Source organism: Priestia sp. FW507-14D1A, assembly GCF_058781295.1.
On record NZ_JBYSWQ010000008.1, the window covers coordinates 107,850 to 153,120 of the forward strand.

A 45,271-nucleotide genomic window follows, 5' to 3' on the forward strand; every position below is an offset into this window, starting at 1 on the left:
ATTATGGATCAGCTGCGCGACGGCACCCTGACTAAAGAACAAGCGGAAGCCAAATTAAAAGAACTGGGCGTGAATTTCCCTGCTAAAAAGAAAGATTTTCTAAGCGGGGTAGATGCTGAAACAAAAGCGAAAGCTGAAAGCATTTTGGAAAATGCAAAAAAAGAAATTCAAAAGCTTGGCGTTACAATGCCGTTTGAAAATCACGAGCACAAAGCTCAATAATTTAAAAAGCTACTTGGCTGTTGAAAGCCAAGTAGCTTTTTTATGATCCAGTTTTCCTTCTCACTAACGTCATGTACACACCTAATGCTAATAAATCACAAACCATAATCACAATGCCCATCGGCAGAGCATTTTGCCCTCCTCCAAGACCAACAAGAGGAGCTACGGCTGCTCCGAGCAAAAACGGAAGCAACCCTAGAAGCGCTGAAGCACTTCCCGCGTTCGAAGCTTGATTTTCCATAGCGAGTGAAAAAACGGTTGTGTTCACAATTCCTACGCTCGATACTACAAAGAAAAGCAAGATGCAAACCGAAATAACGGACATGTGAGTAGCAATCACGGCCACTAAAAGCACGCTTCCAACCGCTGCTTGAAGCAATCCATACATAAGAAGAGTAGCTTCTTTTACTTTACCCGCTAAACGTCCTGTCACTTGAGTAGCTATAATGAGCCCAAAACCGTTAATCGCAAAAACAAAGCTGAACATCTGCGGAGACAGGCCATAAATGTCTTGAAGGACAAATGTAGAACCTGAAATATAAGCAAACATGGCACTCATAATAAAACCTTGCGCCAGCGCATATCCCACGAAGACACCATCTTTTAGCAATACACCAAACGTACTCAGTACTTCTGTTAATCCGCCTTCTTTACGTCGTTCGAGCGGAAGCGTTTCTTTTAAACCAAATAAAACGGCAAAAAACATTAGTGCACCAATCACTGCTAGCACACCAAATACTCCTCGCCACGACATAACCGTCAGCAGCTGTCCACCAGCAACCGGAGCTAAAATAGGAGCTAATCCATTTACAAGCATGAGCATGGAGAAAAACTTTGTTAAATCCGAACCTGAAAACAAGTCTCGCACGCTCGCTCTTGAAATAACCATTCCTGCTGCTCCTGCCATACCTTGAATGAATCGCAAAACGATAAAAATCCAAATAGACGGTGCAAACACGCATAAAACAGATGCAACTGCATAGGTGATTAATGCTGCTACAAGCGGCTTTTTTCTTCCGCGAATATCACTGAATGGACCCATGACCACTTGCCCAAATGCTAAGCCCAATAAGCAAGCTGTCAGGCTGACCTGCGCTAAAGAAGCGGAAGTATGCAATTCTTTCGCAAGCGTCGGCAGCGCTGGCAAATACATATCAATTGATAATGGTCCAAATGCGCTTAGTGAACCCAAAATTAAAATAAATAAAATGCGATTTCCTCGGCTTAAAGACATTCCTTGGGAAATACTTTGCTGATTCATCTATTGTTGTCTCTCCCTTCAGCAGTTTTACAATAGTCTCATCTTAAACCCTCCAGCTACTGGATAGTCAAGACGTAATTCGAATTTGAATTTCCGTCAGCCGCTCTTCTTCATGATGAGAAATAAAGGAATCTACAATCCGCCGAATTAAGAAAGGACCTTCTGCTTTGTATCCTTCGGCTTCAATAAAGTTCAGTAACGCATCGTAATAGACTCCTGTGGTATCTCTCTTTTCTCTCATATAAATAGATGCGTAATCGCCTTCAGGTATTAACGTAACGAGTTCATGCTTAAAAGAAACATCGCTTTCGACCAATAAAAAAATGCCATCGTAATCTGTAAATTGTTGTTTTTTCGTGTTTTCTACCGATAACATAAATCCTACTTTCCCAATCATAATCGGGGTAATATGGCTGATTTTCTTTTTTAAATCACGCAGAACACTTTCAGTCCCGTCTAACGTGCCTACCTCCGCTTTTACTTGAACAACCTCACGAGAAGAAAGGTGTTTGATGAACGGGGCTCCTATTTGGTTAATATGTCTCGTCTGTTCTAATTCCTTCATTCGAGTTGTTAACTGCGCATTCACTCTTTGAAGTTGACGAATTTTTTCTTTTGTTACCTGCTGATATTCCGCTAAAGTTTCAATAAATTCATCCAAGCTGCTGTGTTCCATCTTTCTTTTAATTTCTTTTAACGGAACTCCCATCAGCTTTAAATAGACAATGATATCTAATTTCTTAAATTGTTCTAACGTATAATATCGATAACCGGTTTGCGGATCAACTTCGTAAGGCTCGAACAGGCCAATTTCATCATAATAGCGAAGTGTTTTAACCGGAATATCATGCAGTCTGGCCATTTGTCCAATCGTAAATTTGTTTTGCACTATAAGTTCACCTTCTTTATGTAAAGCTGCTTGCGCTTAAAGCAAGCAACGCCTTAATTCTCATCATTCATTTAGTTCTTGTACAAGCTCTTCCACAATAAGATGTGCAGGGAGTTCTTTTGCCAGCGTAAATCCAGTTCCTGCCCACAAAGATGCATACTCTGGATTCTTCATTTGTGTAGCTTTTGAGCGAATAGGCTTTGTCATGTAATGAATATGAGGGTAGGCGGATGGTGCTGATTTATCATAGGAAATAAAAAAGGCATTCACAAATCCTCTAGCGCGTTTCCCTGTAAAAGCTCGGGTGACACCTGTTTCATTAAAACGCTTTTGAAGAATGAATTCTTTATGAAGAGCACTCGCTCCGCTTTCTGAACAACAAATAAAAGCCGTACCTAACTGAGCAGCAGAAGCTCCTTCTTGTAACACACGTTTAATGTCAGACCCCGTCATCAACCCTCCCGCAGCAATCAATGGGTTTTTGGTGATTGAGCGAACTTCTTTCAGCAACTTCATAAGCGGGTAATCCACCGAACTCTCTAAAAAAGTAGATCGATGGCCGCCGGCTTCAATGCCTTGCAAACATAGCGCATCCGCTCCTGCTTTCAAAGCCACTTCGGCTTCTTGAGGTGTTGTAATCGTAATGAAAACAAGGCTTCCAATTCCTTTTAAACTTGCTACAATCTCTCGATCCGGGCACCCAAATGTAAAGCTCACAGCAGGTACTCGATGTTTTTGAATGATGTCGAGCTTGGCACTCCATTCATCATCATCATTCTTTGGTATACCAACTTGACACTCCAAATATCCAGCTGCTTTTGACAGTTCTTTTTGATAACAATCAAGTGCATCAACTGCTACTTTTTCATTTGTCGGAACAAACAGATTCACTCCAAAAGGTTTTTTCGTAAGTGAGTGCATCTCTATAATTTCCTGCTCCAATTCACGCGCACTTTTATATCCCGCAGCTAAAAACCCTAGCCCTCCGCTATTAGATACTGCTGCAGCTAGTTTAGGCGTCGAAACTCCTCCTGCCATGGGAGCTTGTACAATTGGATACTCACATATATTTTCCACACTTATCACCTCAGCCTTTCATGCGTTCTCTCTTCATTCTACTATAATCCCAGAAAAAAAAGCCCTCCAAAAGGACTTTTCTTCCATATATAGATAGATTATAAATGATGCTAAGGAACGCACACTACCTGACTATTCCCTCAAAGATTCACCTATGCGGATGGCACTAACCCCGCAAGGGAAGTGACATCCGCTTAGATTTGAAAGCCAGACCTGATTGTTCTTTGATCAGGTCTGGTTTTCTACATCGATTACTTATAGTGGAGGAACTTTACGCATACAGCTTCTGGAACCGTAACGTTAGATTGAAGAAGCGTTAGCTTTCCACTTTCTTGGTCTCTTTCAAACAGCACCAAGTTTCCTGTTTCTTGATTAGACGCTACAATAAATTGTTCCGTTGGATCCAAAACAAAATCGCGCGGCCAGTCGCCTTCAGTACCTGTCCATTCTACGAATGTTAACTGTCCAGAATCCTGATCTACTTTGAATGTTGCAATCGAGTTATGTCCGCGGTTTCCTGCATAGACAAAGCGGCCATCTGAAGAAATATGGATCGCACTCCCTTGATTATTTTCTGTAAAATCAGCCGGGATCGCTAAAGTAGCTTGTTGTTGAGTAAAGCTTCCTTTGCTTTCGTCATAAGTTAAAAATAAAACTTCAGAGCTGAATTCTGTCATTGCATAGGTATAGCGGCCATTTGGATGGAACGTTAAATGTCTAGGGCCCGAACCAACAGATGTAGAAAGACTGTTGACTTCCTTCAATTTATTCTCTTCCACTTCATATGTCACGATTTCATCGATACCTAAGTCCACAACAGCCACGTGCTTTTCTCCAGGAGTAAAATCGGCATAGTGTACGTGTGGTTTTCCTTTTTGTCCTTTTTTGAGGTCTGAATGAGGATGTTCCACTACGGATGCTACATATTCAATTTCCCCTGTTTCTTCATTAACAGAATACGTCTCAACGCTCCCTTTATGAAAGTTAGCAGATAAAACAAGCGTATTATCTTCATTCACTGAAACATAGCAAGGAGGTGCGCCGTCTAGCAGCTGTTTGTTTACAAACTTTAGTTGCCCCGTGTTTGGATCAATCTTAAAAGCAGCTACTCCGCCTTTTTCTCCTTCTTTAATAACTGTATAAAGATGTTCGTTGTCTTTGCTTGCATTTAAGTATGTAGGATTTTCAATTTTAGCCACGGCTTTTACTTCTACAATCTTTTTAGCCTTTGTATCTAACGTAAATGTATAGACACCTTCACTGCCTGCTTTTGTATATGTACCTGCAAATCCAATAAATTTTCCATGTTCACTCATTTTCCTATACCCCTCCTAAAGAATTGTTTTGTTTCATTTATTTTACTATATCATACCGCATTTGTTATAGAGAATGCTCCAATTCAACGTTCATTTATCAGTTTTCCCTACATGCCTATCGTCAAACCCTTCCTTTTTAAGCCTGCATCTTGCATTTTCCTACCATTGGGCGTTATGATTAAGGATGATTTTATATCGCCCCATAGCAGACGGCTTCTGTATTTCTTGGATTTTCAAATAAAGAGAAATGAACTGATGAATAGTCGACTTTCATGGCTATAACCGCTGCCCAACTTTTTTCGTAAAGTTACATCAAAAAAGGAGTGAACAACAATGATCACATTAAAAAGTGAACGCGAAATTAATTTAATGCACGAAGCAGGTAAATTATTAGCTTCTTGTCATAAAGAAATCGCTAAAATGATCAAACCAGGCATAACAACAATGCAAATTGATAAATTTGTTGAAGAGTACTTAGCAAAGCACGGAGCAACACCGGAACAAAAAGGATACAAAGGATATCAATATGCAACGTGCGCTTCTTTAAATGATGAAATTTGCCACGGTTTTCCAACAACTAAACCGTTAAAAGACGGTGATATCGTAACCATTGATATGGTTGTAAATTTAAACGGAGGCTTAGCAGATTCAGCATGGACTCATACCGTTGGAGACATTTCAGACGAAGCACAGCGTCTAGTAGATGTTACATACGAAGCGCTTTTGAAAGGAATCGAGCAAGCACAGCCAGGAAATCGCACAGGTGACATCGGCCACGCTATTCAAAGCTATGTAGAAGGCGAAAAATTCTCTGTGGTACGCGACTTTACAGGACACGGAATTGGAAATACCATGCACGAAGCACCTACCATTCTTCACTACGGAAAAGCTGGCAAAGGTACACGTTTAAAAGAAGGCATGGTGATTACAATTGAGCCAATGGTAAACGCTGGTACATGGCATTCTAAAATGGATAAAAACGGTTGGACGGCTCGTACAACAGACGGTAAATTATCCGCTCAATTTGAACATACGCTTGCGATTACGAAAAACGGTCCTCTTATTTTAACAGCACATTAAAAAAACAGCCCTTTTGAGGCTGTTTTTTTAATGTAGAGGAAATTTAATAACAAAAACGGTGCCCCGGGAAGAAGTAGATAATAATTTAATCTGTCCTCCGTGGCTTTCTAGAATACGCTGAGCAATGGGCAGACCAAGACCTGTTCCGCTATCTTTTGAAGTGGAAAAAGGCTGGTACAGCGACTGCTGCATATGCAAAGGAATGCCTTTTCCAGTATCTTCAATGTATAGACAGTAGCTATCTTCATGAACCTGCGAGTAGATTGTAATGACTCCTTCTCCATCCATGGCTTCCATACTGTTTCGAATTAAATTATGAAGAACTTGTTTGATTTGTTTTTCATCTACCTTTAGTATATGCGGCTGCAGTTTCACATCGAAGATAAGCTTATCTTTTTCTGTAAATTTGCTTGAGTGAGTAATCAAAGGCAATAGCTCATTAATAATCTCCTGCATGCTGACTTTTTTCATCACCGGAGTCCCTGGTTTTGATAACAACAGCATTTCTTCAATGATGTAATTAATCCTCTCTAGCTCTTTCATAAGCAGAGGCAGGTAAAAACGCTTTTTCTCCTCATCAGAAAGAGACTGATTCATAAGAGATATAAATCCATGAATCACGGCAAGAGGATTACGAATCTCATGAGCAGCTCCGGCTGCCACTTCTCCAACCAGGGCAAGTTTCTCAGACTGATGCATTCGCTTTTCTAATTCTTCGGTATCCGATATATCAATGAAATAAAAAATCCTTCCAATGCTCTCGTTCTTCTCGTTAAACAGCTGCGTTTGAGAGGCTAAAAAGCAATAGCACGTCTTTTTTGTTCCAAATAATACTTTTTTATTTTCGTGAATTTCTCCCGAATTCAACATTCTCCAAAACTCAGTATTATATTCAGGACATTCCTCCATGTACCCGCAAATATCCTTTTCATCGAGATCTAAAAACTGCTTTGCTGAGGTATTGGCAAATATACTATTTGTCTCATCTTCCATTGTAATAATTCCAACAGGCAGTGAATTTAAGATCTGCTGGCGATACGCTTTATCTTTAATAATTTTCCAAAATGAATCTTCTAAACTAACCGACATTTGATTGATAGAAGCCGAAAGCTGCTTCAGCTCAATTTGCTTTGTGTCTTGAAGAACAAGACCGTATTCTCCGTCTGCAATGTCATTCACTTTTTCAATCATTTGTTCAATTGGTTTCGTAAGACTCGCACTCATGCGATATGAAGCATAGAGAGAAGCCACAATAGCACTTACTGTTAAAATTAATAATAAAATTAATGAATCCTTAATAATGACAGACAGTGTATCTGATAGTGTATCAAGTGAATCAACCGTCTCCTCTTTTGAACTATTAATATCTTTTTTTATCTGATGCAAATCCGGCAAATAATTTCCCTTAAGATACTCTTTCGCTCCCTCTATATCTCCATACTTCAGCAGTCCTTGCACGTTATTAGAGATCTTAAAATCCAGCAGCTCAATTTTTTCTTTCAGTGGAATCAACGATTTTGGCACAGGCTGCTTATATCTTTCATTATTTTCGATAACTCGTGTATCATATGATTGATATTCTTCTATCAAAGAGACAGTGGGGTTCTTTAGATTATTTTTCACAATGTATTCTTTTATGTTCAGCTGCTCTTCCCAATAAGAAAGCCACACCATTTGAGGAACATCTTCATCTTTAATTTCGTTGCTTACATGATTCATTTTATCAACGGCATGCACTAAAACTAAAGAGAACCCGCTTAACATGAATGTAATCAAAAGAAGAATCGTTAATATTTGGCTACGGAATGACATGTTGCGAAATAATTGATTCATAATCATCTCTTTCTTTTTCATAGTTACTTCGGCTGTGTAGACATTCTAACTTTCGAATATAAAATTTGTTTTTCCCGTTTACTGTACATCGGTCCAAAAGGCGCAAGCTTATAAACACCGTCCCTGGCGTCAAGTTTAACTTCTCCAATTGGAAGACCCTTTTTACTGAAATAGTCTTTCATAATCACGTTGTAAGCTTGAGGAACATCATTGATCACACTTGTTAAAATAACAGACCTACCCATGTACGCCTGATCATCTAAATATCCTATTACGTACATTCCTTGTACTTTCGCTTCTTGAATAACTTCTTGATTATACGAATTTCCTTTAGCATAGACGATATCGACGCCTTCATCTTTTAACTCACGGAGCAGCTTTACTGCTTTTGCTCCATCGTCTCGGCTGTTTACAACTCGATAATAAAAAGCAATCGATGGATTATACGCTTTGATTCCTTGTTCAAATCCTAGATTCTTTTCTTTGGCAAATGTATCAATTAATCCAATTTTTTTCGTTTGTGTCTTCATGGCAGCTGCCGTACCTGCCAGATACTCTATTTTGGTTTGATCAAATGTATATACCGTTTGGTTTTTATAAGTTGAAGTACCGTGAATGGTGACGAAATGAACATGAGGATACTTAGGAGCGAGTTCTGTAAAAACGGTAGAAAATTCTCTTCCATGTCCAATTACGACTTTTGTTCCATTTTGAATAACTTTTTCAGCAGCTTCCTTCATTTTTTGGTTCGTATTTACTTCGCTAATAACTTGAGCCGAAACGGGGTACTTCTGCTCGATGTTGATTTTTCCTTTATAAGCTAGACTGCCCCAGCTTTGATCTGTCAGTACATCAGAGGTGAGAATTGCAACGCTTGTGTTTTCTACTTTTTTTGTCGTTTGCTGACTTATAATCCCTTGTGTTTTCGAAACAATAATAATTAAAAACGAAGCGACAACAATCAGGGCAAGCAATAAAATCAGCCTTAACTGTCTTGATCGTTGCATAGACCTTCTCCTTTTTGTTTAGCATACTTTCATTATATAAAAAAAGCATCTAAAAAGACTACATCTTTAACGAAATTCCAACTTTTTTCGACATTTCTTTCATATCTTACCTTTTTTAACACTTTCACACCAAAAGAAAAAGCAGAAAACATCTGTTTTCTGCTTCTGCCTTCAATCTTCATCTTTTACGTCCATATCTTCAGGGATTGGCTCATTTAGGTATTCTTCAATTTGTTTTTTGTACTTTTCCATTTGCTCTAAATGAGTGTTAAACTGCTCTTTATTTAATAAGTAGTTTTCACCATCAAATATAGCCCGTACTTTTCCTTCTTGAATCAATTTCTGTACATATTCTTCAGGAAAAGATAGATACTCTGCTGCTTCTTTTATCGTTAAATACATCCTGCTCCACCTTTTATACGTTATATTGTACTTCTTCTGTAGCTTTAACCATTAACTCATACTGACGCAAGCGAAGCTGGAATAATGTTAACGGATCATAGTAAGCTTCAGGATTGGCTTTCATATGACTTAACACGTCTTGATTTTCATTAATATGCGCCTGTGTTTCTTCAATCGTTTCTTTTAAAACCTCTTTTGGCTTTTCAAAGAATAGTTCAATATCAACTTCTAAATTTTTCTCAAATAAATTAAATTGCATAAAAAACTTTGCCAGCATAGATTCTGTGATATCTTGATAGTCTTGACTTTCAATGTACTTTTTATATTGATTATAAAGCAGCGTTTGATTTTGAAGAATGGAAGAAAACAGCTTTCCTGCTCCTTTTAACAAGAGCTGCGTTGGATTAACGCGAAGTAAAATATTTTCCTCATCCAGCTGAACCCGATTAGCCATCCGATTAACGTCGCGACGCCAGTCATCCAGCACTTTAAAATCGCAGGCCAACGTTAATCTTTGCTCATTGTACATCTTATTTAATGACTCTGCTACTTCTTCAATATCTACTTGACTCGCAATCAGCTCTTCATTTGATGTGGCAATCCAGTCCTTTAAAGAAATGCGGAACTTAGGTAGGACATCTTGCTGCAAGTGCTCTTCCACGCGCATATTCATTTGTTTATTCAGCTCAATATGAACCGTGCTAAAATCACTGTCTTCCTTCACTAGTTCTGAAGACTTTTTGAGTAAACGAGGAATTTTATTTTTTAACTTTTTGCTAATATCCTCTTTGATGCCGTGATAAGCCGAAACAATACTACTCGCTTTTTCTTGTTCTAAGTCATCTACTCGATGCAAGAAGCCATTTAATCGTACAAGCATATCTTCGTTCCATTTAATGCTTTCAATCAAATGATTTTCTGTTTGATTTCTCTTCTCCACTAAGCCCTTTAGCATGCTTTGAATAAAGAACAGCAGTCTGCGCGCACGCTCTTCTACTCCAACGTTGTTTGGATCGTAATAGAAATTAGCTTTAATAAACTGAGCCAAGTCTCCGTGGTGCTGACTCGATACGTAGTGAGGCGTATAGGCTAATACATGCGCCTGCGGGAAATCAGCTCCAATGCTTGCCTCAAATTCTTTTGTAATTCGCTCAATCGTTGCTTGATTATAAAGACTGTCCATATTGTTGATGACAAAATGAACTGGCGTATTTGGCGCATATTCTTTAATATCCAGCAATAATTCTCTTTCTTCGTCAAGCAGCGATTCTTTTGCATCAAGCACAAACAGTAAACCATCTGCTAAAGGAGCATATTTAAATGCATCCTGCTCACGCGCCTCTTGTTCTGTAAAGCTTGGCGTAACAATGCATGAACAATTATGTTTATCAAGGAACGCAAAAGGTTTTTTCACTTCTACAAGCGCCTTGTGAGGAGATTGCTCGGCTCCGTCAATCGTTTCCATCGGAGTGATTTCTTGATCAGCGATTTGCTGGATAGATTCTTCTTCATCATGAATGAACACAAAGGTTGTTTCGTGATTTTGCGGTACCTTTTCTTCTGTAATCGATCCCACAAATGAAGACGTTGCAGCATTTGTTCCTGTAATTAATAAGTGTGTCGTATGAGCATCTAATAAAAAGTCTACCCACCATTTAAAGGTGTGCCCCACTTCTAAACCATTTTCATTAGCCCATTTAATAATGCCATGGCAAAGCTTGTAGTGATATTCAAGACCATCAATGTCGTTACGCGCCTCAAAAATTAATCTGCCTGCATTTTCGATTGTAATGGTATCAATAGTTGACGGAAACTTTTCATTCCATGAAAGCACGGCCGCAGACGGAAATAACGCACGTGACTTATTAGTAATTTTAAGCCAGTTTGTTAATACGTTCGGAATGACTTCATGCAATTCCTTTACAGAATGATCACTTTCCATTAAGTCAGTGTACGTCTCTTGATAAAGAGTTGAAATCTCTTGCCAATAATCATAGAGGCCCACTTCAATATTCAAGAAAATATCATTGATGGTTTTAATCCAAGCAAGATAAGGAGGCTGACTCTTATATTGTTTCCATAAAGCTGAGACAAGCTGTTTGAAATATACTTGATCCACTTTGTAAAATGAAATCATCACTTGATAAAAATAGTTAGGGATAAAATTTGCTGTATATCCTTTATCTACGTAAGTCTTTAATACCGCAAACCAATTTAACGATTCCGTTCGAATACACTCATCTACCGCAAGCTCTACTGCGCTGTTAAAGTCTTCTTGCTCTTCATAAAATCTGCGTGCAATCGCCGTGACGTTTGGATAATCCGGCTGAGAAGCAACCAGCTCGTTAATGACTTCATAAGCTCGTTCAATATTGTTATGGTCCGTATACAGCGAAAACAGCTTTAGCGCTATTTCAGCTTTTAATACTTTTGAATCCGTTTCGATGGATAGGTAAAGCTCTTCAGCTAGCGTAGACAACCCCAATTCATAATGCGCGTCGGCCGTATTTTTCTTCGCCCACAGCTTAAATTCACCATTTACATTCTCCCACTTAAAAATCGCAGACTCAAAATCTTGATTATGGAAGTACACTTCTCCCTGTGCTAAGCGAACGAGCGATAAGTCGTACCACTCTTTTTGCTGCTCTTCGTAATAAGCTTGTCCAAGGACCTTTACAGGCGGCTGATTTTCATTTTCTTGCATAAACGTTTCATAATATTTCTTTTTCGTTAACTGATATTCTACCGTCATATAGTCTCTCCTTTTTGATGTCAATATTTTATGTACTCTATCAAATTCCCTTTTTTATACTTTTCATACACGATATTTTCTTACTCATATTTTACGCAAAAAAAGCCTCAAGAACTACTCTTAAGGCTTTTTTTATAACTTTTATACTATAAAAATGGCTATTTATCATAAATGGGCGCTGAAATAACAAATATATTAATAGGCATCCCGTCGAAACAGCCCCATTACTTCTACCGTTTCCGTAATATTTACGAAAGCTTCAGGATCCACGGATTGAATTAACTGCTTGAGGTTTGCAAGCTCATAGCGTGAAATCACCGTCATTAATATTTTACGGTCTTCTCTTGAATAAGCTCCTTCACCGTTCATTAACGTCACGCCGCGCACCAAATTCGTAAGAAGCTGCTGCTTCATTTCTTCGCCTTTTCTCGTAATAATGGTTAACGTGAGCTTAATGTGGCGAGTATGAATCGCATCCACTACTTTTCCTGTGACGAAAATCGAAAGCATCGTATATAAAGCCGCGTCCCAATTCACAAAGAAACCTGAAACAAATACAACCACGGCATTCATCGCTGATAATATAGCGCCAAGAGGAAATTCTTTTTTATGCGTAAGAAGCATCGCAATAATATCAAATCCACCTGTCGAAGCTGATTGACGAAAAACAAACCCTACGCCAATTCCAGTTAAAACTCCTCCAAAAACAGCTGACAGAATAGGATCTGTACTAACAGCTCTCAAGGGAATCACGTATAAAGCAATTGATAAAGCCACAACGGACAGCAGCGTATGTAAGACAAACCGCTTTCCTAACTTCATAAAACCAATAATTAAAAGGGGTAAATTCAACAAAAAATTCATTGTTCCCGTGCTTGCAGGCGTTAAAATTCCTATAATCATAGCAATACCGCTAATACCGCTGCTTAGCACTTTATGGGGGATTAAAAACCAATTGTATGCAAATCCAATTAACACAGAACCTGCTATAATAGCAATTGCTCTATACATGATGTCCCTTCACCTCTTACCACAAATATAATGTTTTCATTTATTGCTTCTTTATTATAATTCCTAAAATATTGAAAACCTTAAAAAAAGTATATTCAGAAATTTGCTGTGTTGTTGGGGTGGACAAATGGCAAAATAAAACGGACATACAAGCGGATAATGCTTTTATATCAAGCTTTTGCTGCTTTTGTTATAGAAATGCTGCCTTTACCTTTTCTGTACTTATTTAACCTAAAAGAGGTTGAGACATCATAATGAAATGAATCTAATTTAAAGGCGAACAACTAGTATAGATGAGCTTGTATGGAACCGCAGTTGATTTCCGTGCAAGACTTCGCTTTCCGCGGGCGGCCGCTGAGCCTCCTCGTCGCTTGCGCTCCTGCGGGGTCTCACCTGTTCCGCTTTTCCCGCAGGAGTCTTCGCCTTGCCCTCCAATCAACTGCTAGAAGGAACGAAACAGACGACACTTATTTGCTATAACAAAAAAATAAACCACGAATCAAACATGTTGATTAATGGTTCGTTTTTTACTTGGGTTAAAATACTTTTGTCCCCGCCTCTTGATGGAAAGTTATTTTAATTTTATTCTTCCTCATATAGAGCATTAATGAATTCTTCAAATGAATGGGCGACGAAAAAAATACCGCTTTCAGGATTCTCGTATGCTAGTTCATGATCTATAAAAACGATAATAGGCGCTGAGAGTTAGAACGGTAGTCAAAACATACATGATTATCCGCTATGTCATCTCGAAATGGGTAAATAACATCAACTAGCTGGTAATTAAGATCATGATACACGTTTAAAATGTAATCCTTCTTCTCTTGATTAAAACTTAGTAAGTGGTAAAAAGAACATTCTCTCTTTCCAATATCAAATCCATCAGCTCAAGGTTCTCCACCATGATACTTTGTTACACATTCAACAAAGTTCATTGGAAATAATACATCCCCTGCTTTTTCTACACCTAAAATGGTTTCTAAACTTACCTCTTTTTCATCCGTTTCCCACGTAATCAATTTGCTGCCTTATGTATATTTAGGAATCTTTTTACTCCCATTTATAATTGCTTTTATTTGTTTCTCTATAAATTTTTTAGCATATTCCGTACTGTATTAAAAATAAAAGCCAATATAAAACACCACTACCATTCCTAATGATAGTGGTGTTTCGAACAAGTTTCTTATTTTAATGTAAGCACCGCCACATTCTCCACATGCGTCGTATGCGGAAACATATCAACAGGCTGAACTTCAACCGTCTCATATCCGCCTTTTTCTAAAATAGCTAGGTCACGTGCTAGAGTTGCTGGTCCGCATGAAACATAGACAACTTTTTTCGGCTTCATGTCAATGATGGTATTCAAAAGAGCTTCGTCGCATCCTTTTCGCGGCGGATCTACGACGATGACGTCCGCTTTGATGCCTTGTTTGTACCAGTTTGGAATGACGACTTCTGCTTCGCCTACTTCAAATTCAGCGTTGTGAATACCGTTTAGCTCAGCGTTGCGCTTTGCATCTTCAATCGCTTCAGGCACGATTTCAACGCCATATACTTTTTTCGCTTTTTGAGCGAGAAATAACGAGATTGTTCCGATTCCACAGTAGGCGTCAATGACCGTTTCTTCTCCTGTTAAATCTGCATACTCAAGCGCTTTGTCATAAAGCACTTTCGTTTGCTCAGGGTTTACTTGGTAAAATGATTTTGCTGAAATGGCAAATTTAACGTCGCCGATATAGTCGTAAATATATTCTTCTCCCCAAAGTACGTTCGTTTGGTTCCCTAAAATGACGTTTGTGCGCTTGCTGTTTACGTTTTGAACAATTGATTTCACGTTCGGCACGGCTTCGATAATATCTTCTATAATACGCTTTTTGTTTGGCAGCTCAGCTGTACGAGTTACAATGACAACCATAATTTCACCCGTTACAAGTCCGTAGCGCGCCATGATATGACGGAGCGATCCTTTATGCTTTTGTTCTTGATAAGCAGAAACGCCATGCTTTTCACAGATTGATTTGACAGCTTGAACAACATCATCATTTGCCTGCTGCTGAATCAAACAGGCATCCATGTTAATGATGTCGTGGCTTCGCTGCTGATAAAATCCAGCGACCAAACCGCCTTCTCGTTCTGCTACGGGAACTTGAGCTTTGTTTCGATAGCGCCAAGGATCGTTCATTCCTAGCGTCGAATGTACCGGAACGTCAGGCAAATGGCCAATTCGCGCCATGACGTCTTTTACTTGCTTTTGTTTAAATTGCAGCTGTCCTTCATAGCTTACATGCTGCAACTGACAGCCTCCGCACTGCTTGTAGACCGGACAGGGTGCTTCAACACGCTGCTCACTAATGGTATGGTGCTTGATAAGCTTGCCAAACGCATAGCCTTTTTTTACTTTAATGACTTTTACTTGGCCGCTTTCGCCGGGCAGCGCATTTTGAACAAAAATAGGAAATCCGTTCACTTTCGCTACACCCGCTCCGTCATGCGTTAAATCTTCAAACGCAACATCTATATATTCATTTTTTTCTACAGGTGGTTTTAATTTTTCCATTTATCGTTACATCCTTTTAGTCATTTAAAAATGCTGAACTGATTGTACCATAAGAGCGAAAGCCAAACAAAGAAAAGCATGAAAAAAGATCGCAATTAGGCGATCTCATTTTTTTCCATCAATTCAGCTGTTGCTTTTGGAACAAAGATTTCTACATGGCGATATAAGTTTACAAATTCCCCAGGCAATAACCCTCCGTACTCGCCATCTAGATTTAGCTGCATTTTATCATTTGTATGAATTTTAACACGGTTTGCTTTTGTATAAATAATATGAGGATCATTGATATGTTCTCCTCGCAGCGCAAGTGTCGCAATTCGAATAAATTCAGCTAAATTTGCTTTCTTTAAAATAATTAAATCAAACATGCCGTCATCTAAAGAAGAATCTGGTGCCAGCTTTTCAAAACCGCCGACTGAGTTCGTTAAGGAAACGAGGAAGAACATAATCTCGCCGCCAAAGAATTTTCCGTCATACTCAATTTCAACAGATGTTGGTTTAATAGAAGGAAGCATTTCCATGCCTTTTAAATAGTAAGCTAGCTGTCCAAGCATTGTTTTTAACTTGCTTGGCACTTCATATGTTAGTTCAGTTAAACGGCCGCCTCCGGCGATATTTACAAAGTAATGCGTTTCTCCGTCGTTTGTTACACAGCCTAAATCAATTGGCTTTGTTATGCCCTCTACAATGACATCAATAGCGCCTTCAATCGTACGCGGCACATTAATGGCACGAGCAAAGTCATTGGTTGTTCCAACAGGAATAATACCTAGCTGCGGACGATAGTCTTGTCCAGCGATACCATTTACGACTTCATTGATGGTACCGTCTCCACCAGCTGCGATTACAACGTCAAAGCGACGTTCTACTGCTACTTTAGCAGCTTCTGTTGCATCACCAGCGCAAGTTGTAGCATGACAAGATGTTTCATAGCCTGCTTGCTCTAGCTTTTGCAAAACTTCCGGTAAGTTTTTCTTAAAAATTTCACGGCCCGATGTCGGGTTATAAATAATTCTCGCTCTTTTCATATTCATCATCCTAATAATGATAATTTGTCACAAATCTTTGCCTACTTTTATCAGTGAAAGAATGCCCCCTCACATTACATCATCAACAAGAGGGGGCATGAACAAACATATTATAAAGAAATTAACCTTGATATACAATATTCACGTTTCGGTTTTTATTCATACCTTCAGCGCGATCGCCCTTACTCATAATAAATGTGAGATGGAAACCCACCTCACATTTAGTTATCAAATTTAGCGTTTATTAATTTCTTCTAAAAGAATTTTATTAACCATCGGTGGGTTCGCTTGGCCTTTTGAAGCTTTCATAATTTGACCAACTAAGAAGCCAATGGCACGATCCTTACCGTTTTTGAAATCTTCAATAGATTGAGGGTTTGCATCTAATGCATCTGTTACGAATTTGCGTAAAGTTGCATCATCAGAAATTTGTACAAGACCTTTTTCTTTTACAATTTTCTTTGCATCTCCGCCATTTTCAATTAATTCTTTGAATACTTTTTTCGCAATTTTAGACGAAATCGTACCTTCTTGAATTAATTGAATCATACCAGCTAGGCCTTCAGGTGTTAAAGCTACATCTGAAAGTTCTTTTTGGTTTGAGTTTAAGTAAGCAGAAACTTCACCCATTAACCAGTTAGAAGATAGCTTCGCGTCTCCGCCTGCAGCAAGTGTTGCTTCAAAGAAATCAGACATTTCTTTTGTTAGCGTTAATACCATTGCATCATAAGCAGGTAAGCCAAGCTCTTCTACATAGCGCTTTTTACGAGCATCTGGAAGTTCAGGAATCGAAGCACGAACGCGTTCTTTCCACTCTTCGTCGATGTGTAATTCTAATAAATCAGGCTCTGGGAAGTAGCGGTAGTCGTCAGATCCTTCTTTTACACGCATCAGAATTGTTTCACCTGTAGACTCATCAAAACGGCGTGTTTCCTGCTCGATTAAGCCACCAGACAATAACACTTTTTCTTGACGAATTTCTTCGTGTTCAAGACCGCGGCGCACATAGTTAAATGAGTTTAAGTTCTTTAACTCAGCTTTTGTACCGAATTCTTCTTGTCCAACTGGACGTAAAGAAATATTGGCATCACAGCGAAGTGAACCTTCTTCCATTTTACAATCAGATACGCCTGTATATTGAATAATTGATTTTAATTTTTCTAAATAAGCATATGCTTCTTCAGGAGAACGCATATCTGCTTCTGATACAATCTCAATTAGAGGTGTACCTTGACGATTGAAGTCTACTAGTGAATAGCCATCGCCTGTATGCGTTAACTTACCAGCATCTTCTTCTAAATGAAGTCGGTTGATACGAATACGCTTCGTTTCACCTTTAACTTCTACTTCAATCCAGCCGTTCTCGCCAATTGGTTTATCAAATTGAGAGATTTGATAAGCTTTTGGGTTATCCGGATAGAAATAGTTTTTACGATCAAACTTTGTATCTGTTGCGATTTCACAGTTTAGCGCAAGTGCTGCTTTCATTGCAAAATCAACTGCTTCTTTGTTTAACACGGGTAATACGCCAGGATAACCTAAGTCAATTACACTTGTGTTAGCATTTGGAGCCGCACCAAATGCGTTTGGACTTGCTGAGAAAATTTTAGATTTTGTCTTAAGCTCAACGTGTACTTCAAGACCAATAATCGTTTCAAAGTTCATCTTTATCTCACCCCTTACAGTGCTGGTTTCGCTTTATGATGCTCAGTTGCTTGTTCGAATGCATGAGCAACACGATAGATTGTGCTTTCGTCGAAATGCTTACCGATAATTTGTAACCCTAATGGCAATCCATTTGATAAGCCGCAAGGCACAGAAATACCAGGTACTCCAGCAAGGTTTACTGGGATTGTTAAAATATCGTTTGCATACATTGTTAATGGATCGTCTGTTTTCTCACCAATTTTAAATGATGGAGTTGGTGTAGTTGGTCCAATGATAACGTCATAGTTTTCAAATACAGACTCAAAGTCTTGCTTGATTAACGTACGTACTTGCTGTGCTTTTTTGTAGTAAGCATCATAATAACCAGAGCTTAACGCAAATGTTCCAAGCATGATACGGCGTTTTACTTCGTTTCCAAAGCCTTCGCTTCGAGACTGCTTGTACATTTCGATTAAGTTCTCAGCATTATCTGTACGATATCCGTAGCGAACGCCGTCAAAACGAGATAAGTTAGCAGACGCTTCAGAAGAAGATAATAGATAATACGTAGCTAATGCGTATTTAGAGTGTGGAAGCGATACTTCTTCCCAAGTTGCGCCTAGTCCTTCTAACACTTTTAGTGCATCTAAAACAGACTGGCGAGCTTCTTCGCCTACACCTTCGCCTAAGTATTCTTTTGGAACAGCAATTTTAAGACCTTTTACGTCACCTGTTAAAGCAGATACATAATCCGGTACATCAACATTAGCAGAAGTAGAATCCATTGGGTCTACGCCTGAAATTGCTTGAAGTAAGTATGCATTATCTTCAACAGAATTTGTGATTGGTCCGATTTGATCTAAAGAAGATGCAAATGCCACTAATCCGTAACGAGATACGCGACCATACGTTGGTTTTAATCCGACAACACCGCAATAAGCAGCTGGCTGACGAATTGAACCACCTGTATCAGAACCTAAAGAAAACGGAACTTCGCCTGCTGCCACAGCTGCAGCTGAACCACCGCTAGATCCACCTGGTACGTAATCTAAATTCCATGGATTGCGCGTTAACTGAAGACCTGAGTTTTCAGTTGAAGAACCCATTGCGAATTCATCCATATTTAATTTACCGATTGTTACCGCTTCAGCTGCCTGTAATTTTTGAACAACTGTTGCATCATAAATCGGATCAAAGTTTGCTAGAATTTTACTAGAGCAAGTTGTACGTAAATCTTTTGTGACAATATTATCTTTTACACCGATTGGCATACCAAATAATAGGCCAAATTCATCTTTTGTTTGTAATGCTTCATCAAGCTCTTTTGCATAAGCACGAGCATTGTCTTCATTAAGCGCTAAGAACGCACCTACTTTATCATCTACTTCATTAATACGTTTGTATGATTCGTCTACTAAATCTTGTACACGTACTTCTTTCTTGTGTAAAAGGCTATGTAGTTCTGAAAGTTTACGATCGAATAAAGACATCGTAAAGCCTCCTTCCTTATTCTAAAATAGTTGGTACTCGAATGTAGCCATCCTTGTGGTCTGGCGCATTTTTTACTACGTCTTCAATTGGTAAACCTTTAGCTGGCTTATCTTCACGCATTACGTTTTTCATATCCAATACGTGAGAAGTTGGTTTTACATTTGTAGTATCTAACTCATCTAATTGTTCTGCATATGTAATAATAGCATCTAATTGTTTTGTAAATAGTTCTGCTTCGTCATCCGTCACCGCAAGTCTCGCTAAGTTTGCAACGTGTTTTACTTGATCAACAGAAATTCTTGACATGTTCCTTCACCTCCGAATATTCGTCCCACTACAATATACTGATAATACCAAACTTCACTAGCAACAGGCAACATTTCTGAGACTAGTTCCTAAAATATTAAAAACCCCGCCAGACAAGACAGGGCTTACATTTATCACTTCTATTTTATACCAAATCTATTTCATTCAAACAACATTCCATACTTTTCCTTCGTCATAAAATATTTCTCTCTTGCATAGGTATAAAATAACCTTCTTTTTAGAAAAGATAGATAGAAAGAGAAACATGCTTTAGATGAACACACCACTATGTTTTAATTTCACTAGTCTTTGGGAAAGTAAAGAAAACGAATAACTACTTTACCGTAAAAGAGGTGCTATAAAAATTGAATAAAATACTTATACAGTCAGTCATCCACCAGCGCCCTGTGTATCAGCAAAGCGGAAGATGGTTTGTATTAGATGAAGAATTCAAGTGGGATTTGTCCACCTTGCAAAAAGATGTTTTTGCTTGTTTAAATAAAGCCTTTCATATTCCTATCATTTTTTGTGATTCGTGCGAAGCCAATAAAATTGTCTCTGCCCTTGGAGAAGAAGAAACAGAGTACCTGCAGTTTGCATCAGGCGTTTACTGGCGAGAAGTAGGCATTATATTTATTTTTAAATTTGATGACTATCTTCCGCTCATTGAAACGATCTTTCACGAGCTGCGCCACTATATTCAAGATCACATCCCTTATTATCAGAAAGAATTTGAGCTGGATAAAAAGCGCCCGTATGAAGAGCGGACAACCGAACAAGATGCATTTGCATTTGCTGCTTATTATCTTGCTAAGTTTACGAAACAAAATTCTCACGCCATTTCTTCATAGGAGGCAATTTCATAGAATTAAAAACAGACACTGCTTGAGCAGTGTCTGTTTTTGCTTACTCTTCGTAAATATGAACGAACGGCTTGTCTTCATCTGCTTTTCTAACAATGAGAGCTTCCGGTCCGCTTACTGAGTTAATAGAGATACTCGTTTCCATATATGAAGGGAAATGATCAAGCATTAAACCAGCAACGTACTGAGTAAATCCTACAATTTCACCTTTTCCATAAAATTGTACGGGAATATCAATCGTCATTTTTTGAAGCTGTCCATCTTTGTAATACCCTTTCCCTACTACGCTTGTAAAGTTCGGGAAATAGTCTTCGATTTGAGCTTTAAACTCATCAAATTTCATCGCATCATCTCGGTGATCTTTTGTTGCATCTGATGATGGGAATAAATAATATTTCTCGTCTAAATTATCCCAGCTGCCAACGGCCGTATCATTTGAACCTGCATTTCCGACAGCCATAAAGTTACCTGGCGTTAAAGAAGCCTTAGCACTTTGTTTAAATAGCGCTACTCGAATTGGAACGTTTTCTAAGCCCTTGATATTACGCATTCGCTGCACAATTTCATCGGCCATCTTTTTGCCTTGCTCTTCAATATTTTTATCAGTTAGTTGTTTTTCACGAGCATAACCATTTTCTTCCGTATAATAATGAACGGAATTCATCGCCAGGCCAATTGTGACGCCTCCAAGTTTTACCTTGTCATCTCCGTCTTGGATAAGGTAATCTTGCTCAGTAATGTTCGCTAAGTACATTGGACTTGTTTCGTTACGAGTTTTCAAATCGCCTTTTTCTGTATCAATTGGGTTTAACCCAGTGTTTTTAAGCTTCTTTTTCGCCGTATCATCTTTTGCTTTGCTTTGAAGATCTTTAAACTGTTTATCACTCAGCTTACGGCTTAACCATGAGCGAATAGTATCTTTATCAAGATACTGGCCTTCTTGATACACATATTTTTTCGGAGAATAGCTATCTGTCGATAAGCGCATTAAGCCTGTTTCAAATTCTTGCGCATCCAAGCGGTTGTTTAAGTTTGCTGCTACTAAGCCTCTTGCCACTCCCGCTTTAAATGGAAGAATTGTTCGGTAATAATCATCTGAAATACTATACTTCGGAATAACTGCTTTTTCTTTCTTGTTGTTGGTTTGTTGAACAGTCTCTTTATCGTCCGAAAGATTCGGTGCACACGCTGAAGTTACAAGCATGACCGCAAGAGAAAGTAACAATATCTTTTTCAACTACACACACCTCTTATTTATTTAATTCCGTAAGTAGCCTTGCCTCATCCCATACTTCAATTTCAAGCTCGTTAGCTTTTATCAGTTTGGAACCAGCCTCTTCCCCTGCCACAACAAGGTCTGTCTTTTTACTTACGCTTCCTGTGACTTTACCGCCAAGTGCTTCAATTTGTGCTTTTGCCTCATTGCGAGATAGCTGTTCAAGCTTACCTGTTAATACAACGGTTTTACCAGCAAAAACAGAATCTACATTTTCTACACTTACAAGCTTGGGTCCTTTGTATGTAAGGTTTACTCCATACTCTTTTAATTCATGTATAAGTTCTTGAACCTCTTCTTGTGTAAAGTAAGCGACAATAGCATCAGCCATTTTGGCACCAATTTCATTAATTGCCACTAATTCATCATACGTTGCTTTTGTTAACTTGTCTATGGTTTCAAAGTGCTGAGCTAACGTCTTTGCAGCTTTTGCTCCAACATGGCGAATGCCCAAACCAAAAAGCAAACGCTCAAGCGAATTTTCTTTCGATGCTTCGATGGCTGCAATCAAATTATCCGCAGATTTCTCACCCATGCGCTCAAGCTCGATTAACTGCTGTTTTGTCAGCGTATAAATATCCGCTACGTCTTTAATTAACTGTTCGCGAAATAATTGCGATATAACTTTTTCACCAAGTCCATCAATGTTCATCGCATTGCGGGACACGAAATGAATAAGTCCTTCACGAATTTGAGCAGGACAGCTTGGATTAATGCAGCGAAGCGCAACTTCTCCTTCTAAACGCACCAGTTCACTTTCACATTCCGGGCAGTGAGTAGGCATCGTAAACTCTTGCTCTTCTCCCGTTCGCTTCTCTTCAATCACATTCACTACTTCAGGAATAATATCTCCTGCTTTTTTCACTACGACATAATCCCCGATGCGAATGTCTTTTTCACGAATCAAATCTTCATTGTGAAGAGACGCACGCTGTACCGTCGTACCTGCTACTTGAACAGGCTCCAAAATAGCTGTTGGCGTAATGACACCTGTTCGGCCTACCGTCAGCTCAATATTTACAAGCTTGGTTACAACTTCTTCAGCAGGAAACTTATAAGCAATAGCCCAGCGTGGACTCTTGGCCGTTGTTCCAAGCTCAGCCTGCTGATCAAATGAATCTACTTTTACAACAATGCCATCAATATCATAAGATAGTTCTGGACGTTTCGTTTGCCAGCTTTCGATATAAGCAATCACATCATCAATGGTTTCACACGTCTGTCTTTCTTTATTTGTTTTAAAGCCAAGATCATCGAGTAAATTCAAACTTTCGCTATGAGAGTCGATTTCTAATTCTCCTGTATCAGTCATGGCATAGACAAAGATATCTAAATTACGTTTTGCCGCAATTTTAGGATCTAACTGACGCAGTGAGCCAGCAGCTGCGTTACGGGGGTTAGCAAACGGAACTTCATCTCTTTCCATTTTTGCTTCATTAAGTGCTTCGAATGATTTCCTCGGCATAAATGCTTCTCCGCGAACTTCCATTGATAACGGTTCTTTAATTCGCAGTGGAATAGAGCGAATTGTTTTTAAGTTTTCCGTAATATTTTCACCAGTTGTACCGTCTCCGCGCGTAGCTCCCAGCACTAAGTATCCATCTTCATAGCGAAGAGATACAGCAAGGCCGTCAATTTTAAGTTCGCATACATAAGAAAACTCATCTCCAACGGCTTGGCGCACTCGGCGATCAAAATCCCGAAGGTCTTCTTCATTAAATGCATTTCCCAAACTTAGCATAGACGTTTGATGCTGAACCTTCTCAAACGCATCGAGCACTTGGCCGCCGATGCGCTGAGTAGGTGAGTCAGCTGTTTTTAACTCTGGAAATGATTCTTCTATCTCAATTAACTCATTCATTAATTTATCGTATTCTGCATCTGGAACAGATGGCTGATCTAACACATAATATTCATAGCCATATTGATTTAATAAGTCGCGTAATTCTTGAACGCGTGATTTTGCTGTCTCAAACTCCATATTCTAGCTCCTTTTCACGATTACACTTTCGTAACCGGGGCAAATTTAGCAAGCAGTCTTTTTACACCTGTAGGACTAGGAAAAGCAATGTCTAATTCTTTTGAATCTCCTTCTCCTTTTACACTTACAACTGTACCAATTCCCCATTTTTTATGCTCGGCCTTGTCCCCAACGCTCCATCCAATTGATTCACTGCCTGTTGACACAAGCTTCGTTTTTGCCACGGCCGCTTGTCGGCGCGCTGCAAAAGGCGAAGCTGAAGCCCCTGAACGACCAGCAGCAGGTTTGCGCATTGCTTCATTTAAAGATTCCACAAGCTCGCTTGGGATTTCTCCAATGAAGCGCGATTTTGGATTAACGTTTGTTTTACCAAATAGTGTACGCATTTGAGCATTTAATAAATACAATTCTTGTTCAGCACGCGTAATCCCTACGTAGGCTAAGCGTCGCTCTTCTTCCATTTCATTATCTTCGAATAATGATCGGCTATGAGGGAATACGCCTTCTTCCATACCCATTAGGAAAACAACCGGGAACTCTAGACCTTTTGCTGAGTGAAGCGTCATCAGAATCACTTGTTCGTTCTCTTCTTCTTCCTCGTCGTCAAGCTTATCGATGTCAGCAACAAGCGCTAAATCGGTTAAAAATGCTACTAAGCTCTTATCTTCGCTTGCTTCTTCAAACGTTTTTGTAACAGATAAAAACTCATCAATATTCTCTAAGCGACTTTGTGCTTCAATTGTTTTTTCTACTTTAAGCGCTTCACGGTACCCTGTTCTTTCTAATACTTGTTCCACAAGCTCTGTTACAGACATATAGTCTTGCATTTGAGCTAAGTTTGAAATCATTGATTGGAAATCACGAAGTGCCTTTGTTGCTTTACCCGTTAACCCCATCAATTCTACTTCATCAAGCGCTTTGAAAATAGAAATGTCATGAACGTTTCCGTAATTGGCTACTTTATCGACTGAAGTAGCTCCAACTCCGCGTTTTGGAACGTTCACAATACGAGCTAAGCTAATGTCATCATCTTGGTTGGCAATTAAGCGCAAGTACGCAAGCAAATCTTTAATCTCTTTGCGGTCGTAGAACTTAATCCCGCCGACAATTGTATAGTTAATATTGGATTTTAGCAGTACTTCCTCCATTACACGTGACTGTGCATTTGTACGATACAAAATGGCAAAATCGCTATATTTACGTTTGCCGCTGTCTACTGCTTCTTTGATTTTACGTGCTACAAACTGTGCCTCATCATGCTCACTCATTGCTTGGTAATGATAAATCTTCTGGCCTTCATCGTTTTCCGTCCATAAGTTTTTCACTTTACGATTCATATTGTTTGCAATGACGCCGTTTGCCGCAGCCAAAATCGTTTTCGTTGAACGATAATTTTGTTCAAGCAAAATGGTTTTGGCTTTTGGGTAATCTTTTTCAAATGACAAGATATTTGTAATATCAGCCCCGCGCCAGCGGTAAATAGACTGATCTGAATCCCCTACTACGCATACATTTTCAAATCGTGCGGCTAGCAAGCGAACCAGCATATATTGTGCATGGTTTGTATCTTGATACTCGTCCACATGAATATATTGAAACTTGCGCTGATAGTACGTTAACACTTCAGGAACTCGTTTAAATAACTGAATCGTTGTCATAATCAAATCATCAAAATCGAGCGCTTGGTTTTTCTTTAAACGCTTTTCATACTCTTTGTAGACTTTGCTTACAACTTCTTCATACGGTCCCGCTGCTGTTTTATCAAATTCTTCCGCTACTTTCAGTTCATTTTTAGCTGAACTAATGCTTCCTAATAACGAGCGCGGATCGAATTTTTTCGGATCGATGTTTTGATCTTTTAAAATATTTTTAATAACAGACAGCTGATCCGTTGAATCTAAAATGGTAAAGTTACGATTAAAGCCAATACGATCAATATCTCTTCGTAAAATACGCACGCACATCGAGTGGAACGTTGAAATCCAGATATCTTCTGCCACTCCGCCAACGATACTTGCCACACGCTCTCTCATTTCACGAGCTGCTTTGTTCGTGAAGGTAATAGCTAAAATATTCCAAGGTGCAACTTCTTTTTCTGCCATTAAAAACGCAATTCGATGCGTTAATACACGTGTTTTCCCACTTCCTGCACCGGCCATAAGTAATAGTGGTCCGTCTGTTGTTTTAACTGCCTCTTGTTGCTGAGGGTTTAATCCTGTTAATAATTTTTCACTTAAAAAATTCACGTTTTCACCGCCTATATCGAACATATATTCTCTATTCTACTTTATTTATTTTTCACTGTGCAATATTCTTTTTTACTGCTTTTACAGTTTTTAACGCTTCCGATAAATTTGTATAAATAACATTTCCTACAATAACCGTATCGGCTAGCTCTCCCATCTCACTCGCTTGCTCTTTTGTCTCAATACCTCCGCCGTAAAATAACTTCGTCTCATTTAGCGAATTTTTCACTTCTGCCACTAATTCAGGATCTCCATACGTTCCGCTGTATTCTAGATAGAAAACGGGCAAATGAAACATGCGTTCAGCCATACGAGCATACGCTACAACGTCTTCTGCATCCAAATCTGTTTTCGCTTCCGTTAGCGCAGCTACTTTTGCTTCGGGGTTAAGTACGCAGTATCCTTCTACAAAAATTTCATCCCAGTCCATGATCTCTCCGTATTCCTTCATCGCCGCGTGATGTAAATCAACAATCCACTTTGGATCCTTGCTGTTTAAAACGGTCGGAATAAAATAAGAATCAAACCCAGGTGTTACAGAGTCAATTGTTGATACTTCAAGCGCACACGGCACCGTGTAGCGGCGAATACGCATTAACAGCTGCAGTACATTGTCTAGAGTCACTCCATCAGATCCTCCGACAAGAACCGCATCCGTGCCGGATTCGCAAATTTTCTCCAAATCTGCATCTGAAATCTCTTTATTAGGATCTAATTTAAAGACATGTCTCCACTCTTTAATATCATACATATATGTTCCTCCATTTCTTTACACTTAAAAGTTCGCGCTCGTCCATTTGTTCATTATAACAAAACTAAGAGGGTGAAATGAAAGGAAAACCGAACTTTTCATCACGTTTTTTGTTTTCAAAAAATATGTACAAAAGATATGGTTTCACCCTCAAATCCGGAAGAAAACATCACAAAAAAAGCCCATTTTGCACAAGGTTATTGTTTCTCTGCATAGGATATGCTAATATATAGCTACTAAAATTCATATGATATACGCTGAAGGATCAATAGTACTTAAATCCTCTTCACAAAGCGAACTAGGGACGGTGGGAGCCTAGAGAATGGTTTAAGGAAAAGGCAATCTGGAGTATATACAGACGAAGGTGGATACATTTTGTATCAACCAGGGTGGAACCGCGGGAAAAACTCTCGTCCCTGGGCATATTGTTGATATGCCCAGGGACGAGAGTTTTTTTGTACCCGCTCTTTTTGTTTCACTTGAATCACTACCATTTACAGGAGGAATTAGAATGTCAAAAACAATGGATCAAATCGTATCTCACGCTAAACACCGCGGCTTTGTATTTCAAGGATCTGAAATTTACGGCGGTCTTGCAAATACATGGGATTACGGCCCGCTTGGCGTAGAATTAAAAAACAATATTAAAAAAGCATGGTGGAAAAAATTCATTCAAGAATCTCCATACAACGTTGGTTTAGACGCTGCGATTTTAATGAATCCAAAAACATGGGAAGCTTCTGGTCACTTAGGAAACTTTAATGACCCAATGATCGACTGTAAGGATTGTAAAGCCCGTCATCGTGCCGATAAATTAATTGAAGAAAAACTTCAAGAAAAAGGCATTGAAATGATCGTAGACGGCCTTTCATTCGATGCAATGGCTGACTTAATTAAAGAACATGAAATTACATGTCCTGAGTGTGGTTCAGCTAACTTCACTGAAATTCGTCAATTTAACTTAATGTTCAAAACGCACCAAGGTGTTACTGAAACATCAACAAATGAAATTTACCTTCGTCCTGAAACAGCTCAAGGTATTTTCGTAAACTTTAAAAACGTTCAGCGCTCAATGCGTAAAAAGCTTCCGTTCGGTATCGGCCAAGTGGGTAAAAGCTTCCGTAACGAAATTACACCTGGTAACTTCACATTCCGTACTCGTGAATTTGAACAAATGGAACTTGAATTCTTCTGTAAACCAGGCACTGAATTAGAGTGGTTTAACTACTGGAAAGAAACATGTAACAAATGGCTTCTTTCTCTTGGTATGAAAGAAGAAAACGTTCGTCTTCGCGACCATGATGATGATGAACTTTCTCACTACAGTAATGCAACAACAGACTTTGAATACAAGTTCCCATTCGGCTGGGGCGAACTATGGGGCGTAGCTTCTCGTACAGACTATGACTTAAAACAGCACATGGAACACTCTGGAGAAGACTTCCAATATGTTGATCAAGAAACAAACGAACGCTATGTACCTTACTGCATCGAGCCTTCTTTAGGTGCTGACCGTGTAACATTAGCTTATATGATTGATGCATATGAAGAAGAAACGTTAGAAGATGGATCTTCTCGTACAGTTATGCAGCTTCACCCTGCTTTAGCACCATTTAAAGCTGCTGTATTACCACTTTCTAAAAAGCTTTCTAATGAAGCTCGCGCTGTCTTTGAAGATTTAGCAAAATACTTTATGATTGACTATGATGATGCTGGTTCAATCGGTAAACGTTACCGTCGCCATGATGAAATCGGTACGCCGTTCTGTATTACATTCGACTTCGATTCATTAGAAGACAATCAAGTAACAATCCGTAACCGCGACACAATGGAACAAAAACGTGTAGCAATTAGCGACCTTAAAAATATCATTGAAGAAGCAACTCAGTTTTAATTTAAAAATAAGCGTATGGCTGCTTCAGCCATACGCTTTACTTTTGATTTGAATCTTCTTGAAGGCGTTCTAACACCATTTGATACGCATCGCTTCCATAATTCAAGCAGCGTTTAACACGGGAAATAGTCGCTGTGCTTGCTCCAGTTTCCGTCTCAATTTTATGGTACGTGTTGCCTTCTCTCAGCATTCTTGCCACTTCTAAGCGCTGTGCTAATGATTGAATTTCATTAACTGTACATAGGTCATCAAAAAATTGATAGCATTCTTCAATGTTTTCTAATGATAAAATCGCTTGAAATAGCTGATCTAATTCTTTTCCTCGTAGTTTGTTGATTTGCATCGTATCGAACTCCTTTATCATTGGCTTTCTTTACTGGTTGTTTCTATCTATAAAATACAGTTTCTATATTTATTTGCACATACATTCATTCTGTATGAAGACAGCCAATTTCATACAAATTTCAAATTCCTTTGATACTTTTATATTTTAACGCATTATAGACGGAAAAAGTACTTTTTTATTCATAACATCATAAATTCCTACTGGCGTGATACGAATATAAGGCAAATGTGTAGACGAAAAGAACAGCAGTGAATAGACAGGATCATCGTGTTTGTATCCTCGCTCACACAGCACTTTCTTGAGTTCTACCTCTCGTTTACTTAATTCCTCCATCGGCAGATTCGACATGACTCCTTTTAACGGAAGATCCAGTTCGTATACTACTTTCTCATCTTCGGCAATGACAATACCCCCTCCAATTTCTTTCATACGTTTAAATGCACACATCATATCTTTTTTCGATTTTCCAATTAAAATAAAATCACCTGTATTTGAAAATGAACTCGCCAGTCCCGATACATTTGTCGCAAATCCTTTTAACAGGGTATTGATCCGCCACTTGCCTTCTCGGTCCACCAGCACTAAAAAACTTTCATCATGATCAGAGGCTAATACATCTCCGCTCACATTCAAGTGAATTGAATACGGCTCCATAATAACAGCATTTTTCATTTTTACCCCTACTGGCATTGAAAATTGAAAATCGTCCATCGTTAAATCAAAGTCCAACTTTAACGGTGAAAAACCAAACTTTTCCCAAGGAAATTCTGCTGAGGCTAATGCTTGTTCTTTGCCTTCTTTTTTCATCCACTTTCCTTTTGCTAGCACAGAGACTGGAGTAGGCCGCATAGGATCTTCTAAAATATTAATATTAGCCACACAGCCTGTTGCTACATGCCCGTGCAAATGTTCCATGTTATAATAGCGAGCAATATTTACAGACACCATATTATAAGCATCTAACAGGGGAACCCCTTCTGAAATAGCTAATGTAATTAACATATCTGACACGCCATTTTGGTAAAAAGAAGGCGGAGAACCGTCTGTATTCATCGTAATATGGTCAAAATAATCTACCTGCAGCTCTTTTAACTCCTGAAGCAATTTTGGCAAATCCGGCCGAATTGAAGAGTGGCGCAAAGCAACGTCATAACCTTGTGTTAACCGAGCAACAACATCTTCCCCCGTCATAGACTCATGATCGCTGTCTGCTCCGAGCAATTTCATTTTTGCCAAGGTAAATGCTGATGCCCCCGGGAAATGTCCTTCAATGTGCTTTCTCATCCTTTTTGTCTCTTGAACCCAGTGAAGCATTAAATCATCTCCGTCTAAAAGCTTCGGCCAACTTGTCAGTTCGCCTCCTTGTAAGACAGCTTCATTTTGTAGCCAAGAAGTAATGTTCGTGTGTGAGAAGATGTCAGCCTCTTCATCAATTTCCGTCTGGGAATCAAATCTGCACCACCAGTACAGCGATTGTGGTAACGTTTTCATTTCTTCAATCAATGAAAATGCCGTTTTTTGTTCAAGCTGTAAAGCGAGAATTAAATTATCATTAAATAAAGTCGTTGTTCCATGCTTGGCTGCATATTGGGAAAAAGTCTGGGGATTATATAACTGAAACGGGTGAACATGCGGCTCAATATACCCAGGAACCACATATTTATCACTGCAGTCTATAATCTCTGTAGAAGCGTCTGTGTGCTTAGGCATCTCTGAGCCAACGTATACAATACGATCTTGGTAAACCCAAATATGTGCTTTTTTCCACTGCTTCATTCGAGCGTTCAAATATGTTGCATCTTTTAAGACAATAGTTGGTGCTTTTTGACCGTTTAATACTAAGAGCTGCTGTCTAATATGTTTGCTTTTCCAGCGGTATCTTTGTTCCGGCATGCTAAATTCCCCCTAATTTACTATGTATTTTTATCGTAACACATCCGTGATGTAAACGCATTCAGAAACTGTTATTAATTTTATGAATAAAGGTGATAAAACATGAAACCAAATATCGGTATTGTTAACGCATTAATTCGACTTACACTGGGCTTTACCCTTCTTTCTTGGACAACATCTCGTTTATCTCGCAGACCGTACAAAGATTCATACATCTTCTTAGGGTTAATGGGAGCTTTAAAAGTTGCAGAAGGCATCACGCGTTTTTGCCCCCTTACGTACGCATATGATTCATGTCAAAAACATGATGAACATGAACACCATCCAAATGGAAATGAAGAAACCTATAATCCTTCATAAGGTAAAAAGGAGAGCCTGGGCTCTCCTTTTTTATTTTAAAGCTGCTTTTGTTAATGCACGATGACCGATGTCTTTGCGATAGAAAAAGCCTTTTTCTACATCGATATGAGCCATTTGCTTGTATACTTCTTGCTGCGCTTCTTGAAGAGTTGCTCCTTTAGCACCTACTAATAGAACACGGCCGCCGTTTGAAACGTATGTGTCGTTTTCTAAAGCTGTACCAGCGTGGAAAACAAGCGCGTCTTCACTAATCGCATCCAAACCGTTAATTGGCGCACCCTTTTGATAATCTTCTGGGTAGCCTGCTGCTGCTAATACGATTCCGATAGCCGCTTCATCATCCCATTCAATTTCTACTTTTTCTTCTTTCAAAATGCGAAGAAGCACGTCGACTAAATCGCTTTTCATACGCGGCAGTACGACCTGTGTTTCAGGATCTCCAAAACGCGCATTAAATTCAATAACTTTTGGTCCTTTTTGTGTTTGAATCAGACCAGCATATAGAATTCCTGTATACTCACAGCCTTCTTCAGCTAATCCTTTAGCCATTGGAAGTAAGATGTTTTCTACAGCCTCTTGTACTTCTGCATCACTGATTTGCGGAACAGGAGAGTAAGCTCCCATGCCTCCTGTGTTCGGACCTTGATCGCCGTCAAAAGCACGCTTATGATCTTGTGCAATTACCATTGGATATACATTTGTACCGCGTACAAATGCCATTAATGAAAATTCTTCACCATCCAAAAATTCTTCTACAACTACTTTTGCACTTGCTTCTTCAAATTTTTGGTCAACTAGAAAATCACGTAATGTATCTACAGCTTCTTCCACTGTTAAAGCAACAGTTACACCTTTACCAGCCGCTAAGCCGTCTGCTTTAATAACAATTGGAGCGCCTTGCTTTTCCACATATGCTTTTGCTTCCTCGTAAGACGTAAATGTTTCATACGCTGCGGTTGGAATATCATACTTTTTCATGAGCTCTTTTGCAAAGCTTTTGCTTCCTTCAATCATCGCTGCTTGTTTGCGCGGTCCAAAGACTGGAAGACCTTCTTGTTCAAATCGATCAACAATGCCTTCAATTAGCGGATTTTCTGGTCCAACAATTGTTAATCCAATCTTGTTTTCTTTTGCAAATAGCACAAGCTCTTCTTGGCTGCTTTCATCGATTGGTACAATCGTTGCCACATCTCTCATGCCCGGATTTCCTGGTGCTACAAACACTTCGTTAACAAGTGGACTTTTTGAAGCTTTCCATGCAATTGTATGCTCTCTTCCGCCTTTTCCAATAACTAAAACATTCACGTTCTTCACCTCATTAATGTTTAAAATGTCTTACGCCTGTAAATACCATTGCAATGCCGTATTCATCTGCTTTTGCAATTGACTCTTCATCACGAATTGATCCGCCTGGCTGAATAATAGCTGTGATTCCTGCTTTAGCTGCTGCTTCTACTGTATCCCCCATTGGGAAGAACGCATCTGAACCTAAAGCTGAACCTTGTGCTTTTTCACCAGCTTGTTCAATCGCAATTTTTGCAGCGCCTACGCGATTCATTTGACCCGCTCCTACGCCAATTGTCATGTCATCTTTTGCAAGTACAATAGCATTAGACTTAACATTTTTAACAACTTTCCATGCTAATTTTAAATCTGCCCACTCTTTTTCTGTTGGCTCACGTTTCGTTGGAACAGTAATCGTTGCATCATCAAATCCGAATACATCTTCATCCTGAACAAGCACGCCGCCTTTTACAGATGTTAAGAAAGCTTCTTTTTCTGCCTTTTCATCAAGTTCGATCGTTAGTAAACGAAGGTTTTTCTTAGCTGTTAATACATCTAATGCTTCTTGATCGAACGCAGGAGCAATGATGATTTCTAAGAAAATTTCTTTTAACTGAATAGCCGTTTCACGGTCGATAGGACGGTTAGCTGCTACGATACCGCCAAAGATAGATGTAGGATCTGCTTCGTATGCTTTTTGATAAGCTTGAGCAATTGTTTCACCCACACCTACACCGCAAGGATTCATATGTTTGATCGCTACGATAGCCGGCTCTTTGAATTCTTTTACGATTTGAAGAGCTGCATTTGCATCGTTGATATTATTGTATGATAACTCTTTTCCATGGAGCTGCGTAGCTGTTGCAATAGAACCTTTTTGTGTTAACGGCTTTTTATAGAAAGAAGCTTGTTGGTGCGGATTTTCTCCGTATCGTAAGCCTTGAACACGCTCATACGTTACTGTTAATTTCTCAGGAGTTGTTTCACCTGTAATGTTTGTTAAGTATTCAGCGATTAATGCATCATAAGCTGCCGTGTGACGGAATACTTTTGCTGCTAATCGTTGATTAGTTTCAAATGAAACATTGCCATCAGCTTTTAACTCTTCTACTACGGTTGCGTAATCGCTTGGATCTACTACAACTGAGACAGAACGATAGTTTTTCGCAGCTGAACGAAGCATTGTAGGTCCACCGATGTCAATATTCTCAATCGCTTCAGCAAGCGTTACATCCTCTTTTTCAATTGTCTTTTTAAATGGATATAAGTTTACAACTACAAAGTCGATTGGCGAGATATTATGCTCTTTCATTTGTGCTTGATGCTCTTCATTATCGCGTAACGCTAATAAAGCACCGTGAACGTTAGGATGCAATGTTTTTAAACGACCGTCTAAAATTTCTGGAAAATCAGTTACTTCAGAAATTCCGATAACGTCAATGCCGTTTTCTTCTAGCGTACGTTTTGTACCGCCAGTTGAAATAATTTCTACTCCTAAGTCCTTTAATTCTTGTGCAAATGAAACAATACCTTCTTTATCAGATACGCTAATAAGTGCGCGTTTTGCTGTCATTTTGTAAACTCCTCCTGATCCGATCTCTCATTTAAAATCTTTCTTTCACTACTACTCTACCATAGTAAAGGATTAAAACTTTTTTGACAAGGTTACATCCTATTTATTTAACTGCGGCTTGTTCAAATAATTCATTTAGTACCGCGGGATAAAATTGATGTTCAATTTCATGAATGCGGGCCTCAACGGTTTCTCTTGTATCGCCTTTTTCAATGCGAATAGCCTGCTGATCAATAATTGGTCCTGTATCCATTCCTTCATCTACAAAATGCACGGTAATTCCAATCACTTTTACTCCTGCATCAAAAGCTTGACCAATAGCATCAATCCCAGGAAATGCAGGTAAAAGCGACGGATGAATATTAACAATACGATTTTTGTATGGCTTAAGCAACGTCGAACCAACTAATCGCATATATCCTGCTAAAACAAGAAATTCTACTTTAGCTGATGTGAGCTCTGCAAGAATTGCTGCTTCATACGCTTCTTTATTTTCATAGTTTTTAGGCGAACAAACAAAGCATGGTATTCCACATGCTTTTGCTCGTTCAATTACGTATGCATCGGGTTTATTGCAAACAACAAGCGCAATATTTGCTTTTAATCGACCTGACTGAGTTGCTTCGTAGATGGATTGAAAGTTACTGCCGTTTCCAGAAGCAAACACTGCAATATTTATCATGCAAACGTCCCTCCAGCAAATTCAACACCTGTTCCTTCTTTTACACGTCCGATAACAAATGCTTTTTCGCCTTCGTTTTCAATTGCTTCAATGACTTTATTCATATCTTCAGGTTCAACAGCTAAAACAAATCCGATTCCCATGTTGAATACTTCGAACATTTCTTTACGGTCTAGCTTGCCTTGCTCTTCAAGGAAATCAAACACGTATGGAATTGGCCAAGAACCGTAATCGATTTCTACACCTAAACCTTCAGGAAGCATACGAGGGATATTTTCAACAAACCCGCCTCCAGTAATATGAGCCATACCTGCAATCTTAGCTGCATGTAATGCTTTTAGGACCGGCTTCACGTATATTTTTGTTGGCGTTAATAACTCAACTCCAAGCTTTTCGTTAAAACCAGCGTAAGTTTCTTGAAGATTTAATCCTTGATCATCAACGATTTTACGTACAAGAGAGTAGCCGTTGCTGTGAATACCGCTAGATGAAATACCGATCAACAGCTGTCCAGCTTTAATCTCATCTCCAGTAATAATTTCTGACTTTTCTACTGCTCCTACTGTAAACCCTGCAAGATCATATTCATCTTCTTCGTATAAACCTGGCATTTCAGCTGTTTCTCCGCCAATTAACGCACAGTTAGATTGTTCACAGCCGTCTGCAATTCCTTTTACAATCGATTCAATTTTTTCAGGAACTGCTTTCCCGCAAGCAATATAATCTAAGAAGTAAAGTGGCTCTGCTCCTTGTGCTAAAACGTCGTTTACACACATGGCCACTGCATCCACACCGATTGTGTCATGCTTATCCATTTGAAAAGCAAGTTTCAATTTTGTTCCTACTCCATCTGTACCAGAAACAAGAACAGGCTCTTTTAAATTCAATGTAGATAAATCGAACATTCCGCCAAAGCCGCCGACTGTTCCCATAATACCTGCACGAGCAGTGCGTTCTACGTGCTTTTTAATACGTGAAACAGCTTCATATCCTGCTTCTAAGTCAACTCCAGCTTGTTTATATGAATATGACATGTTGTCACTCCTTTTTTACGTTAAAACTAACAAGTTACCTTTTCATGAGGGTGTACAGTATCTGGATAAATTTCAGTTGGATACTTTCCAGTGAAACATGCCATACACTGTCCGCCGTTGCCTTCATACTGTCTGCCGATTGCATCTACTAACCCTTCGTTGCTTAAGAAAACAAGTGAATCAGCTTCAATCAATTCACGAATTTCTTCAACAGAGCGTGTAGCAGCAATTAGCTCAGAGGATGACGACGTGTCAATTCCATAAAAACATGGATTTTTAATAGGGGGTGAACTGATGCGTACATGTACTTCAGTTGCTCCTGCTTCACGAAGCATACGAACAATGCGACGGCTTGTTGTGCCGCGAACGATAGAATCATCTACCATGACAACACGTTTACCCTCTACAATTTTACGTACAGGAGACAGCTTCATTTTTACACCTTGTTCACGCAATTCTTGTGAAGGCTGAATGAATGTACGGCCTACGTATCGATTCTTAATTAAACCTAATTCGTATGGAATTCCTGACTGTTCTGCAAAACCGATCGCTGCTGAAATACTTGAATCGGGAACGCCTGTTACAACGTCTGCCTCAATCGGTGACTCAACTGCAAGTTGTTTCCCAAGGTTTTTACGAGCAGAGTGAACATTGATTCCATCAATATTGCTATCTGGTCTTGAGAAATAAATATATTCCATACTGCAAATTGCACGGTTTACATTTAATGTGAAACGTTCTGATTGAATACCTTCATCGTTAATAATGAGTAATTCACCCGGCTCTACATCACGCTCATGAACTGCTCCAACGATATCGAACGCACATGTTTCAGAAGCTACTACATAAGCATCACCTAATCGTCCAATTGATAACGGACGCAATCCGTGAGGGTCAAGTGCAACCATCATCGTATCTTCTGTTAAGATAACGAATGCGTATGCGCCTTTAACCATTGATAAAGCATTTTTTACTTTATCTTTCATATCTTCATAGCCGCTTCGTTTAATTAAATGAGCAAGTACTTCTGTATCCGATGTTGATTGAAAAATACTCCCTTGGTTTTCCAGCTGATGCTTTAATGCATTTGCATTAACCAAGTTTCCATTATGAGCTAACGCAAGGCTTCCGCTATGAGAGCGGAAGTGAAGGGGTTGAACATTTTCAAATCCTCCGCCTCCAGCTGTTGCATAACGAACGTGTCCAATTGCTGCTTTACCGTTTAGTTGCTCTAACTCTCCGTGGCCAAATACTTCGTTAACAAGACCGACACCTTTCATTACTGTCACTTTTTCTCCGTCTGTTACAGCAATACCAGCGCCTTCTTGTCCGCGGTGCTGCAAGCTATGCAAACCGTAATAAGCAATCTGGCTTGCATTTTCATGTCCCCATACACCGAATACGCCACATTCTTCGTTTAAGCCTTTGATTTCAGCAAGCATGGAAGCGCTCCTTTCCAAGCAGTAGTTAATTCTTCAACTGATAATTGAACAAGAACATTTTCTTGATGTTTAACAGTTAATGTTGCGTCTTCTGTTACGCGTCCTACTAATGTTACATCTTGTACAAGCATTTCGAATTTTTCTTTATTCTCTGGAGAAACCGTTACGATAAAACGCGATTGTGTTTCACTGAATAGCTCTGCTGTTGCTTCGCCGTCTACCGTTACGTTCACACCTAATCCGCTGCCGTTCATCACTTTTTCAGCTAGGGCTACCGCGAATCCTCCTTCTGCAATATCGTGAGCAGATTGAACTGCGCCTTCACGAATTGCTTGAAGAAGCTGATCTTGACGTGTTTTTTCAACTGCTAAATCTAATTTAGGTGAATGCCCAAATACCGTACCGTTTTCTAGTACTTTTTGAAGCTCAGTACCTGCGAATTCTGCTTCAGCTTTACCAATCACATAGATTAAGTCATCTTTTTGCTTCGCATATTGAGTTGTAATATGGTTGAGATCGTCGATCAAACCAACCATTCCGATAACAGGAGTTGGGTAAATTGCTTCACCTTTTGTTTCATTGTAAAGAGATACGTTACCGCCGATAACCGGAGTCGATAGCTCACGGCAAGCGTCGCTCATACCGTCTGTTGCTTTTTCAATTTGCCAGAAGATTTCTGGTTTTTCAGGGTTACCGAAGTTTAAGCAGTCTGTAATTGCAAGAGGCTGGGCACCTGAACATACAAGGTTACGAGCAGCTTCTGCTACTGCAATACGGCCGCCTACTTCTGGGTCTAGGTATAAATAGCGAGAGTTACAGTCTGTTGTCATCGCTAATGCTTTATTTGTATCACGTACACGAACAACCGCCGCGTCAGATCCAGGAGATACAACTGTGTTTGTACGTACTTGATAGTCATATTGGTTGTAAACCCACTCTTTGTTTGCAATAGTAGGCTGTTTTAAAAGTGTTACTAACATATCACTGTGATTTTCAACAGTAGGAGCATATGCTGGCTGCTCTTGGAACTCACGATAGTATGCTGGTTCTTGAGTTGGCTTGTGGTATACCGGTGCATCTTCTGCTAATGCATCTACAGGAACATCTGCTACTACTTCTCCGTTATGAGTTAAACGAAGGCGCTTATCGTCGGTTACGTGACCAACTGAAACAGCTTCTAATCCGTATTTTTCTACGATTTCTACGATTTCATTTTCACGGCCTTTTTCAACAACGATGAGCATGCGCTCTTGAGATTCTGAAAGCATCATTTCATATGGTGTCATACCTGTTTCACGCTGAGGTACAAGATCAAGGTTCATTTCAATACCAGAACCTGCTTTACTTGCCATCTCTGCTGAAGAACTTGTTAAACCCGCAGCACCCATATCTTGAATACCGACTAAAGCGTCACACTTGATAAGTTCTAAGCAAGCTTCAAGAAGAAGTTTTTCCATAAATGGATCTCCTACTTGTACAGCAGGACGTTTTTCATCTGACTGATCAGATAGTTCTTCAGAAGCAAATGTTGCGCCGTGGATGCCGTCGCGTCCCGTTTTTGCTCCTACGTACATAACCGTGTTGCCAACGCCTTTAGCTTGACCTTTTTGAATGTCTTCGTGATTAATTAAACCCACACACATAGCGTTAACAAGCGGATTTCCTTCATATGACGCTTCAAACTGAATTTCTCCGCCTACTGTTGGGATTCCTACACAGTTACCGTAACCTGCGATTCCCGCTACTACTTCCTCAAACAAATGACGAACCTTTGGAGATGTTAATTCACCAAAACGCAAAGAGTTTAAAAGTGCAATCGGTCTTGCTCCCATTGAAAAGACGTCACGAATGATACCACCTACACCAGTTGCTGCTCCTTGATAAGGTTCAATCGCTGATGGATGGTTATGACTTTCGATTTTAAATACAACGGCTTGGTTGTCACCAATATCAACGATACCAGCTCCTTCACCAGGACCTTGTAATACTTTTTCACCCGTGATAGGGAATTTTTTCAGTACAGGCTTAGAGTTTTTATAACTGCAGTGCTCTGACCACATAACAGAGAATAAGCCTGTTTCTGTATAATTAGGAGTACGACCAAGCAGCTGCTCTACATTCGCAAACTCTTCGTCTGTTAATCCCATGTCTCGATATAACTTTTGTTCTTTAATTTGCTCTACATTTGGTTCAAGAAGTAACGACATTTTGTTCCCTCCACTGCTTTACGATTGATTGAAATAATTTAAGTCCGTCCGCGCTTCCTAAAAGATCGCTTACCGCTCTTTCTGGGTGAGGCATCATTCCTAATACGTTGCCTGTTTCGTTCGTAATCCCTGCAATATCTTGAAGACTTCCGTTTGGATTATCACCTGCGTATTGGAAAAGAATCTGGTTGTTTTCAATCAATTTTTGTAACGTGTGTTCATCACAATAGTAGTTGCCTTCACCGTGTGCCACTGGAATAGCAATTACTTCATCTTTGCCATAAGCATTTGTAAACATTGTTTCGTTATTAGCTACTTTCAAATTCACTGTTTTACAGATGAATTTTAAGTTTTCATTACGGCGCATAGCACCTGGCAGTAATCCTGCTTCTAATAAAATTTGGAATCCATTACATACACCTAGTACTGGCTTTCCTTGGCTTGCTGCTTTTTTTACAGCGTCCATTACATTTGAGAAACGAGCGATAGCACCTGAACGAAGGTAATCTCCATATGAGAAACCACCTGGAAGCAAGATACCATCATATTGATCTAATGATTCTGTATCGTGCCAAACGTAATCTACTTCTTCACCAAGCTCATCTTTGATAGCATGATACATATCGACGTCACAGTTTGATCCTGGAAAAACAATTACAGCAAATTTCACTGTACGACAACCTCCTCAACCTCGTAACGGTAATCTTCAATTACTGTATTAACTAAAAGCTTTTCACACATTTCTTTTACGCGTTCATCTAATGAATCTGTGCTGTCGATTGTTAGCTCTAAAAATTTACCGATGCGTACTTCTTCTACTTCTTCATAAGACATACGGTGCAATGAATTTTTAACGGCTACTCCTTGAGGGTCTAATACACTTTCTCTTAATGTGACAAATACTTTTACTTTATACATGGTTGGGTTATCCTCCGATTCGCTGTAAGATTTTTTCGTATGCTTCTGTTAAACCGCCTAAATCTCTGCGGAATACATCTTTATCTAATTTTTCGTTCGTATGAACATCCCAGAAGCGGCAAGTGTCAGGTGAAATTTCATCCGCTAAAATAATGTCGCCTTGAGAAGTACGGCCGAATTCTAATTTAAAATCTACTAAGAAAATATCTTTATCTTTGAAAAATTTCGATAATATTTCGTTGATTTGAAGTGCTTGTGCCTTTAAACTATCAATCTCTTCTTGAGTTGCAGCCTTAAGGAAAATCGCATGTTCTGCAAGAATTAATGGATCACCAAGCGCATCGTCTTTGTAATAAAGTTCAACGATTGGCTGTTCAAAACGAATACCTTCTTCTACGCCAATTCGCTTCGCAAGGCTTCCTGCTGTAGCATTTCGTACAACAACTTCAAGCGGGACAATTTCTACTTTCTTAACCGCTTGTTCATGATCTGAAAGCTGCTTCACAAAGTGAGTTGTAATCCCTTGCTCATGTAACATTGAAAATAGTAAACTACTAATTTGATTGTTCAACTGTGCTTTTCCGCTAATCTCCGCTTTTTTCTGACCGTTGAATGCTGTAGCTTCATTTTTATAAGCAACCCACAATACATCTTGCTCATCAGTAGCGTAAATTTTTTTCGCTTTTCCTTCATAAAGTAACTCTTGCTTTTCCATGCTGTCACCTCTACATACAGAATATTCAGATACACTTTCTTAGATAAAGGCAAGGACGTGCCTTGCCTTTTTTATTAAAGACCTAAACGTTCAAAGATCATATCTACATTTTTTAAATGGTGCTTATGATCGAAGCAATCTTCAATCTCTTCTGGTGATAAGTGGCGAGTAATGCGCTCTTCGCCTTCAATTAAAGAACGGAAAGGAACTTGCGTTTCCCATGCTTCCATTGCTTTTGGCTGTACTAAGTCGTATGCTTCTTCGCGTACCATGCCTTTATTGATTAGTGTTAACAGTACACGCTGTGAGTAAATTAATCCTAGTGTACGATCCATGTTGCGCTTCATATTGTCAGGGAATACTGTTAAGTTTTTAACAATGTTTGCAAAACGATTTAACATGTAATTTAAAGCAATCGTTGCATCAGGTAAGATGACACGCTCTGCTGATGAATGAGAGATGTCACGCTCATGCCAAAGCGGTACATTATCATAAGCTGTAACCATATAGCCGCGAATTAAGCGAGCAAGTCCCGTTACGTTCTCAGAACCGATTGGATTACGTTTATGAGGCATTGCAGATGATCCTTTTTGACCTTTTGCAAAGTACTCTTCAACCTCACGTGTTTCACTCTTTTGAAGACCGCGAACTTCTACTGCAAATTTCTCAATAGATGTCGCAATTAACGCTAGTACTGACATATAGTGTGCATGACGGTCACGCTGTAATGTTTGCGTAGAGATTGGTGCTGGTGAAATTCCTAACTTCTCACATACGTATTTTTCAACGAAAGGATCGATGTTAGCGAACGTTCCAACTGCTCCTGACATTTTACCGAATTCCACTTCAGCTGCAGCACGTTTTAAACGCTCTAGGTTACGCTTCATTTCTTCGTACCATAATCCCATTTTCAAACCAAATGTCGTTGGCTCAGCGTGTACACCGTGCGTACGTCCCATCATAACCGTATACTTATGTTCTTGAGCTTTTTCCTTTAGTACTTCTACAAAGCGCTCTACGTCACTTAGCAAGATTTCATTAGCTTGCTTTAATAAATAAGATAGAGCTGTGTCAACTACGTCAGTTGAAGTCAAACCGTAGTGTACCCACTTGCGCTCTTCACCAAGCGTTTCAGATACTGCACGAGTGAAAGCTACTACGTCATGACGCGTTTCTAATTCAATTTCATTGATGCGGTTAATATCAAAAGATGCATTTTGACGAATTAACTTCACATCTTCTTTCGGAATATGTCCTAATTCTGACCATGCTTCGCAAGCTAGAATTTCAACTTCTAACCAAGCTTTAAATTTATTTTCTTCTGTCCAAATAGCTGCCATTTCTGGTCTTGTATAACGTTCAATCATGTTGTTACTTCCTCCGTTCTTTCCCAAATTCCTAGAGATTCGGCTTTTTCTATCGCCTCATCTATCTTATCAGCTAATACCGTGATATGTCCCATTTTTCTCTTCTCTTTTGCAACTTTTTTTCCGTACAAATGCAAGTGCATATCATCTAAACATTCGATTTTTGCCATTGTGTTCTCAATATGTTCCCCTAATAGGTTAACCATAACAGCAGGTTTTAATAAAGTCGGCTGTGCTAGGGTCCAGTTACAAATGGCTCTTACATGCTGCTGAAATTGAGAAAGATCACAAGCATTGATTGAATAATGACCTGAATTATGAGGTCTAGGTGCCATTTCATTTATATAAAGCTGACCTTCTTCAGTTAGGAACATCTCAACTGCTAATGTACCAACTAAATCTAATCCTTTTGCTATTTCTTGCGCATATTGAAGAGCTTTCGCTTCTTGATCTGCTGTAATACGTGCCGGAACAATCGTTTGGTGCAAAATATGATGCTTATGAATGTTCTCAGCTACTGGTAAACATACCGTTTCGCCTTTTGCATTGCGGTGTACAATAACTGATACTTCTTTATCTAAGTTCATCCACTGTTCTACAATGCATTCCGACTGTGCTAATAGCTCAGCTGCTTCACGAATATTATTCTCATTTTTCACTAGAACTTGCCCTTTACCGTCATATCCGCCTCGGCAAGTTTTTACGACACATGGATAACCAATTGTTTCGACAGCTTTTAAAAGTTCTTCTTCAGTCGTAACGATTGCGTAATCAGGAACGTCTAGATTAAGCTTTGTAATCATTTCTTTTTCTAAACGACGATTTTGTGTAACGGCTAGTAAATGACTGCCTTGTGGCACGTAGCATTTTGTTTCTAGCCATTTCATCATCTCAACATCAACGTTTTCAAATTCATAGGTGATGACATCTGACACTTCAGCAAGCTGTTCAACCGCTTTTCTATCATCATAGTTGCCAATGACTTTAATATCTGCTACTTGACCGCAAGGAGAATCTTCTGTTGGTTCAAGCACTGCAATGTAATAACCCATTTCTTTAGCAGATAGTGCAATCATTCTTCCTAGCTGTCCACCGCCTACGATTCCAATTGTTTTACCAGGAGGTATAAGTAAATTAGACAAGTTGATCACTACTTTCTAACACGGATGATTTAATAGACTCTCTACGATTTTCAAGTTGATCACTTAACGTTGGATCCTGTGTTGCTAAGATTTGTGCTGCTAGCAGGCCAGCGTTCGTAGAACCAGCTTTTCCAATAGCTACTGTAGCTACCGGTACGCCGCCCGGCATTTGAACAATCGATAAAAGTGAATCTAAACCGTTTAAGTTACTTGATTTAACCGGTACACCTATTACAGGTAAAATTGTTTTTGCAGCAATCATACCAGGTAAGTGAGCAGCGCCACCAGCGCCAGCAATAATAACTTTAATCCCTCGTTCTTTAGCAGTTTCAGCGTACTCAAACATATAATCCGGCGTTCGATGTGCTGATACAACTTTCTTTTCATATTCAATATTTAATTCATCTAAAATGTCACACGCATATTTCATAGTGCTCCAGTCTGACTGACTGCCCATTACAACAGCAACTTTTACATTCATGAATAAAAGCTCCTTTTTCACGTTATAAAAAAACCTAGGGTACGTTATGGCTCACTAAAGGAAAGCCACAACTACCCTAGGTTTCATGTATCAACATTCCTTTTGAAAAGGAATCATGTTTACCTATTTAGTAATTGTACTCTCCTCATAGTCCAATGATTTACGGTCATCGGGTAGAAACTCGTGGGCCATATTCCCACTATTATATGAGGTTTCGGATATCTCAATTGACAACTTAATAATAACAGCCAAACCAGAAAAAAGTCAACCCAAAAATCGAATGTTTACTATTTTTATCATTAAAATGTTCGTATTTAGAGACTTTTCCCTTCGAAAACAATCTGTTGCTTTACCGGAACATACTCTTTTTTACCATTTATTTCTTTTTCTTCAAAGATAGGCTTTTCCATGCGTCGAACGGGCATATACCCATCTTTTTTCATCCGATCTAAACAACTTGCGATTGTTTCATTTTCCTGTAATTCGTATAGTACTTTTTTTGATTTCTTACCCAAAATGCAGCCTCCAGTTTGAAAGAAGTTTCTTACAACGTCAAAAAGAACTTTTATAATAAAAAATTAAATGAATCCACTATAGTGTAACATAATTTAAAAGTTAAATTCACGCTGTAATTTTTAGAAACAAAAAAAGACTAGTCATTGAATGACTAGTCTTTTTATTGGCCTGGCAACGTCCTACTCTCACAGGGACAAAGTCCCAACTACCATTGGCGCTAAAGAGCTTAACTTCCGTGTTCGGTATGGGAACGGGTGTGACCTCTTCGCTATCGCCACCAGACAAGAGATTGCTCTCTCAAAACTAGATAACTGTTTGCTGAGTAAAGCTTACGCTTTTAAAAGTTTGGTTAAGTCCTCGATCGATTAGTATCAGTCAGCTACACATGTCGCCACGCTTCCACCTCTGACCTATCAACCTG

General features: G+C 39.2%; 39 protein-coding genes, 1 rRNA gene, 1 pseudogene and 1 riboswitch. Of the genes and pseudogenes, 5 read left to right on the plus strand and 36 right to left on the minus strand.

The genetic code is table 11. From position 1 onward, the window contains the following. A pseudogene (locus AC3WJG_RS23090) lies at positions 1 to 222 on the plus strand (hypothetical protein); the annotation flags it as partial. Positions 223 to 262: 40 nt separating this feature from the next. Here AC3WJG_RS23090 and AC3WJG_RS23095 read toward each other — a convergent pair. The 4 genes from AC3WJG_RS23095 to AC3WJG_RS23110 all read right to left on the minus strand — a co-directional run bounded on the left by AC3WJG_RS23095 (position 263) and on the right by AC3WJG_RS23110 (position 4,765). Beyond that, entirely contained in the window at positions 263 to 1,483 is a 1,221-nt protein-coding gene (locus AC3WJG_RS23095; protein WP_337134554.1) for a multidrug effflux MFS transporter, read from the minus strand. Between the two features lie 67 nt (positions 1,484 to 1,550). Next, the gene (locus AC3WJG_RS23100; protein ID WP_252124013.1) at positions 1,551 to 2,372 is read right to left on the minus strand and encodes a MerR family transcriptional regulator; all 822 of its coding nucleotides are present in this window, start codon (positions 2,370 to 2,372) and stop codon (positions 1,551 to 1,553) included. A 63-nt stretch (positions 2,373 to 2,435) separates the two neighbouring features. Beyond that, on the minus strand, positions 2,436 to 3,449 hold the full coding sequence (locus AC3WJG_RS23105) for a nitronate monooxygenase (RefSeq protein WP_492588621.1): 1,014 nt from the start codon (positions 3,447 to 3,449) through the stop codon (positions 2,436 to 2,438). A gap of 251 nt (positions 3,450 to 3,700) precedes the next feature. Beyond that, positions 3,701 to 4,765: a lactonase family protein gene (locus AC3WJG_RS23110; RefSeq protein ID WP_337134553.1), complete on the minus strand. Its 1,065-nt coding sequence runs from the start codon at positions 4,763 to 4,765 to the stop codon at positions 3,701 to 3,703. 333 nt (positions 4,766 to 5,098) lie between these two features. On the opposite strand from AC3WJG_RS23110, the gene map reads away from it, so the two are divergent. Continuing rightward, entirely contained in the window at positions 5,099 to 5,845 is a 747-nt protein-coding gene (gene map, locus AC3WJG_RS23115) for a type I methionyl aminopeptidase (RefSeq protein ID WP_025752900.1), read from the plus strand. 27 nt (positions 5,846 to 5,872) lie between these two features. Here the strand turns inward: map and AC3WJG_RS23120 are convergent, their stop codons facing one another. The 12 genes from AC3WJG_RS23120 to gatC form a co-directional block, all read right to left on the minus strand. Beyond that, on the minus strand, positions 5,873 to 7,678 hold the full coding sequence (locus AC3WJG_RS23120) for an ATP-binding protein (protein ID WP_098433735.1): 1,806 nt from the start codon (positions 7,676 to 7,678) through the stop codon (positions 5,873 to 5,875). 23 nt (positions 7,679 to 7,701) lie between these two features. Further along, positions 7,702 to 8,685 (minus strand): BMP family ABC transporter substrate-binding protein, encoded by a 984-nt coding sequence (locus tag AC3WJG_RS23125; RefSeq protein WP_098334526.1) that lies wholly within the window; start codon positions 8,683 to 8,685, stop codon positions 7,702 to 7,704. A gap of 171 nt (positions 8,686 to 8,856) precedes the next feature. Further along, entirely contained in the window at positions 8,857 to 9,087 is a 231-nt protein-coding gene (locus AC3WJG_RS23130) for a helix-turn-helix domain-containing protein (RefSeq protein WP_013055062.1), read from the minus strand. Positions 9,088 to 9,100: 13 nt separating this feature from the next. Continuing rightward, entirely contained in the window at positions 9,101 to 11,839 is a 2,739-nt protein-coding gene (locus tag AC3WJG_RS23135; protein ID WP_253352055.1) for a GTPase domain-containing protein, read from the minus strand. A gap of 195 nt (positions 11,840 to 12,034) precedes the next feature. Continuing rightward, entirely contained in the window at positions 12,035 to 12,850 is an 816-nt protein-coding gene (locus AC3WJG_RS23140) for a YitT family protein (RefSeq protein WP_013055060.1), read from the minus strand. A 265-nt stretch (positions 12,851 to 13,115) separates the two neighbouring features. Further along, positions 13,116 to 13,289, minus strand: coding sequence for a hypothetical protein (locus AC3WJG_RS23145; protein ID WP_165635405.1), 174 nt, complete (start codon positions 13,287 to 13,289; stop codon positions 13,116 to 13,118). 448 nt (positions 13,290 to 13,737) lie between these two features. After that, a complete protein-coding gene (locus AC3WJG_RS23150; protein ID WP_258006085.1) occupies positions 13,738 to 13,869 on the minus strand; it encodes a hypothetical protein in 132 nt (43 codons plus the stop codon). 164 nt (positions 13,870 to 14,033) lie between these two features. Next, entirely contained in the window at positions 14,034 to 15,407 is a 1,374-nt protein-coding gene (gene rlmD, locus AC3WJG_RS23155) for a 23S rRNA (uracil(1939)-C(5))-methyltransferase RlmD (RefSeq protein ID WP_013081455.1), read from the minus strand. 95 nt (positions 15,408 to 15,502) lie between these two features. After that, a complete protein-coding gene (locus AC3WJG_RS23160; RefSeq protein WP_098332816.1) occupies positions 15,503 to 16,435 on the minus strand; it encodes a diacylglycerol kinase in 933 nt (310 codons plus the stop codon). Positions 16,436 to 16,669: 234 nt separating this feature from the next. Further along, a complete protein-coding gene (gene gatB, locus AC3WJG_RS23165; RefSeq protein ID WP_013055057.1) occupies positions 16,670 to 18,100 on the minus strand; it encodes an Asp-tRNA(Asn)/Glu-tRNA(Gln) amidotransferase subunit GatB in 1,431 nt (476 codons plus the stop codon). Between the two features lie 14 nt (positions 18,101 to 18,114). Further along, positions 18,115 to 19,572 (minus strand): Asp-tRNA(Asn)/Glu-tRNA(Gln) amidotransferase subunit GatA, encoded by a 1,458-nt coding sequence (gene gatA / locus AC3WJG_RS23170; RefSeq protein WP_013055056.1) that lies wholly within the window; start codon positions 19,570 to 19,572, stop codon positions 18,115 to 18,117. Positions 19,573 to 19,588: 16 nt separating this feature from the next. Then, positions 19,589 to 19,879: an Asp-tRNA(Asn)/Glu-tRNA(Gln) amidotransferase subunit GatC gene (gatC, locus tag AC3WJG_RS23175; protein WP_013055055.1), complete on the minus strand. Its 291-nt coding sequence runs from the start codon at positions 19,877 to 19,879 to the stop codon at positions 19,589 to 19,591. A 365-nt stretch (positions 19,880 to 20,244) separates the two neighbouring features. Between gatC and AC3WJG_RS23180 the strand changes: the two genes are divergently transcribed. After that, positions 20,245 to 20,730, plus strand: coding sequence for a DUF3920 family protein (locus tag AC3WJG_RS23180; protein WP_098248761.1), 486 nt, complete (start codon positions 20,245 to 20,247; stop codon positions 20,728 to 20,730). Between the two features lie 55 nt (positions 20,731 to 20,785). Here the strand turns inward: AC3WJG_RS23180 and AC3WJG_RS23185 are convergent, their stop codons facing one another. Genes AC3WJG_RS23185 through pcrB form a run of 4 tightly spaced genes read right to left on the minus strand, consistent with a single transcriptional unit; the run spans position 20,786 to position 26,996 of the window. Then, a complete protein-coding gene (locus tag AC3WJG_RS23185) occupies positions 20,786 to 21,979 on the minus strand; it encodes a CamS family sex pheromone protein (protein WP_033580828.1) in 1,194 nt (397 codons plus the stop codon). A gap of 13 nt (positions 21,980 to 21,992) precedes the next feature. Next, the gene (gene ligA, locus AC3WJG_RS23190; protein WP_098966521.1) at positions 21,993 to 23,999 is read right to left on the minus strand and encodes an NAD-dependent DNA ligase LigA; all 2,007 of its coding nucleotides are present in this window, start codon (positions 23,997 to 23,999) and stop codon (positions 21,993 to 21,995) included. Between the two features lie 20 nt (positions 24,000 to 24,019). Further along, positions 24,020 to 26,245 carry a DNA helicase PcrA gene (gene pcrA, locus AC3WJG_RS23195; RefSeq protein WP_013055051.1) on the minus strand — a complete coding sequence of 742 codons (2,226 nt, stop codon included), beginning with the start codon at positions 26,243 to 26,245 and terminating at the stop codon, positions 24,020 to 24,022. Positions 26,246 to 26,297: 52 nt separating this feature from the next. Next, positions 26,298 to 26,996 carry a heptaprenylglyceryl phosphate synthase gene (gene pcrB, locus AC3WJG_RS23200; RefSeq protein ID WP_016762776.1) on the minus strand — a complete coding sequence of 233 codons (699 nt, stop codon included), beginning with the start codon at positions 26,994 to 26,996 and terminating at the stop codon, positions 26,298 to 26,300. A 511-nt stretch (positions 26,997 to 27,507) separates the two neighbouring features. On the opposite strand from pcrB, the gene AC3WJG_RS23205 reads away from it, so the two are divergent. Next, positions 27,508 to 28,890 (plus strand): glycine--tRNA ligase, encoded by a 1,383-nt coding sequence (locus tag AC3WJG_RS23205; protein ID WP_013055049.1) that lies wholly within the window; start codon positions 27,508 to 27,510, stop codon positions 28,888 to 28,890. A gap of 37 nt (positions 28,891 to 28,927) precedes the next feature. On the opposite strand, the gene AC3WJG_RS23210 is transcribed toward AC3WJG_RS23205, so the two are convergent. Both AC3WJG_RS23210 and AC3WJG_RS23215 read right to left on the minus strand, forming a co-directional pair. Then, positions 28,928 to 29,233 (minus strand): YerC/YecD family TrpR-related protein, encoded by a 306-nt coding sequence (locus tag AC3WJG_RS23210; RefSeq protein WP_013055048.1) that lies wholly within the window; start codon positions 29,231 to 29,233, stop codon positions 28,928 to 28,930. A gap of 147 nt (positions 29,234 to 29,380) precedes the next feature. Continuing rightward, entirely contained in the window at positions 29,381 to 31,129 is a 1,749-nt protein-coding gene (locus AC3WJG_RS23215) for an adenine deaminase C-terminal domain-containing protein (protein WP_337134552.1), read from the minus strand. Between the two features lie 102 nt (positions 31,130 to 31,231). Between AC3WJG_RS23215 and AC3WJG_RS23220 the strand changes: the two genes are divergently transcribed. Beyond that, positions 31,232 to 31,489: a YgaP family membrane protein gene (locus AC3WJG_RS23220; RefSeq protein WP_016762773.1), complete on the plus strand. Its 258-nt coding sequence runs from the start codon at positions 31,232 to 31,234 to the stop codon at positions 31,487 to 31,489. A gap of 30 nt (positions 31,490 to 31,519) precedes the next feature. Here AC3WJG_RS23220 and purD read toward each other — a convergent pair whose 3' ends face one another. The 14 genes from purD to rrf form a co-directional block, all read right to left on the minus strand. Further along, a complete protein-coding gene (gene purD, locus AC3WJG_RS23225; protein ID WP_102813407.1) occupies positions 31,520 to 32,794 on the minus strand; it encodes a phosphoribosylamine--glycine ligase in 1,275 nt (424 codons plus the stop codon). A gap of 13 nt (positions 32,795 to 32,807) precedes the next feature. Next, on the minus strand, positions 32,808 to 34,346 hold the full coding sequence (purH, locus tag AC3WJG_RS23230) for a bifunctional phosphoribosylaminoimidazolecarboxamide formyltransferase/IMP cyclohydrolase (RefSeq protein WP_013081443.1): 1,539 nt from the start codon (positions 34,344 to 34,346) through the stop codon (positions 32,808 to 32,810). 103 nt (positions 34,347 to 34,449) lie between these two features. Continuing rightward, a complete protein-coding gene (gene purN, locus AC3WJG_RS23235) occupies positions 34,450 to 35,028 on the minus strand; it encodes a phosphoribosylglycinamide formyltransferase (RefSeq protein ID WP_014461934.1) in 579 nt (192 codons plus the stop codon). Then, a complete protein-coding gene (gene purM / locus AC3WJG_RS23240) occupies positions 35,025 to 36,062 on the minus strand; it encodes a phosphoribosylformylglycinamidine cyclo-ligase (protein ID WP_013081441.1) in 1,038 nt (345 codons plus the stop codon). Before purM ends, purN begins: the two co-directional genes overlap by 4 nt. Before the next feature lie 26 nt (positions 36,063 to 36,088). Then, positions 36,089 to 37,504, minus strand: a complete 1,416-nt coding sequence (gene purF / locus AC3WJG_RS23245; protein WP_013055041.1) for an amidophosphoribosyltransferase — start codon at positions 37,502 to 37,504, stop codon at positions 36,089 to 36,091. Further along, positions 37,480 to 39,711: a phosphoribosylformylglycinamidine synthase subunit PurL gene (gene purL, locus AC3WJG_RS23250; RefSeq protein WP_492588625.1), complete on the minus strand. Its 2,232-nt coding sequence runs from the start codon at positions 39,709 to 39,711 to the stop codon at positions 37,480 to 37,482. Before purL ends, purF begins: the two co-directional genes overlap by 25 nt. Next, positions 39,695 to 40,381, minus strand: coding sequence for a phosphoribosylformylglycinamidine synthase subunit PurQ (gene purQ, locus AC3WJG_RS23255; protein WP_013055039.1), 687 nt, complete (start codon positions 40,379 to 40,381; stop codon positions 39,695 to 39,697). The genes purL and purQ overlap by 17 nt, the downstream gene beginning before the upstream one ends. Then, complete coding sequence (gene purS / locus AC3WJG_RS23260) at positions 40,378 to 40,629, minus strand: phosphoribosylformylglycinamidine synthase subunit PurS (RefSeq protein WP_013055038.1); 252 nt, start codon at positions 40,627 to 40,629, stop codon at positions 40,378 to 40,380. Before purS ends, purQ begins: the two co-directional genes overlap by 4 nt. 7 nt (positions 40,630 to 40,636) lie before the next feature. Further along, positions 40,637 to 41,344: a phosphoribosylaminoimidazolesuccinocarboxamide synthase gene (gene purC / locus AC3WJG_RS23265; RefSeq protein ID WP_013055037.1), complete on the minus strand. Its 708-nt coding sequence runs from the start codon at positions 41,342 to 41,344 to the stop codon at positions 40,637 to 40,639. Positions 41,345 to 41,418: 74 nt separating this feature from the next. After that, positions 41,419 to 42,711, minus strand: coding sequence for an adenylosuccinate lyase (gene purB / locus AC3WJG_RS23270; protein WP_013055036.1), 1,293 nt, complete (start codon positions 42,709 to 42,711; stop codon positions 41,419 to 41,421). After that, the gene (purK, locus tag AC3WJG_RS23275) at positions 42,708 to 43,853 is read right to left on the minus strand and encodes a 5-(carboxyamino)imidazole ribonucleotide synthase (RefSeq protein ID WP_013081438.1); all 1,146 of its coding nucleotides are present in this window, start codon (positions 43,851 to 43,853) and stop codon (positions 42,708 to 42,710) included. Before purK ends, purB begins: the two co-directional genes overlap by 4 nt. Beyond that, entirely contained in the window at positions 43,846 to 44,334 is a 489-nt protein-coding gene (purE, locus tag AC3WJG_RS23280; protein ID WP_013055034.1) for a 5-(carboxyamino)imidazole ribonucleotide mutase, read from the minus strand. The genes purK and purE overlap by 8 nt, the downstream gene beginning before the upstream one ends. A gap of 128 nt (positions 44,335 to 44,462) precedes the next feature. Further along, positions 44,463 to 44,564: riboswitch (purine riboswitch) on the minus strand. Positions 44,565 to 44,648: 84 nt separating this feature from the next. Then, positions 44,649 to 44,849, minus strand: coding sequence for an NETI motif-containing protein (locus tag AC3WJG_RS23285; RefSeq protein WP_014461942.1), 201 nt, complete (start codon positions 44,847 to 44,849; stop codon positions 44,649 to 44,651). Between the two features lie 167 nt (positions 44,850 to 45,016). Beyond that, positions 45,017 to 45,132, minus strand: a 5S ribosomal RNA gene (rrf, locus tag AC3WJG_RS23290). Positions 45,133 to 45,271: the final 139 nt, after the last annotated feature.

Bases quoted from the DNA above. Each gene is read 5' to 3' on its own strand.
- rlmD (WP_013081455.1), bottom strand. From the start codon at position 15,407: ATGGAAAAATTAAAACCACCTGTAGAAAAAAATGAATATATAGATGTT.
- purN (WP_014461934.1), bottom strand. From the start codon at position 35,028: ATGATAAATATTGCAGTGTTTGCTTCTGGAAACGGCAGTAACTTTCAA.
- gatA (WP_013055056.1), bottom strand. From the start codon at position 19,572: ATGTCTTTATTCGATCGTAAACTTTCAGAACTACATAGCCTTTTACAC.
- AC3WJG_RS23095 (WP_337134554.1), bottom strand. From the start codon at position 1,483: ATGAATCAGCAAAGTATTTCCCAAGGAATGTCTTTAAGCCGAGGAAAT.
- purH (WP_013081443.1), bottom strand. From the start codon at position 34,346: ATGACAGCAAAACGCGCACTTATTAGCGTATCTGATAAAGAAGGTATT.
- AC3WJG_RS23160 (WP_098332816.1), bottom strand. From the start codon at position 16,435: ATGAAAAGAGCGAGAATTATTTATAACCCGACATCGGGCCGTGAAATT.
- gatC (WP_013055055.1), bottom strand. From the start codon at position 19,879: ATGTCAAGAATTTCTGTTGATCAAGTAAAACACGTTGCAAACTTAGCG.
- AC3WJG_RS23210 (WP_013055048.1), bottom strand. From the start codon at position 29,233: ATGCAAATCAACAAACTACGAGGAAAAGAATTAGATCAGCTATTTCAA.
- gatB (WP_013055057.1), bottom strand. From the start codon at position 18,100: ATGAACTTTGAAACGATTATTGGTCTTGAAGTACACGTTGAGCTTAAG.
- purC (WP_013055037.1), bottom strand. From the start codon at position 41,344: ATGGAAAAGCAAGAGTTACTTTATGAAGGAAAAGCGAAAAAAATTTAC.
- purB (WP_013055036.1), bottom strand. From the start codon at position 42,711: ATGATTGAACGTTATACAAGACCAGAAATGGCAGCTATTTGGACAGAA.
- AC3WJG_RS23215 (WP_337134552.1), bottom strand. From the start codon at position 31,129: ATGCCGGAACAAAGATACCGCTGGAAAAGCAAACATATTAGACAGCAG.
- ligA (WP_098966521.1), bottom strand. From the start codon at position 23,999: ATGGAGTTTGAGACAGCAAAATCACGCGTTCAAGAATTACGCGACTTA.
- AC3WJG_RS23135 (WP_253352055.1), bottom strand. From the start codon at position 11,839: ATGACGGTAGAATATCAGTTAACGAAAAAGAAATATTATGAAACGTTT.
- AC3WJG_RS23205 (WP_013055049.1), top strand. From the start codon at position 27,508: ATGTCAAAAACAATGGATCAAATCGTATCTCACGCTAAACACCGCGGC.
- purS (WP_013055038.1), bottom strand. From the start codon at position 40,629: ATGTATAAAGTAAAAGTATTTGTCACATTAAGAGAAAGTGTATTAGAC.
- purE (WP_013055034.1), bottom strand. From the start codon at position 44,334: ATGAATGTAAAAGTTGCTGTTGTAATGGGCAGTCAGTCAGACTGGAGC.
- AC3WJG_RS23125 (WP_098334526.1), bottom strand. From the start codon at position 8,685: ATGCAACGATCAAGACAGTTAAGGCTGATTTTATTGCTTGCCCTGATT.
- AC3WJG_RS23120 (WP_098433735.1), bottom strand. From the start codon at position 7,678: ATGAATCAATTATTTCGCAACATGTCATTCCGTAGCCAAATATTAACG.
- pcrB (WP_016762776.1), bottom strand. From the start codon at position 26,996: ATGTATGATATTAAAGAGTGGAGACATGTCTTTAAATTAGATCCTAAT.
- map (WP_025752900.1), top strand. From the start codon at position 5,099: ATGATCACATTAAAAAGTGAACGCGAAATTAATTTAATGCACGAAGCA.
- AC3WJG_RS23220 (WP_016762773.1), top strand. From the start codon at position 31,232: ATGAAACCAAATATCGGTATTGTTAACGCATTAATTCGACTTACACTG.
- purM (WP_013081441.1), bottom strand. From the start codon at position 36,062: ATGTCATATTCATATAAACAAGCTGGAGTTGACTTAGAAGCAGGATAT.
- AC3WJG_RS23140 (WP_013055060.1), bottom strand. From the start codon at position 12,850: ATGTATAGAGCAATTGCTATTATAGCAGGTTCTGTGTTAATTGGATTT.
- purF (WP_013055041.1), bottom strand. From the start codon at position 37,504: ATGCTTGCTGAAATCAAAGGCTTAAACGAAGAATGTGGCGTATTCGGT.
- AC3WJG_RS23110 (WP_337134553.1), bottom strand. From the start codon at position 4,765: ATGAGTGAACATGGAAAATTTATTGGATTTGCAGGTACATATACAAAA.
- purL (WP_492588625.1), bottom strand. From the start codon at position 39,711: ATGTCGTTACTTCTTGAACCAAATGTAGAGCAAATTAAAGAACAAAAG.
- AC3WJG_RS23130 (WP_013055062.1), bottom strand. From the start codon at position 9,087: ATGTATTTAACGATAAAAGAAGCAGCAGAGTATCTATCTTTTCCTGAA.